This window comes from Salegentibacter salinarum, assembly GCF_900168115.1.
Lineage (GTDB): Bacteria > Bacteroidota > Bacteroidia > Flavobacteriales > Flavobacteriaceae > Salegentibacter > Salegentibacter salinarum.
This window is the reverse complement of record NZ_FUZC01000015.1, coordinates 1-57,671: the sequence shown is the minus strand read 5'-3', so window position 1 is coordinate 57,671 and position 57,671 is coordinate 1. Positions and strand designations below refer to the sequence as shown.

44 protein-coding genes and 1 tRNA gene (1 of these 45 running past the window's edge) are annotated in these 57,671 nt (G+C 37.9%); 27 read left to right on the top strand and 18 right to left on the bottom strand.

Annotated features, from left to right (window positions below; genetic code table 11):
* The 9 genes from B5X53_RS15645 to B5X53_RS15605 form a co-directional block, all read left to right on the top strand.
* Positions 1 to 520 carry the 3' portion of a ribulokinase gene (locus B5X53_RS15645; RefSeq protein ID WP_079714166.1) on the top strand. It extends 1,172 nt beyond the left edge of the window, so 520 of the gene's 1,692 nt are visible here — the last part of the coding sequence; its start codon lies beyond the left edge, outside the window; it ends in the stop codon at positions 518 to 520.
* Positions 510 to 1,214, top strand: a complete 705-nt coding sequence (locus B5X53_RS15640; RefSeq protein WP_079714165.1) for an L-ribulose-5-phosphate 4-epimerase — start codon at positions 510 to 512, stop codon at positions 1,212 to 1,214. Before B5X53_RS15645 ends, B5X53_RS15640 begins: the two co-directional genes overlap by 11 nt.
* Before the next feature lie 76 nt (positions 1,215 to 1,290).
* Positions 1,291 to 2,799, top strand: a complete 1,509-nt coding sequence (araA, locus tag B5X53_RS15635; protein ID WP_079714164.1) for an L-arabinose isomerase — start codon at positions 1,291 to 1,293, stop codon at positions 2,797 to 2,799.
* A 23-nt stretch (positions 2,800 to 2,822) separates the two neighbouring features.
* A complete protein-coding gene (locus B5X53_RS15630; RefSeq protein WP_079714163.1) occupies positions 2,823 to 4,007 on the top strand; it encodes an aldose epimerase family protein in 1,185 nt (394 codons plus the stop codon).
* A gap of 3 nt (positions 4,008 to 4,010) precedes the next feature.
* Positions 4,011 to 5,630, top strand: coding sequence for a sodium:solute symporter (locus B5X53_RS15625; RefSeq protein ID WP_079714162.1), 1,620 nt, complete (start codon positions 4,011 to 4,013; stop codon positions 5,628 to 5,630).
* Positions 5,631 to 5,793: 163 nt separating this feature from the next.
* Positions 5,794 to 6,741, top strand: coding sequence for an alpha/beta hydrolase (locus B5X53_RS15620; RefSeq protein ID WP_079714161.1), 948 nt, complete (start codon positions 5,794 to 5,796; stop codon positions 6,739 to 6,741).
* 190 nt (positions 6,742 to 6,931) lie between these two features.
* A complete protein-coding gene (locus B5X53_RS15615; RefSeq protein ID WP_079714160.1) occupies positions 6,932 to 8,509 on the top strand; it encodes an NADP-dependent glyceraldehyde-3-phosphate dehydrogenase in 1,578 nt (525 codons plus the stop codon).
* Between the two features lie 31 nt (positions 8,510 to 8,540).
* Positions 8,541 to 9,527, top strand: a complete 987-nt coding sequence (locus B5X53_RS15610) for an aldo/keto reductase (protein ID WP_079714159.1) — start codon at positions 8,541 to 8,543, stop codon at positions 9,525 to 9,527.
* A gap of 212 nt (positions 9,528 to 9,739) precedes the next feature.
* A complete protein-coding gene (locus B5X53_RS15605; protein WP_079714182.1) occupies positions 9,740 to 10,630 on the top strand; it encodes an SMP-30/gluconolactonase/LRE family protein in 891 nt (296 codons plus the stop codon).
* 23 nt (positions 10,631 to 10,653) lie between these two features.
* On the opposite strand, the gene B5X53_RS15600 is transcribed toward B5X53_RS15605, so the two are convergent.
* The 6 genes from B5X53_RS15600 to B5X53_RS15575 form a co-directional block, all read right to left on the bottom strand.
* Positions 10,654 to 11,988 carry a Gfo/Idh/MocA family protein gene (locus B5X53_RS15600; RefSeq protein ID WP_079714158.1) on the bottom strand — a complete coding sequence of 445 codons (1,335 nt, stop codon included), beginning with the start codon at positions 11,986 to 11,988 and terminating at the stop codon, positions 10,654 to 10,656.
* Between the two features lie 95 nt (positions 11,989 to 12,083).
* The gene (locus B5X53_RS15595; RefSeq protein WP_101023041.1) at positions 12,084 to 14,936 is read right to left on the bottom strand and encodes a glycosyl hydrolase 115 family protein; all 2,853 of its coding nucleotides are present in this window, start codon (positions 14,934 to 14,936) and stop codon (positions 12,084 to 12,086) included.
* 2 nt (positions 14,937 to 14,938) lie between these two features.
* The gene (locus B5X53_RS15590; RefSeq protein ID WP_079714157.1) at positions 14,939 to 16,093 is read right to left on the bottom strand and encodes an endo-1,4-beta-xylanase; all 1,155 of its coding nucleotides are present in this window, start codon (positions 16,091 to 16,093) and stop codon (positions 14,939 to 14,941) included.
* Positions 16,094 to 16,097: 4 nt separating this feature from the next.
* A complete protein-coding gene (gene uxuA / locus B5X53_RS15585) occupies positions 16,098 to 17,246 on the bottom strand; it encodes a mannonate dehydratase (RefSeq protein ID WP_232764085.1) in 1,149 nt (382 codons plus the stop codon).
* Positions 17,247 to 17,268: 22 nt separating this feature from the next.
* Positions 17,269 to 18,012, bottom strand: coding sequence for an SDR family NAD(P)-dependent oxidoreductase (locus B5X53_RS15580; RefSeq protein ID WP_079714180.1), 744 nt, complete (start codon positions 18,010 to 18,012; stop codon positions 17,269 to 17,271).
* A 16-nt stretch (positions 18,013 to 18,028) separates the two neighbouring features.
* Positions 18,029 to 20,173 carry an alpha-glucuronidase family glycosyl hydrolase gene (locus tag B5X53_RS15575; RefSeq protein WP_079714155.1) on the bottom strand — a complete coding sequence of 715 codons (2,145 nt, stop codon included), beginning with the start codon at positions 20,171 to 20,173 and terminating at the stop codon, positions 18,029 to 18,031.
* A 169-nt stretch (positions 20,174 to 20,342) separates the two neighbouring features.
* On the opposite strand from B5X53_RS15575, the gene B5X53_RS15570 reads away from it, so the two are divergent.
* The 7 genes from B5X53_RS15570 to B5X53_RS15540 are packed head-to-tail and all read left to right on the top strand — an operon-like array spanning position 20,343 to position 28,391.
* On the top strand, positions 20,343 to 22,544 hold the full coding sequence (locus B5X53_RS15570; RefSeq protein WP_079714154.1) for a glycoside hydrolase family 3 C-terminal domain-containing protein: 2,202 nt from the start codon (positions 20,343 to 20,345) through the stop codon (positions 22,542 to 22,544).
* A gap of 21 nt (positions 22,545 to 22,565) precedes the next feature.
* Complete coding sequence (uxaC, locus tag B5X53_RS15565; RefSeq protein WP_079714153.1) at positions 22,566 to 23,969, top strand: glucuronate isomerase; 1,404 nt, start codon at positions 22,566 to 22,568, stop codon at positions 23,967 to 23,969.
* Positions 23,970 to 23,983: 14 nt separating this feature from the next.
* Positions 23,984 to 24,982, top strand: a complete 999-nt coding sequence (locus B5X53_RS15560; protein ID WP_079714152.1) for a sugar kinase — start codon at positions 23,984 to 23,986, stop codon at positions 24,980 to 24,982.
* A 4-nt stretch (positions 24,983 to 24,986) separates the two neighbouring features.
* Entirely contained in the window at positions 24,987 to 25,658 is a 672-nt protein-coding gene (locus tag B5X53_RS15555; RefSeq protein ID WP_079714179.1) for a bifunctional 4-hydroxy-2-oxoglutarate aldolase/2-dehydro-3-deoxy-phosphogluconate aldolase, read from the top strand.
* Positions 25,655 to 26,635, top strand: coding sequence for a TRAP transporter substrate-binding protein (locus tag B5X53_RS15550; RefSeq protein ID WP_079714151.1), 981 nt, complete (start codon positions 25,655 to 25,657; stop codon positions 26,633 to 26,635). The genes B5X53_RS15555 and B5X53_RS15550 overlap by 4 nt, the downstream gene beginning before the upstream one ends.
* Entirely contained in the window at positions 26,628 to 27,104 is a 477-nt protein-coding gene (locus B5X53_RS15545) for a TRAP transporter small permease (protein ID WP_079714150.1), read from the top strand. Before B5X53_RS15550 ends, B5X53_RS15545 begins: the two co-directional genes overlap by 8 nt.
* A complete protein-coding gene (locus B5X53_RS15540; protein ID WP_079714149.1) occupies positions 27,105 to 28,391 on the top strand; it encodes a TRAP transporter large permease in 1,287 nt (428 codons plus the stop codon).
* A 10-nt stretch (positions 28,392 to 28,401) separates the two neighbouring features.
* Here B5X53_RS15540 and B5X53_RS15535 read toward each other — a convergent pair whose 3' ends face one another.
* Positions 28,402 to 29,427 (bottom strand): LacI family DNA-binding transcriptional regulator, encoded by a 1,026-nt coding sequence (locus B5X53_RS15535; RefSeq protein ID WP_079714178.1) that lies wholly within the window; start codon positions 29,425 to 29,427, stop codon positions 28,402 to 28,404.
* Between the two features lie 164 nt (positions 29,428 to 29,591).
* On the opposite strand from B5X53_RS15535, the gene B5X53_RS15530 reads away from it, so the two are divergent.
* Positions 29,592 to 31,247 carry a glycoside hydrolase family 43 protein gene (locus tag B5X53_RS15530; protein ID WP_079714148.1) on the top strand — a complete coding sequence of 552 codons (1,656 nt, stop codon included), beginning with the start codon at positions 29,592 to 29,594 and terminating at the stop codon, positions 31,245 to 31,247.
* 163 nt (positions 31,248 to 31,410) lie between these two features.
* On the opposite strand, the gene B5X53_RS15525 is transcribed toward B5X53_RS15530, so the two are convergent.
* The 4 genes from B5X53_RS15525 to B5X53_RS15510 form a co-directional block, all read right to left on the bottom strand.
* Positions 31,411 to 32,514 (bottom strand): glycoside hydrolase family 43 protein, encoded by a 1,104-nt coding sequence (locus tag B5X53_RS15525; RefSeq protein ID WP_079714147.1) that lies wholly within the window; start codon positions 32,512 to 32,514, stop codon positions 31,411 to 31,413.
* 329 nt (positions 32,515 to 32,843) lie between these two features.
* Entirely contained in the window at positions 32,844 to 33,509 is a 666-nt protein-coding gene (locus B5X53_RS15520) for a response regulator (protein WP_079714146.1), read from the bottom strand.
* Positions 33,510 to 33,517: 8 nt separating this feature from the next.
* Positions 33,518 to 35,440 carry a tetratricopeptide repeat-containing sensor histidine kinase gene (locus B5X53_RS15515; RefSeq protein ID WP_079714177.1) on the bottom strand — a complete coding sequence of 641 codons (1,923 nt, stop codon included), beginning with the start codon at positions 35,438 to 35,440 and terminating at the stop codon, positions 33,518 to 33,520.
* 527 nt (positions 35,441 to 35,967) lie between these two features.
* Positions 35,968 to 36,040, bottom strand: a tRNA-Phe gene (locus B5X53_RS15510).
* A gap of 105 nt (positions 36,041 to 36,145) precedes the next feature.
* On the opposite strand from B5X53_RS15510, the gene B5X53_RS15505 reads away from it, so the two are divergent.
* From B5X53_RS15505 to B5X53_RS15475, 6 genes are all read left to right on the top strand, one after another.
* The gene (locus tag B5X53_RS15505; RefSeq protein WP_079714145.1) at positions 36,146 to 36,877 is read left to right on the top strand and encodes a type III pantothenate kinase; all 732 of its coding nucleotides are present in this window, start codon (positions 36,146 to 36,148) and stop codon (positions 36,875 to 36,877) included.
* A complete protein-coding gene (locus B5X53_RS15500; protein WP_079714144.1) occupies positions 36,874 to 38,127 on the top strand; it encodes a BamG family beta-barrel-assembly machinery protein in 1,254 nt (417 codons plus the stop codon). Before B5X53_RS15505 ends, B5X53_RS15500 begins: the two co-directional genes overlap by 4 nt.
* 20 nt (positions 38,128 to 38,147) lie before the next feature.
* Positions 38,148 to 39,521, top strand: a complete 1,374-nt coding sequence (locus tag B5X53_RS15495) for a tetratricopeptide repeat protein (RefSeq protein WP_079714143.1) — start codon at positions 38,148 to 38,150, stop codon at positions 39,519 to 39,521.
* Between the two features lies 1 nt (position 39,522).
* On the top strand, positions 39,523 to 40,095 hold the full coding sequence (gene lptC / locus B5X53_RS15490) for an LPS export ABC transporter periplasmic protein LptC (protein WP_079714142.1): 573 nt from the start codon (positions 39,523 to 39,525) through the stop codon (positions 40,093 to 40,095).
* A gap of 189 nt (positions 40,096 to 40,284) precedes the next feature.
* Positions 40,285 to 41,574, top strand: a complete 1,290-nt coding sequence (locus tag B5X53_RS15480; protein ID WP_079714140.1) for a hemolysin family protein — start codon at positions 40,285 to 40,287, stop codon at positions 41,572 to 41,574.
* A 96-nt stretch (positions 41,575 to 41,670) separates the two neighbouring features.
* Positions 41,671 to 43,791 (top strand): peptidylprolyl isomerase, encoded by a 2,121-nt coding sequence (locus B5X53_RS15475; protein ID WP_079714139.1) that lies wholly within the window; start codon positions 41,671 to 41,673, stop codon positions 43,789 to 43,791.
* Between the two features lie 233 nt (positions 43,792 to 44,024).
* Here the strand turns inward: B5X53_RS15475 and B5X53_RS15470 are convergent, their stop codons facing one another.
* On the bottom strand, positions 44,025 to 44,942 hold the full coding sequence (locus tag B5X53_RS15470; protein ID WP_079714138.1) for a GYDIA family GHMP kinase: 918 nt from the start codon (positions 44,940 to 44,942) through the stop codon (positions 44,025 to 44,027).
* Positions 44,939 to 46,258 (bottom strand): hydroxymethylglutaryl-CoA reductase, degradative, encoded by a 1,320-nt coding sequence (locus B5X53_RS15465; protein WP_079714137.1) that lies wholly within the window; start codon positions 46,256 to 46,258, stop codon positions 44,939 to 44,941. Before B5X53_RS15465 ends, B5X53_RS15470 begins: the two co-directional genes overlap by 4 nt.
* A gap of 180 nt (positions 46,259 to 46,438) precedes the next feature.
* On the opposite strand from B5X53_RS15465, the gene B5X53_RS15460 reads away from it, so the two are divergent.
* The 3 genes from B5X53_RS15460 to B5X53_RS15450 all read left to right on the top strand — a co-directional run bounded on the left by B5X53_RS15460 (position 46,439) and on the right by B5X53_RS15450 (position 51,153).
* Complete coding sequence (locus B5X53_RS15460; RefSeq protein ID WP_079714176.1) at positions 46,439 to 48,610, top strand: S9 family peptidase; 2,172 nt, start codon at positions 46,439 to 46,441, stop codon at positions 48,608 to 48,610.
* Positions 48,611 to 48,615: 5 nt separating this feature from the next.
* Positions 48,616 to 50,526 carry a peptide MFS transporter gene (locus B5X53_RS15455; RefSeq protein ID WP_079714136.1) on the top strand — a complete coding sequence of 637 codons (1,911 nt, stop codon included), beginning with the start codon at positions 48,616 to 48,618 and terminating at the stop codon, positions 50,524 to 50,526.
* Between the two features lie 87 nt (positions 50,527 to 50,613).
* Entirely contained in the window at positions 50,614 to 51,153 is a 540-nt protein-coding gene (locus B5X53_RS15450; protein ID WP_079714135.1) for a thioredoxin family protein, read from the top strand.
* A 634-nt stretch (positions 51,154 to 51,787) separates the two neighbouring features.
* Here the strand turns inward: B5X53_RS15450 and B5X53_RS15445 are convergent.
* The 5 genes from B5X53_RS15445 to surE form a co-directional block, all read right to left on the bottom strand.
* Complete coding sequence (locus B5X53_RS15445) at positions 51,788 to 52,036, bottom strand: ComEC/Rec2 family competence protein (protein ID WP_157822087.1); 249 nt, start codon at positions 52,034 to 52,036, stop codon at positions 51,788 to 51,790.
* A gap of 193 nt (positions 52,037 to 52,229) precedes the next feature.
* Entirely contained in the window at positions 52,230 to 52,769 is a 540-nt protein-coding gene (locus B5X53_RS15440; protein WP_079714133.1) for a C40 family peptidase, read from the bottom strand.
* Between the two features lie 3 nt (positions 52,770 to 52,772).
* A complete protein-coding gene (gene lpxB, locus B5X53_RS15435; RefSeq protein ID WP_079714132.1) occupies positions 52,773 to 53,888 on the bottom strand; it encodes a lipid-A-disaccharide synthase in 1,116 nt (371 codons plus the stop codon).
* A gap of 56 nt (positions 53,889 to 53,944) precedes the next feature.
* Entirely contained in the window at positions 53,945 to 54,226 is a 282-nt protein-coding gene (locus B5X53_RS15430; protein ID WP_079714131.1) for a hypothetical protein, read from the bottom strand.
* Entirely contained in the window at positions 54,219 to 55,001 is a 783-nt protein-coding gene (surE, locus tag B5X53_RS15425; RefSeq protein WP_079714130.1) for a 5'/3'-nucleotidase SurE, read from the bottom strand. Before surE ends, B5X53_RS15430 begins: the two co-directional genes overlap by 8 nt.
* A gap of 146 nt (positions 55,002 to 55,147) precedes the next feature.
* Between surE and B5X53_RS15420 the strand changes: the two genes are divergently transcribed.
* Positions 55,148 to 57,283 carry a carboxy terminal-processing peptidase gene (locus tag B5X53_RS15420; RefSeq protein WP_079714175.1) on the top strand — a complete coding sequence of 712 codons (2,136 nt, stop codon included), beginning with the start codon at positions 55,148 to 55,150 and terminating at the stop codon, positions 57,281 to 57,283.
* Positions 57,284 to 57,671 lie beyond the last annotated feature (388 nt).

The following is a 57,671-nucleotide window of genomic DNA, read 5'->3' as shown; positions in this document are numbered from 1 at the left end:
TTCAGAAAGTATTCCTATTGCCTTAGACTGGATAAACGGTCGAAGAACTCCGGATGCCAACCAGGAATTAAAAAGTGCGATTACCAAACTTTCACTAGGGTCAAAAGCACCTCATATTTTTAAAGCACTTATTAATGCCATTTGCTTTGGTTCCAAACAAATTGTAGATCGTTTTGAAGAAGAAGGCGTGAAAATAAATAGTGTAATTGGTATTGGGGGAGTAGCCCGTAAATCACCTTTTATTATGCAAACCCTCGCCAACGTTTTAAATATGCCTATAAAAGTTGCTTCTTCAGATGAAGCTCCTGCCCTTGGCGCTGCAGTTTATGCCGCAGTTGCCGCCGGACTGTACCCAAATGTAATCGAAGCCAGTAAAAAACTGGGCAGCGATTTTGAAGCCGAATATCATCCTGAAGCTGAAGCTTTGGAAACTTACGCAGGCTTAATGGAAGAATATAAAGAATTGGGCGCCTTTGTTGAAAATAATATTAACCGAAAATCTACCGTAAATGAGCTCTAAATATAAAGCATTAAAGCAGGAATGCTACGAGGCAAATATGGAACTTGATGCCTTAAACCTGGTGATCTACACCTTCGGAAATGTAAGTGCTGTAGATCGTAAAAAAAAGGTTTTTGCCATAAAACCCAGCGGTGTGCCTTATGAGGATTTAAAACCTGAAGACATTGTAATCCTGGATTTTGAAAACAATGTGATTGAAGGGGAAATGCGACCATCTTCAGATACTAAAACCCACGCTTTTCTTTATAAAAATTGGGAAAATATCGGTGGAATTGCACATACGCACGCCACTTATTCGGTAGCCTGGGCACAGTCGCAATTAGATATTCCTATTTTTGGAACCACCCACGCCGACCATTTAACTGCAGATATTCCCTGCGCGCCACCAATGCGCGATGAGCTTATAGAAGGGAATTACGAACATAATACCGGCATCCAGATCCTGGATTGTTTTAAAGACAAAAAACTTTCTTATGAGGAAGTTCCTATGGTACTTATTGGTAACCACGGGCCCTTTACCTGGGGAAAAGATGCAGCGAAAGCGGTTTACAATAGCAAGGTTTTGGAAGAAGTGGCAAAAATGGCGCTGCTTACCAAACAGATAAATCCCGAAGCACCAAGAATGAAGGATTCCCTAATTAAAAAACATTACGAACGTAAACACGGCAAAAATGCCTATTACGGTCAAAATTAATATCTATCCCAATAATTACCTCACAGGCTTCAAAACCTGTGGGGTTTTTTAAAAAACAAAATAATTCTGAATTCAAATGATAAATATAGAAGCAAAAGAAATCTGGTTCGTCACCGGTAGCCAGCATTTATACGGAGATGAAACCTTAAATCAGGTTGCAGCAGATTCAAAAGCAATTGTAAATGGACTTAACGATTCAAAGCATCTTCCGCTAAAAATAGTTTGGAAAGATACCGTGAAAACGGCCGATGAGATCACAGATATCTGTCAGGAAGCTAACTCTAATAAAAAGTGTATTGGAATTGTTGCCTGGATGCATACTTTTTCACCTGCCAAAATGTGGATAAAAGGACTAAGCTTACTTAAAAAGCCACTTTGCCATTTACATACGCAATTTAATGCCGAAATTCCATGGGGGAAAATTGATATGGATTATATGAATCTCCACCAGTCGGCACACGGCGATAGGGAATTTGGTTTTATGATGAGCCGTATGCGTAAAAAACGCAAGGTAATTGTAGGTCACTGGAAAACCGATCGCGTTCAGCAGAAACTTGGAATTTGGTCCCGTGTTGTTTTGGGATGGGACGAGCTTCAGCATCTTAAAGTTGCTAGAATTGGGGATAATATGCGTAATGTAGCTGTTACTGAAGGCGATAAGGTTGCTGCCGAAATGAAATTTGGAATGGCCGTAAACGGTTATGATTCTTCAGAGGTTGTAGCACATATCGATAAGATTTCCAAGGAAAAAGTAAATGATTTACTGAAGAAATACGACGCTGATTATAACTTAAGCGAAGAACTGAAAGAAGGTGGTTTACAAAGAGAATCTTTGGTTGATGCAGCTAAAATTGAATTAGGATTAAGGTCATTTTTAGACGAAGGAGGTTTTAAAGCTTTTACCGATACTTTTGAAAACCTTGGTAAACTAAAGCAATTACCGGGTATTGCCGTACAAAGATTAATGGCTGATGGCTATGGTTTTGGTGCAGAAGGTGACTGGAAAACCGCAGCTTTACTACGCGCTATGAAAGTTATGGCTGTAGGATTGGAAGAAGGAACTTCTTTTATGGAAGATTACACTTACCATTTCACCCCACAAAAATCTTATGTTTTAGGTTCGCATATGCTGGAAATTTGTCCTTCTATTGCTGATGATAAACCAACCTGTGAAGTTCATCCATTGGGAATTGGTGGGAAAGAAGATCCTGTGAGGTTGGTTTTTAATGCTCCAAAAGGAGATGCTTTAAATGCCTCTTTAATAGATATGGGCAACAGGTTCAGGTTAATTGTTAACGAAGTAGAAGCAGTTGCCCCGGAAGCCGATTTACCGAATTTACCGGTAGCACGTGTTTTATGGGATGCAAAACCAAACCTGGAAGTTGCAGCTACCTCCTGGATTTTAGCCGGTGGCGCACATCATACGGTTTATACACAAGCCTTAACAACTGAATTTTTGGAAGATTTTGCGGATATTGCCGGGATTGAGTTATTGGTTATAGACGAAAAAACCAGTATCAGGGAATTCAAGGATAAAATAAATGCCAATGAAGCATATTACCATATGTTTCAACACGGAATGTAATTTCTAATCTAACGCATCTAATTATGAAAATTTCAACAAATAATCTTTTCGGCTTCGGGATAGTTTTTCTGTCCTTGTTTTTTATTCAGTGTAAAAATGGAGACAAGAAAGCTGAAACTAAAGAAAAGGAAATGAATATTGAACAAAGCCCAAAAACAAAAATAAAAAAAGAAGAATACGGTACCACGTCAGATGGGGAGAAAGTAGCGCAATATACCCTCATCAATGAAAATGGAATGGAAGTAAAAATCATCACCTATGGCGGTAGAATTACTTCTTTAAAAGCTCCCGATAAAAACGATGAATTTGAAAATGTGGTACTGGGGTTTGATTCTTTAGAGCAATACACCAAGGATAATCCGTTTTTTGGAGCCTTGATTGGTCGTTTTGGAAACCGTATCGCGAATGGAAAATTCACTTTAGATGGTGAAGAATATACCTTAGCTCAAAACGATGGTGAAAATCATTTGCACGGTGGCGAAAAGGGCTTTGATAAAGTAGTTTGGGATGCAGAAGAAGCAGGAGAAAATAGCTTAAAGCTAATCTACATCAGTGAGGATATGGAAGAAGGTTATCCCGGCACCCTGGAAACAACGGTTGTTTACACCCTTACCGATGATAACGCCCTGGAAGTAGATTATAAAGCGACAACCGATAAAACTACGGTGGTAAATTTAACCCAGCATGCTTATTTTAACCTTTCAGCAGATTTTTCTGAAACTATTTTAGATCATAAATTTGAAATCAATGCTGATGAGTTTCTACCGGTAAACGAAACGCTTATTCCTACCGGCGAACTAAAAGATGTGGCCGGTACTCCTTTTGATTTCCGCGAAGCAAAAACTGTGGAGCAGCATATCGAAGAAAAAAATGAACAACTGGAACGCGGGCAGGGTTACGATCATTGCTGGGTGTTAAACGAGCAGGATAGCGGGATGAGATTCGCTGCTTCAGCTTATCACGAAGAAAGCGGTAGAATGCTGGAAGTACATACCAACGAACCGGGAATTCAATTTTATTCAGGAAATTTCCTTGATGGAACGCTTCCTCAGGCAGATGGCGATGGCAATTACGGTCACAGAAGTGGATTTTGCCTTGAAACGCAGCATTACCCAGATTCTCCAAACCAGGAAGACTTTCCTTCTGTAGTATTGGAACCGGGAAAAACCTATTCCTCAAAAACCAGTTTTAAATTTTCAGTAAAATAAGTTATGAAAGCATTAGATATTTATGACTGGTTTGCCATTGCCGGTTACTTTCTCATTTTAGCAGGAATTGTTGTTTGGGTAATTAGAAAAAAACAATCCAATACCGAAGATTATTTTCTGGCCGGTAGAAATGTAGGCTGGTTTGTGGTTGGAGCGTCCATTTTTGCTTCCAATATTGGATCAGAACACGTAGTTGGTTTGGCTGGCGCCGGTGCCGGAGATAAACTACCTATGCTTATTTATGAAATTCAGGCCTGGGTGGTACTTATTTTAGGATGGGTGTTTTTACCATTCTACGCCCGTAGTGGTGTTTTTACGATGCCCGAATTCCTGGAAAAACGATTCGACGCCAGGTCAAGATGGGTATTATCTGTTTTTTCTATAATCGCTTATGTACTCACAAAAATTTCGGTAACTATTTATGCGGGAGGTATTGTAGTTTCTGCTTTACTCGGCATTAATTTTTGGACCGGTGCACTTTCTACAGTAATCTTAACCGGTATTTATACGGTATTAGGTGGAATGCGGGCCGTTGTTTATACGGAAACCCTGCAGGCAATTATTCTTGTTATTGGTGCAGCCGCACTTACTTTTATAGGTTTAGGAGAAGTAGGAGGCTGGGCCAGTATGAAAGAAACCGTAACGCCTGAATATCTTAATATGTGGCGATCTGCTTCAGATCCAGATTTCCCATGGCCTTCTCTTTTAATTACAAGTACAATTGTTGGTATCTGGTATTGGTGTACTGACCAGTATATTGTGCAACGTGCCCTTACCGCAAAGAATATTAAAGAAGGAAGACGAGGAACCATCTTTGGCGCTTTGCTTAAATTACTTCCGGTATTTTTATTCTTAATTCCCGGTATTATCGCGCTTACCCTTAAGATGCGTGGAGAATTGCATTGGGATAGCCCAGATGAAGCTTTTCCTGTGTTAATGAGTAATTTATTGCCTTCAGGATTACGTGGGCTTGTGGCCGCCGGTTTACTCGCAGCATTAATGAGCTCTTTGGCTTCTGTATTTAATTCCTGTTCTACATTATTCACGGTAGATATTTACAAAAAACTGAGACCGAATACTCCAGAAAAAAAGCTGGTAAGAACAGGGCAAATTGCAACTGTAATTATCGTGATAATCGGTATTATCTGGATCCCAATTATGGCGAATATTTCGGGAGTTTTGTATGAATATTTACAGAAAGTGCAATCGTATATCGCGCCTCCAATTACGGCAGTATTCTTACTGGGTATTTTCTATAAACGTATAAACGCGCACGGTGCTTTTGTTACTTTAGTGGTTGGATTTATTGTAGGAGCACTCAGGATTATCCTGGAATTATTCAAAGATTCTTTAGATCCCGGAGGATTCTTATTCCTGGTTGGAGATATTAACTTTTTAACTTTCGCGGCCTGGTTCTTCCTTTTCTGTGTAGTGCTAATTACCGTGGTAAGTTTCTTAACCAGTATTCCTTCAAAAATCAAAACTGATAATCTTACTTTCCAGACAATTTCTGAAGAAGAGAAACAAAATAACAAAAACAGCTATAACTGGGTTGATATTGCAGTTTCAATTTTGGTGGTGATTTTGGTAGCAGGTGTAATGATTTTCTTTAACGGAAGATAATTGCTTATATGATTAATATTGATTGATTTGAAAATGAAACTTATAGAAAAGTAATCTCGACCAGATTGAGCAGGAAATATTGGTGATTACAGATAGTAATAAATGAAATTTTAAACTATAAATAATGATTTTTTTGAATAACTAACTTTAAAACCACTTTATTATGTCTAACTCACCAATTACCTTAGTTAAGTCTGCCATTTGGTCGATTTTATTCTTCTTTACTGCCTCGGGAATGGCGCAAGACGGAACAATTTATCCCCTTGAAACACCTGATGAACCTGAGGCTATCCCCTTAGAAACAGGAGGGGTTGAAGATCAGCCTGCCCCCGAAACCTGGTTTCGCCAGTGGGGTGATCCCATGGCGCGGAATATATCAACAGCAACCCTCACTCCATTCCTGCCTAATCCTGACAAAGCAAACGGTACAACCGTGATTGTAGCTCCCGGCGGAGGCTTTAGATGGCTTTCTTTGGGCAATGAAGGCTGGGAAGTTGCGGAGGCTCTTGCAGACAAGGGAATTACCGCATTCGTATTAAAATATCGTTTGCATCCAACTCCTGAATCGCTCGACGATTTTAAAACTTCGATGGAAAGACCTGCCACTCCTCCAGCCGAATCTTCAGATGATACGCCGGAAACCCGCCCGGAACGCCCGCGGTCTAATCTGTCTAATCAGCTTGAAGATGCCGAGGCTGCTTATGCTATGATCGTAGAGCGTGCTGAAGAATGGGGTGTTGATACTACCAATATAGGTATGATGGGCTTTTCTGCCGGTGCAGGGCTCACGATGCATTCAACTTTAAATTCTAAGACCATGGATCTGGCTTTCATCGCTCCTATTTATGGGGGTTTAAATGAAGTAGAAGTCCCAGAAGATGCTCCTGCCATGTTTAATGTTATTGCTGCCGATGATTTTTTATTCTTCGGGGAATTCGGTTTAATCGAAGCTTGGCACAAAGCCGGTAAGCCGGTTGAGTTTCACCTTTATCAAAACGGAGGTCATGGTTTCGGACTTGGGAATCCAGACCGCACCAGTAACCGCTGGTTTGATGCTTTTATTCACTGGTTGGAGGTTAATAAATTTCTAGTATCCAATTCTGAGGAGTGATAGATAGATTTTTTGCGTATTTTTAAATAACAGAATACCTTTTCTTAACCAATTCTGGAGAAGAAAAGAATCAAAAAAGTCAACTATTACCGGGGTGAAACTTTAGTTTTCGTCCCGGTAGTTGCTTTTGTGATAATCAGAAAATATTTTAACTAAAACTCTTATTGAACCAGCTTTTAAAATTTAAATTATGAAAATACCACAGGAATTTCAGATTACAAACCTGCTCCATCAGGAGAACTACCTTAGTAACGGAGAATTAATTAAATGGACTGGACAGACTGATGAGGTTTATTCCACTATTTCTTCCACAGAAAATTATAAACCAACTTTATTGGGGACTATTCCGCATATGGATAAAGATGCTGCTCTGGAAGTTTTAGATTCTGCGTGTAAAGCTTATGCGAAAGGGCAGGGTGACTGGCCTACTATGAAAGTTTCGGAACGGATTTCCTGTATGCAGAATTTTGTAGCCGAAATGCAAATTAACCGGGAAGAGGTTGTAAAATATTTAATGTGGGAAATTGGTAAATCACTCCCAGATTCCCGTAAAGAATTTGACAGGACGGTAGAATATATTAATGATACTATTGAAGATTATAAACAATTAGACCGTGACAGTGCTAAGTTTTTTAAGCGCGATGGGATTCACGCCCATATTCGCCGCGGTCCGCTTGGCGTGGTTTTATGTTTGGGACCGTATAATTATCCTTTAAATGAAACTTTTGCCTTGTTAATTCCTGCTCTTATTATGGGTAACACGGTGATTTTTAAACCCGCCAAAAATGGTGTTTTATTGATTTCCCCACTTTTGGAGGCATTTAAAAATAGCTTTCCACGCGGAGTGGTAAATGTGATTTATGGTCGCGGCAGGGAAGTGGCAGCACCTATAATGGCGGCAGGAAAAATTGATGTGTTAGCACTTATTGGAAATAGTAAGTCGGCTATCGCTCTGCAGGATCAGCATCCATATAAAAACCGCTTACGTCTGGTTTTAGGTTTAGAAGCAAAAAATCCGGCCATTATTTTACCAGATGCCGATTTAGATCTTGCCATTGAAGAGTGTATTTCGGGTTCTTTATCATTTAACGGGCAGCGATGTACAGCTTTAAAAATAATTTATGTTCACGAAGATGTAAGGGAGGAATTTAATAAGCGTTTTGCTAAAAAAGTAGATGCTTTAAAATTCGGAAACCCTTGGGAAGATGGTGTTAAACTTACTCCTTTGCCTGAAACCGATAAACCCGATTATATTAAAGAATTAATTGATGATGCCAGGGAAAAAGGTGCTGAAATCTTAAACGAAAAAGGCGGTGAAATTTCTGAAAATTATATTTATCCGGCAGTTCTCTTTCCGGTTAACAAAAAAATGCGGGTTTACCAGGAAGAGCAATTTGGCCCTGTGGTTCCTATTAAACCTTTTACTGATATTCAGGAAATTTTAGATGAAATGGCTGAGTCCAGCTATGGCCAGCAGGTAAGTTTATTTGGTAAAGATATTCAGGAAATCGCCCCGCTTATTGATACACTGGTAAATTTGGTGTGCCGCGTAAACCTTAATAGTTCCTGCCAGCGTGGGCCAGATGTATTCCCTTTTACGGGGAGAAAAGATTCAGCGGTAAGTACCTTAAGTGTTCACGATGCCTTGCGATCTTTCTCAATCAGGACTTTTGTAGCTTCAAAAGATAATGATTACAATAATGAGATCTTACAGGAACTGTTAAACTCAAAAACCTCCAATTTTGTAAGTACGGATTATATCCTGTAGTAAGGTTTTTGTAAATTGAAGGAAAAATTATATGAATTATAGAAAATTAGGAAAAACAGGTTTTGAAATTTCAGAAATTTCTCTCGGCACCTGGCAAATAGGAGGAAAATGGGGATCAGATTTTAGCGATAAAACCGCTGAAGAAACCATCAATACCGCCATTGATAAAGGAATTAATTTTATTGATACGGCAGATGTTTATGAAGCCGGTTTAAGCGAAGCAGCCGTAGGCCGGGTGGTTAGATCCAGATCTGAGCGTGTTTTTGTGGCCACCAAATGCGGAAGACAAATTAATCCGCATACTGCAGAAAATTATACACCTGAAGCCCTTACCGGCTATGTAGAAGAAAGCCTTAAAAGAACCGGTTTTGAAGCGCTGGATCTAATTCAATTGCATTGCCCGCCTACAAATGTATATTATCGTCCTGAGATCTTTGAAACCTTTCAGAAATTAAAAGATCAGGGCAAAATATTACATTTTGGTGTAAGTGTAGAGAAAGTTGAGGAGGCCCTCAAAGCAATTGAGTATGATAATGTGGAAACCGTTCAAATTATTTTCAATTTGTTCAGGCAACGCCCTTCAGAGCTTTTCTTTGAACAGGCAAAAAAGAAAGATATCGGGATTATTGCCCGTGTTCCTTTAGCCAGCGGATTGCTAACCGGAAAATTCGATAAAAATGCCAGTTTTGATAAGGAAGATCACCGAAATTTCAACCGAAATGGAGAAGCTTTCGATAAAGGCGAAACCTTTTCTGGAATAGACTTCGAACGAGGTTTAAAGGCGGTAGAAGAGCTTAAAAAGTTGTTCCCGGAGGTTCAAAATTTGGCTCCAATTGCTTTACAATGGATTCTCAAATTCCCGGAAGTTAGTTGTACTATTCCCGGGGCTTCAAAGGAAGAACAATTACTTTCAAACCTATCAATCTACGATAGACGGGAGCTTAGCAAAGAAAAAATTAAAGAAATGAATAAAATCTATGATGAATATTTAAAGCACGATATTCATCACAGATGGTAATTTTATTCCTGCAAGGTTTCTAAAACATTGTAGGTTTATTTGATGAAAAGCTATGGCTGAGGGTTCGTCAAGCTGAACCAGCCTGTCCGTTCAGGCGGGCTTGTTCCAGCTTCTAACTTGAAAGAATTCTATAAATCTTAGTTTCTGAATTAAAATTCAGAATGACGATAAATGACATTGCAGGAAGGATTTATACTTTAAAAGTGAATACTATGAAACTAAATTTTTCACCGTTTTTGCTCCTAGTTTTTATATTAAATTCCTGTAATTCTCAAAAGGAATTGATTAAAGAAGGGCAGGAACTTAAGCGTATTTCAAACGAGTTTGAGTTTACCGAAGGTCCCGCTTCAGATGCTGAGGGGAATGTATATTTTACCGATCAGCCGAATAACAGAATCCATAAATGGTCTGTAGGAGATGGTTCTGTTTCGGTATTTATGGAAGAAGCAGGCAGGGCAAACGGACTTTATTTTGATGATGATGGAAATCTTCTCACTGCTGCCGATGAAAATTCGGAAATCTGGAAAATTAATCCTGAAAAAGAGGTTGAAGTTTTAGTTGAATCTTACCAAGGAAATCGCTTAAACGGTCCCAATGATTTATGGATTGCATCAGATGGTGGTTTTTACTTTACCGATCCTTATTATCAGCGTGATTACTGGGAACGCACCAAAAAGGAAATTGAAGAGGAGCGTGTTTATTATGTGAATCCGCAGGGCGAAATAAGTATCGTAGTGGATGACCTGGTACAACCTAACGGAATTATTGGAACTCCTGATGGTAAAACCCTATATATAGCCGATATCGGTGACAATAAAACTTATTCGTATAAAATTAATCCCGATGGAAGCCTTTCGGATAAAAAACTTTTTACTGAATTAGGATCAGACGGGATGACGATAGATAACCAGGGCAATCTTTATCTTACCGGTAATGGAGTAACGGTTTTCGATAAATCCGGGAAGAAAATTCAGCATATTCCAATAGATAAAGATTGGACGGCAAATGTAACTTTTGGAGGTAAAGATAACCAAACCCTTTTTATAACGGCTCAACAGGCTGCTTATACCCTGGAGATGAATGTAAAAGGGGTTCGCTGGTAAATTTTAAATTCTAAAACCTTTATTTAGACTTGTGGCAATTTCCAGCCGTTATGATAATTAGCTTTTACCAATTCATCAGCTTCAGCATCTTCAAATGAGCCTGATTCAGCATTCCAGTACAATTTTTTTCCGGTTTTATAGGCGATATTCCCCATATGCGCAGTAATAGCGGCAATGCTTCCGGTTTCTACTCCGCAAGTGAGTTTTGAACTATCGTTTGCCCGAATAGCAGAAACAAAGTTTTCGGCATGATTTTCCAGTGCGTTTCCTTGGGGAGTAGTTAAATCTATTCTCTTCGTTTTAGGTACCCAATCATCATTTTTATTTTCTCCTTCAGGAATAACTTCCCATCCATCACGATTTACTACTAAAGTTCCATTATTACCAATAAAAGCTATGCCTTCGTTTCTTCCATAGTTTCCGCCGTCTATACCGGTAGCATGCTCCCAAAGGAGGTTAAAATCCTCAAATTCATAGACAGTTTGCAAAGTGTCTGGAGTTTCAGAAGCATCGTTGGGATAAGCAAATTTTCCTCCAGAAGCTAAAATGGATTTAGGTGCTTTTGCACCCATAGCATAAAGTGCGATGTCTATTTCGTGCACGCCCCAATCGGTCATCAAGCCGCCGGCATAATCCCAAAACCAACGAAAATTAAAATGGAATCTATTTTCATTAAACGGCCTATCTGGCGCAGGGCCTAACCACATTTGGTAGTCTACACCTTCCGGTGGAGTAGAATTGGGTTTAACCAGCACCGGATTCATCCAGCCCTGGTATGCCCAGCATTTAACCAAACGAATTTGCCCAAGTTCACCAGATTGCACATAGTTGATAGCATCATCATAATGTTTTCCGCTACGTTGCCATTGGCCAACCTGAACTAATTTATCATATCTTTTACCAGCCTTAAGCATCACATTGCATTCTTCAATACTGTTAGCCAGGGGTTTTTCTACATAAACGTGCTTATCGGCTTGCAAGGCATCTACCATGTTCAAACAATGCCAATGGTCTGGCGTGCCTATAATTACCGCGTCAATATCTTTGTTCTCCAACATTTTGCGATAATCTTTATACTGTTTTGGTGCCTTACCGCTAATCTCTTTTACCTGGGCAGACCTTTCATCTAAAACACGCTGATCAATATCGGCCAGTGCTACACAATTTATATTTGGTAATTTTAAATGTGCTTGCATATTGGCCCATCCCATACCTTTACAACCAATTACCCCAAAATTAACCCTGTCATTTGCTGAAAAAATAGATATCGGATTCGCCAATAGTGATCCTGATAAACTTAAGCCGGCAGCAGCTAAAGTTGTTTGTTGTAAAAATTTTCGTCTTGGGAGCTTGCTCATCTTGTTGTAGTGAATGGGTTTTACACCGATTAATATAATACTTTTAATCTCTATAAGATCAGGTTTTAAGGCTGAAAACCTTTCTTTAAGTCTGTTTATTCTGCAGCTTTGCTTTCCGGCGGGCCTAAATACGATTCTCTAACATCTCCTTTTCTGATAATAATTTTCTGAAGCGCTATTCCTGAGTCTAGAGCCCAAACCTTTAAAGTATGGTTTCCTTTTTCCTCGAGGTTTATTTCTGAAATTACCCTCGTAATATTATTTCCTACAGAAGTCTCCCAATCATCGTGTGTATCCTGATGCACATTAATGATTTTTGGTTCAGCATCATCAATGGAAAAAGCAAATCGCAAACCACCCGTATTATGAAAATCTAGTGTAGGCGAAAGCAGGAATTCTATTTTCATTTCTCCGGTGCTGAAATTATGAAAATCGTATTTCAAATATGGATTGTCCTCTGAGAATACTCCGTGGGTTGGAGTTTCGGTAAATGAGGTCATTGTGGAACCGGTTTTTCCTAAATTTGGTACCAGAGTCCATCCTTGTTCATCATTTCCTTTTTTGCTATAATTGGCAGCTTCCATAGAAATATAATTATTGCTCTCTACAAAACCTTTTATATTTTCTGAGCTAATATTGTGGATAGGAACTTCAATTTCTACCGAATTTCTACCTTGTTTGATGCTAAAAGATCCTGTTTTTTTACCTTTTGAGGCTTTGTCCCAGTCAATAGACACATGTAGCTTTTTTTGATCACTAACACTTCCTTTTTCTTCTGAAACTTTGATCCACTTATCCTTTTTCTTCACTTTAAAATTGAAATCACCTTTACCTTTATTAAAGACTTCAACATAATATTTTTGATCAGCTAATGAATTGAATTCAGGAAGTCGAGCTTCTTTATTGGAAGCAGGCCAGGACTCTTTAGAGCCTTCCATCGCGATGCCCATTTCAGGTTTTTCAGCAACTTCTATGGTTGAAACTTCCGGCATAACCTGTTCTTCCGGCTGTTGCCAGTAGGTATAACCAATGTGGGTTTGCGACATCATATGGTTCCATTTTCTATCTGCGATATTGTGGTATTCTTCGGTTAATTCTGAATCTTTTTTATATAATTCTTTTACTTTTTCAGTATAAGAATTGGCAATAGCACGGCCTTGTTCTGCATATAATCGGTTTTTAGCGGTAGCGACATACAATTCATTCAAATTGGCAGATGCTTTTACCGGGAATAGCACCAACTGAAAATATGCGTCTTTATATTCGTCCGGAAGTTTTTTATTAATTCCCTCTGCTTTTTCTACTAATTGGTTATAGTCTTTCACCACATTTTCGGCTTCGTTATAATTGATTAGACTATAAGTTTCCGGACTCAACATTTCGGGTTTCCGCCGACTGTTATATTTGGTGTATTTATTGAGTATTTCGGATATTTTCGAAGCATATTCACTCCCGAATTGCTTTTCAACCCAATCAGTAGCGTATTCTTCCAATCCTCCCGCATCTATAGATTCAGGATCCCAGGCGAAATCTAAAAAGAAACTAATCGGAAATTCCATAGGTTTTAGATCGCCCACATTTACTACCCATAATTCAGTTGCGTCGTATTGGTAAGCGAGGTTCATCTGTTCCCAGACCCGCTCAATTTGAGTGGTATTCAGCCATTTGTAATTCCTAGGTCCACCTACATAATCAAAATGATAGTAAATTCCGTAACCGCCTTCCCGGGGCTCATCTTCCGGGTTTGGTAATTTTCGTATATTTCCCCAGTTATCGTCGGCTAAAAGTAAAGTAACATCATCGGGAACGCGCATTCCCTGGTCGTAATAATCCTGAACTTCTTTATACAAAGCCCAAACCTGTGGGGTTTCTCTGGCCGGTTTCCCGGTAACTTCTTCAATAATTTGGCGTTGATCTGCGACAATAGTTTCCAGCAATTCTATGGCCGTACCTTCGGTCATTGGTTCGTCGCCATCGCCGCGCATCCCTATGGTAACCAGGTTTTCATAATCCTGATTTCTTTCAAAACCATCTCTCCAAAAATCTCGTAAACCTTCGGCATTGGTTTGGTAATCCCACTCGCCGTTTCCGTAGTCTTCGCGATGCGTGCCCCATTCTTTCTGAGCTCTAACCATAGGTTCATGATGGGAAGTACCCATTACAATACCATATTTATCGGCCAATACCGGATTTTTAGGATCATCTTCGTTAAAAGCTTTTCCCCACATTGCAGGCCATAAGTAATTTCCTTTTAAACGCAGAATAAGTTTAAAAACCTGTTCATACATTTGGCTGTTTATTCCACCAAATTTTTCCCGTGCCCAGTTACCAAGCCCGGGTTCTTCATCGTTTATAAAAATTCCTCGGTATTTAACCTTTGGCGTTCCCGAAGTATAACTACCCGGATTTATATACAATTCTTCTGCTTTTTCAACCGGAACATCGGCCCACCAGTGCCAGGGAGAAACTCCCATTTTTTCTGAAAGATCATACATTCCGAAAATAGTTCCTCGTTTATCGCTTCCGGCAATTACTAATGCTTTTTCTACTCCCGGCGATGGACTTTCAACCACGTCAATCAGGAAATTTTCCCATTTTCCTTCTATTTGTGAAACATCCAATTTAGCCCTGGAAATCAACTCGTCAATCAATTTACTTTTTCCAATAGTTCCAATAATTACCGGGTAATCGCCACTGATTTCTTCGGAAGAAATTTCAGGCTCATTGCCGGTTACTTTTTTGAAATCTGTTTGTAGATCTTCTGCAACTAAATGAACTCCCTCGTGATCTTCTAAATCTAAAAATAGGGTGACAGAATTCAAGGGAAAAGTATTTTCAGACTTCTGCTGGCTTACATAAGAATCCTGCGCTGAAGCAATTTGGAAGAAGCCTAAACAGAGAAAAAGAGAACAAACTTTTTGGAAATTGGTAATTGATGGTTGTGGCATTCTTAAGGAGTTTTGGTTTCTGGTTGAGTTTCAAATTCAACCACTTTTTCGTAAGCTTTTTTCCGTTCAAAATTCTCATCGAATAATAGCGGATAGTTTTTTCTACCTGCAACCGGGTAGGTGTCTAACCAGGAATATCTGTCTGAAATATTCCAGAAAGTCACCCCGGTAATTACATCTTTATAATCCCTGAAAACCCTAAAAAACATATCGTAGGCCTCAATTTGTTTTTGCTCAAGTTCTGGAGTAAACTCATCTGATTCGCCTTCTTTAAGTTCGCGTCGTTCTTTTTCCCACGGATAAAGTGAAACATCAAGCTCGGTAATTTGAATTTCCAGGCCTAATTCTGAATACAAATCCAGGGCTTCTCTTAATTCTTCTTCTGAAGGACTGTGAATTGACCAGTGTGCCTGGATTCCCACCCCATCAATTGGAGCATTATTCTGCTGGAGATATTTTAATAATTCAATAATCCTGTCTCTTTTCTCAGGAATAATGGCGTTATAATCGTTGTAAAATAACTTTACATTTGGATCTGCTTCGCGGGCATATTCAAAAGCTTTTACCAAGAAATCTTTTCCCGCAATTTCCAACCATTCTGATTCTCGATAAACTTTGGTAGAATCATCGGCTACGGCTTCGTTAACAACATCCCAGGCATAAATAATATCTGAATAACGAGGAACAACCGAATCTATATGATTCTTCATTCTTTTCAGTAATTCTTCTTTACTTACTTTGCCGCCATTTTCATTTTTAAAAATCCAACCGCCTGTTTGTTGGTGCCAAACCAGGGCGTGGCCTCGCATTTTTAAGTTATTTTCTTTAGCAAATTCGGCGAGCAGATCGGCGTCTTCCCAATAGAATTTATCTTTTTCGGGATGTATGGGTCCCATTTTCATCACATTTTCTGGCGTGATACTGTTGTATTCTTTCTTGATCAATTCAGCTGATTTCCCTTTGACAGAATTTGGCGCAACCGCCACGCCCATTGGGAAATAATCCTCGTAGTAATCTTTCAGCCCCATTTCTGAAGAATCTTCCGTTTGAGACTTAGCTTCTTTTTCTTCCGAATCGGTACTGGATTTGCAGGCGGTAAACGCAGCAGCAATTGCCAGAATAAAAACCGATTTTTGAAGTATTTTTATTGATTTCATAGTTTTAATTTAATGATTCCTGTAGTCCTAATTCTAGTCCGCGCAATTCAGCGAGCCCTTTTAACCTGCCTATAAAAGAATAGCCTGCATAATAATTTTTATCGGCTTCTAAAGTATGCAGGTAGCCATGGTCCGGGCGCATTGGGATACTTTGATTTCTTTTTCGCATTGTTTTTAAAATGCGTTTCACCACCTCTACCATTGGAACATCGCCATCCAGGTGGTCAGATTCCATAAAGACTCCGGTTATTTTCTTATTTACATTTCTAAGGTGTAAAAAATGAATTCTTTCTTCAAATTCATCATAAATCTCAAGAAGATCGTGCGCAGGATTGGCACCTAAAGAACCGGTGCAATAACAAAGTCCGTTGGCTTTGCTTTTTACATTTTCAAAGATAAATTTCAGGTCTTCGTGATTACTCACTACGCGGGGTAAGCCTAATACCGAAAACGGTGGATCATCCGGATGAATAGCGAGATTTACATTGCTTTCTTCGGCCGTAGGGGTAACTTCAGATAAAAAATTAACGAGGTTTTCCCGTAATTTTTCGTCGTTAATATGAGAATAAGAATCCAGTAGGTCTTTAATGATTTCTGCAGTAAAATTTTCGGTACTTCCCGGTAATCCTAAAAGAATATTTTTAAACAGTTCTTCTTTTTCCTCGGAGGAAAGATTATCACCTACTTTTTTTGCTGCAGTAATCTGCTCTTCGGTATAATCTTTTTCTACATTTTTTCTTTTCAATAGAAACAGGTCGAAATAAGCAAACTTTAAAGGATCGTATTTTAGAACTAAAGCGCCTTCTTCATTTTCGTGATAATGATCTGTACGCACCCAATCCAGGATTGGCATAAAATTATAGGCAACAACACGAATACCGCATTTGCCAATATTTTGAAGGCTTATTTTATAATTTTCTATGTATTGCTTATAGTTGCCCGAGGCTTTTTTTATGTCTTCGTGAACCGGCAGACTTTCTATTACGCTCCATTCCAGGCCGTAGCTTTCTATAAGATTTTTTCGTTCCAGAATGGCTTCTTCAGTCCAAATATCTCCCACGGGAATTTCGTGCAGGGCGGTAACTATCCCGGTTATTCCGGCTTGTTTTAAATCCTTGAGCAATAACACGTCGTTAGGACCGTACCATCGCATTGTTTGAGTCATTTTAATCATCCTAAAATCCTATTGAATTTCCACCATCAACCGGTAAAATTGTTCCTGTAACGAAGGAGGATTCGGTAGTGGCAAAATAGTAAACGGCATCGGCGATATCTGAAGGTTGACCTAATTTACCCATTGGTGTTCTGGATAAAACCCTATTTTTTCTTTCAGGATCATTATCTAAAGCTTTTCTGGACATATTGGTTTCAATAAATCCTGGCGCCACGGCATTTACGCGAATACCAAATTCAGCCAAATCAACCGCCATAGCACGCGTCATTCCGTCTACAGCGGTTTTACTTGCAGAATAAGCGATAACTTTAGGAATACCATACTGTGCAGCCATAGAGCTGATATTAATTATGCTTCCAGAATTTTGTTTCTTCATTATTTTGGCCACCTCGCGGCTAATAGCAAAAAGTCCCAGGACATTAGTGTGTAAAATATTCTGAAATTCTTCGTTGGTAACTTCCAGGAATTCCTTTTTCATATTGATCCCGGCATTATTTACCAGTATGTCGATACTTTCAGCTTCCTGCCCAATCTTTTCTACCGCTGCGGGAATTTTATCTAAATCGTTAAGATCCAGAATAAAGGGAATTGCGTTTTCGCCTAAATCTTTACAGGCTTGTTCGGTCTTTTCTTTATTTCTTCCGTTTACGTAAGTTTTAATTCCTTTTTCACAGAACTTTTTGGCCGTGGCAAAACCGAGTCCGGCGTTTGCACCGGTTACGATTGCTGTTAATGGTTTGGTCATTTTGTTAATTTTTGTGTTACCAGGAAGGATTGATGCCTGGCGCATAAGGACGGTCTATTGATTTATAGTGTTCTAAATTATGTTCTGGTTCAGGTACTCCTGCCGGTAGTTCCATCTCAGAAAATTGCTGAAAATAACTCAGGCAGGCGTCCCGCCACCATTTTGCTTCTTTCAACTGTATTTCCAGTAACATCGAGGTTTTTTTAAATTCCCGTTCGTTTACATACTGTTCCATTTTGTTCCAGGTAGCCTGCATTTCTTCAACCTGTTCAACTCCTTTTTGATAATGTAGAGCTATATTATCCCATAGCTTTTTACCGTTATCCATTTCATAGTCCCAGGAAAGGTGATGAAACCACAGTAAGTATTTTTCAGGCGTTGTTTCAGGATTGCTATACTTTTCCTCAAGAGGCTTCGCATATTGCGCTAAAGCATTACTACCAGAGCTGGTTCTATCGAATCCTATTCCATTTTTATCAGCTTTATGGTAATAAACAGGATTCCATTCAGGCCGGCCCAGATCATCTACCCACGGCCCGGGACCGTAATGGTGACTGGTGGCCATAATATGATGCAAGCCCAGAGGCGTCATATAATTTACCACAGCTTCGCGGGATTCTATTAATAGATCGGTCATAGTTTTTACAAAATCTTCCTCATTAGAAAAATTTATCCTTAACCATTCCTGGGCGATCTCTTCAGAATCCATATAGGGATCCCAGGCCAATCTCCCAAAGCCGTACCAGTTTGCCTGGCCAAATGGGTTCCCTGTCCAGTTCTTTTCGGTGCCAATATTGGCAACCCCGGCGATTCCGGTTAACTTTTTATTCGAATTTGTGCCGTCAATAACCTTGGCTACCGTAGAATTTTTACCATCGGCATAAGTATCTTCGTCTAAAACTTCTTCAAACAATTTTGGAAGAAAAACCAGGTGAGAACTGAAGCCCAAATATTCTTGGGTTATTTGGAATTCCATCATCAAAGGAGTATCTGGCATTGCACCAAACATAGGGTGAAAAGGTTCGCGTGGCTGAAAATCTATCGCTCCGTTTTTAACCTGAACCAATACGTTGTCGGCAAAATTACCGTCATAGGGAATAAACTGGTCGTACGCTTGTTTTGCACGATCATCTGGATCTTCTTCTGAATATACAAAGGCGCGCCACATGATAATTCCGTCATGGGGAGCAACTGCTTCGGCCAGCATATTTGCGCCGTCTACGTGTGTTCTGTCGTATTGAAAAGGTCCAGGTTGGCCTTCAGAATCAGCTTTTACTAAAAAACCACCAAAATCGGGAATTTCAGCATAAATTTCGTCAGCAATATTTTTCCACCATTGCTTTACATCTTCATTTAAAGGATCGGCAGTATCAAGATCGCCTAATTCAATTGGGGCAGAAAATCTTGCTGTAAGATAAACCTGAATACCGTAAGGTCGAAAAACTTCAGCAAGGGCTTTTACTTTTTCAATATAATGCGGAGTTAATATTAAGGCATTGGAATTAACATTGGTGAGCACCGTACCGTTAATACCTATCGCAGCATTTGCGCGGGCGTAATCTTTATATTCGGGTTTAATAAGTTCGGGTAAAAGATGCCAGTCCCAAATAGAAAAACCGGCATAACCGCGTTCCACTGTGCGGTCTAAATTATCCCAGTGGTTGAGGACACGCTTCTGTATTTTAGGTTTTTCTTCAATTTTTAAATTTGAAATATCATTTTGTTGCTGCATTTCACGAAGCAAACCAAAGGTTCCGTAAAGGAGCGCTACCTCAGAATTTGCGCTAATTAAAATCGTCTTCCCATTTTTAAGAGAAGTGATGTTATAACCTTCCTCCTCCAGATTTTCAGTTTTAGCCTGATTTCTAAGCGAGGATGGCAATTTACTTTGCACTCCAATAATCAATTTTGAATCACCGCCGGTTTCTGAATCGTCAAAACCAAAGCCTTCTCGAGCTAGTTGTAATTCCTCTTTAATAGCCTGAATTGTAGAGGAATTTCCAATTATATCCACATTATTTAAAAAGGCAGCATAATTTTTTTCAATTGTACGATCCTGTACTTCTTTATAATCTAACCAGAGTTCATATCCTTCCTGAGCTTGAATGTTAACAGCGAAAAGGCTAAAAAGGGCCAGGGAAATAAATTTCTTTAAATTCATTATAATTTTATCAAACGATTGCGAGCTGAAAATTAGATAAAAAAAGCTTTCCGACAAAATTTTGAATGCAATCGGTTGTGTTTATAATAAATTTATGTTTTATTTGTTAAGACATTTTTAAGAAAAAAGCTCTTATTTAAGGACTTATGAACTTTAATCCTGTAGAATTATGAATTATAAAGTATTGGGTACCTTTTTGTTGGTTTTAATATTAGTGAACTGCGGTTCAATTAATGCCCAGGAGAAAGCTGAAGATTATGGTTTTAGGAATGAGTCATTAAGTATAGATGGAAGAGTTACCGATTTAATCAATCGGTTGACTTTAGAAGAAAAGGCTATGCAGATGATGCACGATAGTCCTGGGATAGAGCGTTTGGGTATACCGGAATATAACTGGTGGAATGAAGCATTACACGGTATAGGTCGCTCCGGGGTTGCCACAGTCTTCCCACAGGCTATTGGGATGGGGGCTACTTTTGATGAAAATTTAATCTTTGAAGTTTCTTCTGCAATTTCAGATGAGGCGCGGGGAAATCATAATACAGCTGTTGAAAACGGGTATAGAAGACAATACAGCGGACTTACATTTTGGACACCGAATATTAATATTTTCCGTGATCCGCGGTGGGGAAGAGGACAGGAAACTTACGGGGAAGATCCTTTCCTTACTGCCAAATTAGGAGTAGCTTTTGTAAAGGGCCTGCAGGGAGACGATGATATATATCTTAAAACAGCCGCTGCCGCAAAACATTACGCGGTACATAGCGGCCCTGAGAAATTAAGGCACGAATTTAATGCGGTAGCCTCTCAAAAGGATTTGTGGGAAACTTATTTACCGGCTTTTGAAGCCCTTGTAGATGCGGGGGTAGAAACTATTATGTGTGCTTATAACGCCACAAATGGCGAGCCTTGTTGTGCAAATGAATATTTGCTTACCGACGTACTTAGGGGAAAATGGGGTTTTAAAGGTCATATTGTGAGCGATTGCTGGGCTTTGGAAGATTTTTACGGCGGTCACGATGTTGTAGAAACTCCTGAAGAAGCTGCAGCTCTGGGAATAAAAAGCGGTGTTAACCTAAATTGTGGTAGTGTATACCCTTCTTTGGTGGAAGCCGTAAATCAAGGTTTGGTGACCGAAGAAGATATAGACGAACAACTTGCTGTACTGATGAAAACCAAGTTTAAACTTGGCCTTTTTGATTCGCCAGCAAATAATCCTTATTCAAAACTTTCAGCAAAAGCTATAAATACCAGTGAGCACCGCGCATTGGCCAGGGAGACTGCGCAGAAGTCTATAGTGATGCTTAAGAATGACAACGTACTTCCTTTAAAAAATGATTTAGCAAAATATTTTATTACGGGCCCAAATGCTACGAGTGTTGAAATTTTACTTGGAAACTATCACGGTGTAAATCCCAATTTGGTTACCATTATTGAAGGAATAGCTGGCGCAATAGAACCTCAAAGTCAGTTGCAATATCGCCAGGGGACTTTGTTAGATCGTCCCAATGCGAACCCGCAGGACTGGGCTTCGCCGAATGCTGAAAATAGCGACGCTACCATTGCGGTGTTAGGAATTTCTGGGGTTTTAGAAGGCGAAGAAGGAGAATCTATAGCTTCTGAAACTTTTGGAGACAGGTTGGATTATAATCTTCCTGAAAATCAGCTGGATTATTTACGAAAACTGAATGAAGCCGCAGGCGATAACCCGGTAATTGCGGTGATAACCGGAGGAAGCCCAATGAACCTGGAAGAAGTTCATGAACTTGCCGATGCCGTATTAATGGTATGGTATCCCGGCCAGGAAGGTGGGAACGCCGTTGCAGATATTATTTTTGGAGGGGTTTCTCCATCAGGCAGGTTGCCGATTACTTTTCCAAAATCCTTAGACGATCTTCCTCCTTACGAAGATTACACAATGAAAGGTAGGACTTATAAATATATGGATGCAGAACCGATGTATCCTTTTGGTTATGGGTTAAGTTATTCAGAATTTCAATTTTCAGATATAAAATTATCGAAAGAAAAAATTAGAAAAGGTCAAAATTTAGAGGCCAGTATAGAAATTTCTAATGTGGGAGATCGCGAAGCCGAAGAAGTGGTGCAGTTGTATGTTTCAGATATGGAAACTTCTGTAAATGCTCCTAAGTATCAGCTTTACGGAATTAAAAGAATAAATTTAGAAGCAGGAAATTCCGAAGAAATAAAGTTTGAAATCACCCCTGAGATGATGGAGCTGGTGAATAACGAGGGTGAAAGTGTAATAGAAAAAGGAGAATTTAAAATTTATATAGGAAGTTCCAGCCCTTCAACCAGAAGTCTGGAATTAGGTGCGGTCCAATTTAAAGAAGCCGTGTTTACACTAAGATAACAACCGAAAAGACTGAATTAAATGACGAATTTTATTGAAGAAGATTTTCTTCTTAAAAATAGGTATTCGAAAGAGCTTTATGAGCGCTATGCTAAAGATATGCCTATTATTGATTATCACTGCCATTTGCCAGTAAAAGATATCGCTGAAGACAGACAATTTAAGAACCTGACCGAGATTTGGATCGCCGGGGATCATTATAAATGGCGTGCTATGAGGGCACTTGGTATTGAGGAAAAATATATTACGGGAAATAGTAGCGATGAGGAGAAATTTCAGAAATGGGCAGAAACTGTTCCTTATACAATGCGAAATCCGCTTTATCACTGGACCCATTTAGAATTGCAACGCTATTTTGGAATTACCGATTTACTGAATGAGAAAAATGCCAAAAAGATCTATAATCAATGTAATTCCTTACTTGCTACCCAGGCTTATTCTACCAGGAATTTGTTAAAGAAAATGAATGTAAAAGTGGTTTGCACTACCGATGATCCAGCCGATGATCTAAGGCATCATAAAAAAATTGCGGAAGATAGATTTGAAGTAAAAGTGCTTCCCACCTTTAGACCTGATGCTTTGCTGAATATTGAAAGCGACGGTTTTTCGGCTTATTTAGATAAAATTGGAAATCAAACTCAAGTAGATATTAAGGATTTTGATTCCCTGGTGAAAGCTGTAGCAGACAGAATTGAATATTTCCATCAACACGGTTGCAGACTTTCAGATCACGGTTTGGAACGGATGCTTGCTGAAGATTTTTCTAAGGAAGAAATAGATAATTTACTCGGGAAAAAATTATCAGGTGATAATCTTACAACTGAAGAATCAGAAAAATATCAGTCGGCATTATTGCTTAAATTAGGTAGTTTGTATGCTGAAAAGAACTGGACCATGCAATTACACCTGGGACCGGTGCGAGATACTAATTCAAAATTACTCAACCAGATTGGTAAAGATGCAGGTGTAGACAGTATTGGGGATTTAAACCAGGCTAAACCCCTGGCAAAATTTTTAGATACGCTGAATAAAAATGAAGATTTACCTAAAACTATTCTTTATAATGTTAATCCTTCAGATAATGAAGTGATGGCTACTATGGCCGGAAATTTTGTGAGTGATTCTCCAAAAGGAAAAATTCAGCACGGTTCTGCCTGGTGGTTTTTAGATCAAAAAGATGGGATGGAGAAGCAGTTAAATTCATTATCTAATATGGGTTTAATAAGCTGTTTTGTCGGTATGTTAACCGATAGTAGAAGTTTTCTTTCTGTACCAAGGCACGAATATTTTAGACGCGTTTTATGTAATTTATTCGGAAAGGATATTGAAAACAAAGAACTTCCTGAAGATATGGAATGGATTGGAAAAATAATTCAGGATATCTGTTATTACAATGCAGAATCGTATTTTCAATTTCCTGAATAACCAAAAAGTAATTTATGGAAAAGCTGGTAAGCCTTGGAGAGTTATTAATGCGCTTGTCTTGCGAAGATGCGCTAAGGTTTACCCAGGTAAATAATTTTAAAGTGGTGTACGGCGGGAGTGAGGCAAATGTGCTTATTACCGCAACAAACTTTGGCTTGAAAACCGAGTTTTTAAGTGTTTTACCCGAAAACGATTTAGGAAAATCAGCATTAAACGATTTACGAAATAATAACGTTGGTTTAAATCATATAAAATTTCAGGGGAAGCGATTAGGTTTATATTTTTTGGAAACGGGTGCTATTAACCGCGCCGGAAAAATAATTTATGACCGGGAAAATTCAGCTTTTTCAAAAGTAGAACCGGATTGGTTTGACTGGGATGAGATTTTTAAAGATTGCAACTGGTTTCACTGGTCTGGGATTACTCCGGCAATTTCAGTAAAGGCAGCAAAAGTTTGTTTGCACGCAGTTAAGGTGGCAAAAAGTAAAGGAATTAAAATTTCCGGAGATCTTAATTTCCGCGGAAATCTTTGGCAATACAAAGATGCAAATCCTAAAGAGACGATGACCAAACTGGTGGAGCAAAGCGATGTTTTGCTTGCGGGTTCTTATGCCTGTAACCAGTTTTTCGATATAAAAGATATCCAGAGTAATTCTGAACTTTCTAAAGCTCTAACTAAAAAGTTCCCATCTTTAGAAAAAATCGCTATTACAAATCGTGAAGAATTGAACGCGTCTCATCACAAATGGTCGGCAGATCTTTTTACAGGGTCAGGGCTATTATCATCTAAAGAATATGATATTTATCCAATAGTTGACCGCGTTGGAGCGGGAGATAGTTTTATGGGAGCACTAATCTACGGACTTCAGCATTTTGAAGATCAAAAAACTCTGGATTTTGCGACAGCTGCTTCTTGCTTAAAACATTCTATTGTTGGGGATTTTAATAAGGTGAGCAAAGAAGAAGTGTTAGAGTTGATTGAGGGTGATGGATCAGGAAGAATTAAAAGATAAAATTATGAAAAAATTATCCAGACCGGAAATAACGATAAAAATGAAAGAATCAGGGCTTGTGCCTTTATTCTATCACCAGAATCGGGAAGTGGTTAAAGAAATACTTACTGCAGTATATAAAGGGGGCGCAAGGTTTTTTGAATTTACTCATCGGGGAGAATTTGCTCACGAAGTCTTTTCGGATCTTGTGAAATTTTCACGAAAAGAATGTCCCGAAATGATTCTTGGCGTAGGTTCGGTTGTTGATGCCGGTACTGCCAGTCTTTATATGAATTTAGGAGCAGAATTCGTAGTAAGCCCGGTAATTAGGGAAGACGTTGTAAAAATTTGTAATCGTAGAAAAGTGTTATACCTGCCCGGCTGTGGTAGTTTAACCGAAATAAGCCAGGCCGAAGAATTGGGCTGCGAAATAGTAAAATTGTTTCCGGCAGCTGTTTTAGGTCCCGGTTTTGTAAAAGCTATAAAAGGTCCGCAACCCTGGACTTCAATTATGCCCAGTGGAGGAGTTAGTCTTGAAAAAGAGAATATAAAGGAATGGTTTAATACCGGGGTTACTTGTGTTGGAATGGGTTCAGCACTTATTCCAAAGGATTTGGTTGAAAATTCTGACTTTGAATCTATAAAAAACAACGTAGCCAAAGTGCTGAAAATAATTTCTGAAATAAGATCTGAATGAGGTCAGTTTTCATACTTTTTATTTCGTCAATTTTTTTCATTTCCTGTGGTGAGAAAGAAGAGGCTAAGTCTTTAAAACTTGCACATAGTTTAAGCCTGGACCATCCGGTGCATCAGGCTTTAGCCTTTTTTGCAGAGCGTGTGGAAGAAAAATCTAAAGAAAAACTAATCATAGAAGTTTATCCCGGCGGGCAGTTAGGTTCTGAAAGGCAAAGTTTGGAACTTTTACAGCTGGGCGGTTTGGCGATGACCAAAGTATCATCCGCGGTGATGGAAAATTTTTCGCCTAAACTCCGCGTTTTCGGCTATCCTTATATTTTTAAAGACCGCGAGCATCGGTATAAACTTTATGATAGCGAACTTGGGAATGAACTTCTTTTAGACGGAGAACAGTATTGGTTAAGGGGCTTAACCTATTTTGATGCAGGTAGCCGTTCATTTTATACCAAAGATACTCCCATTGAAACGCCGGCAGATTTAAAAGGTTTAAAAATTAGGGTAATGCAAAGTCCTACGGCAATTAATCTTATAAAAGCCCTCGGGGGTTCACCTACACCGGTTTCCTGGGGAGAGCTTTATACCTCTCTTCAGCAAGGTGTGGTAGAAGGAGCAGAGAATAATTTACCCAGCTTCTACACTTCAAGACATTACGAAATTTGTAAAAACTTTTCATTAGATGAGCATTCGGCTATACCTGATATTTTGGTAATAAGCACGCAGATTTATAACAAGCTTTCTTCCGAAGAGAAAAAATGGATACAGGAAGCTGCTCAGGAAGCTTCGGTGAAACAGCGGGAATTATGGGAAATTGCCGAAAAAGAAGCTTTGGAAGCGATCAAGAAAGAAGGGGTGAAAGTCACTTATCCTGATAAAGAATTATTCAAGGAAAAAAGTAATCATATAATTAAAGTTCTAGAAAAAACAGAACCTGAATTATATAATACCATTCAGGAAATTAAAAACTTAGCAAATGAGTAGAAAGCTTAACTGGTTTTTAGAATGGTTGGTAGTTTGCCTGGTTACGGTAATGTTATTTAGCGTTTTATGGGGGGTATGCAGTCGTTATCTTCTGGCAGACCAAAGCTCCTGGACAGATGAACTGGCGCGTTTTATGCTCATTTGGGTTAGTCTTTTTGGAGCTGTTTATATTTCCGGTAGAAATACGCATATCACTATAGATTTACTTCCAAAATCCTTTAGTGTCAAGACAAAATTAAAACTTGATCTCCTGGTTCAATTCATAATTATGCTTTTTACCGCTTCAATTTTTGTAATTGGTGGAGGGAGGTATGTTTATGTTTCCTTTAAGCTGGAACAAACATCTGCAGCATTAGGTTTGCCTATGGGTTTTGTGTATCTGGTTTTGCCCATTTCAGGCCTAATGATCATTTATTTTAAATGGATGCAAATGCAGCGAACTTTACAGGAATTAAAAGCAAATCGGTGAATGGAAATATTTGTTTTAATTTTTAGCTTTATAGTTTTGGTGGGAATTCGTGTTCCAATTGCCTGGAGTATTGGGATAGCTTCAGTGCTAACGTTGTTATTTAGTGTAGATACTATTCCGGCTTTTACTACTATTTCCCAGAGAGTGGCTACCGGTTTAGATAGTTTTTCTTTACTCGCTATTCCGTTTTTTATACTTGCCGGACATATTATGAATAGTGGCGGAATTGCTAAAAGATTAATTGAATTCGCAAAGTCCCTGGTTGGAGCTTTACCCGGTGGTTTGGCGCACGTAAATATTGTAGCTGCTATGATGTTTGGAGCTATTGCAGGTTCTGCCGGTGCTGCCGCTGCCGCTATTGGAAGTTTTATGTCTGAAAGGATGGAAAAGGAAGGCTATACCAAAGAATATGGTGTTGCTGTAAATGTAACTTCGGCCACCACCGGACTTTTAATTCCACCGAGTAATATTTTCATTATTTATTCCCTTGCCAGTGGCGGGGTGAGTATTGGTGCTTTGTTCTTAGCCGGATATATTCCGGGAATTCTTACCGGTTTAATCCTAATGGCTATAGCATTAGTCTGGGCCAAGAAAAAAGGTTTTCCTACCGGAAAAAGAAGCTCTTTTAAGCATATTATGAAGTCTTTTTTTGATGCCCTTCCCAGTTTGCTGTTATTGATAATTATTATTGGCGGAATTGTTGGGGGCATATTTACTGCGACTGAAGCTTCATCTGTAGCAGTTGTCTATTGCCTGATTCTGGCTTTTCTTTATAAAGAATTGAATTTCTCTAAACTTAAAACCGTCCTGGTAGAATCAGTAGGAACAATTTCTTTGGTAATGCTACTTATCGCAATGTCTATTGCAATGTCCTGGGTTATGTCTTACGAGAATATTCCGCAGGAAGTAACTTCAGCTTTATTAGGTTTTAGTGATAATCCTTTCGTAGTGATTATTTTAATAAACCTGATTTTATTGTTTGTCGGAATTTTTATGGATATGACCCCAGCGGTATTAATTTTTACTCCAATATTTCTTCCCGTTGCAGTAGCTATGGGTATGGACCCGGTACATTTTGGAGTAATAATGATCCTTAATTTATGTATAGGCCTCTGTACACCACCCGTAGGTGCGGTTTTATTTATTGGGGTAGGAGTTGCAAATACCACTATTCAAAAAGTGGTAAAACCTTTACTGCCACTTTTTGTGGGAATGTTGGTTTCCTTAATTCTGGTGATAATTTTTCCGTTTTTGAGCCTTTGGCTTCCGGAGTTATTCGGGTTTTAATAAACCTTATTTACTTTCTTTTACTGGAATCCCTTATAATAATTTCAGTATCTAACATCGTTATTTCTGAAACAGCAGTGTCCAGCTTACGCGTAGAGTGTTCTAAAATTCTTTTTGTAGATATTTCTCCCATTTTTTGTGCGGGATGCGAAACGGTAGAGAGTGTAGGTTCTACTATTTGAGAAATTGGATCGTTGTTAAAACCTATAACAGCAAGTTCTTCAGGAATTTTAATTCCCTTTCCCTTAGCGTATAAAATAGCACTAACTGCTGCAGTATCGTTAGCAGAAAAGATACCGTCTGGAGGATTATCAAGTTTTAATAACATTTCGGTTGCCTTCTTTCCTTCTTCAAAACTAAGGGTTTTCATATCCAATATGAGTTCTTCGTCAACTTGAAGTCCAGATTCTCTAAGTGCATCCACGTATCCTTTCTTTCTCAAGTTATAAACATTAACGTGTTGAGCTCCAGCGAAATGTGCAATTCTTTTACATCCTTGTTCTATTAAGTGTTTCGTAGCACGGTATCCAGCAGCGTGATTATCAATAATAACACGGTAGGAATTAAAATTCTCAGGTACCCGGTCTACAAATACAATAGGTATATTTTGTTTGACATATTGATCAAAATGGCTGGTGTCTCTAGTTTCAATTCCTAAAGAAACAATTAAGCCTCCAACTCTAGCGTCGTATAAAGCTTTTACGTTATCAACTTCATTTTTGTATTTATCATCAGATTGTGTGATGATCACGTTATAACCCGCTTTTCTAGCGGCTTTTTCAATTCCTGTAATCAAAGAGGCTTGAAAGGGATGATTTATCTTCGGAATCGTTATTCCGATGCTTCTGGAAGTATTATTTCTTAAACTAGCAGCTAAGGCATTGGGGCGATAATTAAATTCTTCTGCAGTTTTTTGAATCTTTTTAATGGTTTTCTTTCCAATACTTTTATGGTTGTTTAAAGCTCTTGAAATAGTGGAAGGAGAATAGTTTAGCTCTTTTGCTAGATCATAAATAGTAACTTCTTTCTTTTTCATCAAATAAACACTAAAATAAGGTTGTGCAACAATATTACGAAACATTTTTTTATGGTTGCATAAAAATTGACACATTTACAATCAAATTTCTCTTTTTTAATCATATTAAATTAATTTAATATAAAATAACCATATATTTGAGCTAACAATCGATTGCGTTTATTATGAGAAAATTATTATTTAGTTCATTGTTTTTATTTATTGCATTCGGCAGTGCTGCGCAGGAAAATTATTTAAATCCTATTTTAGCCGGATGGTATCCAGACCCCGCTATTACCGATGATGGCGAGGGGAATTTTTATATGGTACATTCTACCTTTGCCTTTTATCCCGGCATACCGATTTTTCATAGTACCGATTTGGTGAATTGGAAACAGGTAGGAAATGTAATCCATAGGCCAGAGCAGGTTGACCTGCATGGGTTTGGAACTTCACGCGCAGTATTTGCACCCGATATTAGTTTTGATGACGGCACTTACTATTTAACCTGTACCATTGTTGATGGAAAAGGAAATTTTGTAATGACTGCAGAAGATCCTGCCGGTCCGTGGTCCGACCCGGTTTGGCTTCCAGAGGTTAGTGGAATTGATCCGGGGTTATTCTTTGATGACAACGGGAAATCTTACATGGTTTATAACAGTGAGCCACCAAATAACGAAGCTAAATATGACGGCCACCGAACTATTAGAATAATTGAATTTGATAAAGAAAACCTCAAAACTATTGATGATAACCGAATTTTAGTAGATGGTGGTGTAGATATTTCTACTGAACCCGTTTGGGCGGAAGGACCGCGAATTTATAAATTAAACGGCTATTATTATTTAATGACAGCCGAAGGAGGAACCGCGGTGAACCACTCTGAAATGATTTACCGGAACACCAGTATTGATGATGAATTTATTCCTTTTGAAGAAAATCCGATCTTAACCCAGCGCCATCTAGATCCTAATCGTGAGAACCCTATTACCTCGGCCGGGCACGCTGATATTGTTCAGCATCCTAACGGAGATTGGTACGGAGTTTTCCTTGCCGTAAGACCTTACGAAGGCGATCTTTATAATACCGGAAGGGAAACTTTTTTAACTCCTGTAAAATGGGAAAATGATTGGCCTATTTTTGATTTAGATGGAGAGGAGATTAAATATTCTTATCCCTTGCCTGAGGGCGTTGATCTCAAGGAAGATTTATTTCCACTTAACGGTAATTTTTCTTTTGAAGAAAAATTTGCAAAGAATGAGCTGCCGCTAAGCTGGATGATGCTTAGAAATCCCAAAACTACATGGTACGATTTAAAAGACGGAGCTGAGGGTATTAGTTTTAAAACCCGTCCTGAAACTGTGGAAGGTAAAGCCAATCCTAGTTATCTTGGTCATAGGCAGCAGCATATAATTGGTGAAGTATCCATTTCCGTGGAATTTGATGCAGAAACGGAAAATGAGAAGGCCGGCTTACTTGCTTTTCAGAAAGAGACCCATTATTATTACGCAGCCCTTTCAAAAGAAAATGAAAAACCTGTTGTGCAATTATATAAGTCGGATGAATTAATAAAAAGCGTTTCATTAGATAATTCAGTATCTGAAGTTGAATTTAAACTGGAGTTTGAAGAAGACGAATATACTTTCTTCTACAAAACAGGAAACGACTGGCAGCAACTGGGAGAAACTCAGGATGGTAAATTTCTTAGCACGCAGGTAGCCGGTGGATTTGTAGGTGTAAATTTAGGACTTTACACTACTTCTAATGGAAAACCAAGTAATAATAAAGCTTTATTTAACTGGTTCCGCTATTCGGGAAATGATGAAGTCTATAGGGACTAATAGTTGTTTATAGCCTTTTAGATACAGAGAAAACCGGTGCAGCCTTGCATCGGTTTTTAAGTTTAGAATGCTTCAGTTAGATAATAATCAATATTAATATAAGGCAAAAAAAGCTGCTGATATTTGATTATCAGCAGCTTTTTTATAATAACAGATTGCTTTTTTAGTCCAATTCAGTATAAGACTGCATTGTTTTTATTTTTCCATCTTCATCATATTCAATTTCCATCATTTTCATACTTCTTAAGTATGTTTTTCCTTCTGAAAGTGAACTATCGTGATAGAATAAATACCATTTCCCTTCGTATTCAACTATAGAGTGGTGGTTGGTCCAACCTACAACCGGCTCTAAAATTACTCCCTGATAAGTGAAGGGACCATAAGGGCTGTCGCCTATGGCGTAAGCAATATTATGGGTATCCCCGGTAGAATAAGAGAAATAATATTTATCATTATACTGGTGAACCCAGGCTGCTTCAAAGAATCTACGGTCGTTATCACCTGTGGTGATAGGCTCTCCGTTTTCATCTAAGATTTCAACATCTTTTGGTTCTTCAGCAAAACTCAATAAATCATCGCTCATCTTAGCGATTTTTGGTCTTAGTGCTGGTTCATCATCAGCAGGATATTCGTCCTCTTCAGCAAATTCGCCGGTTTGCCAACGTTGTAACTGGCCTCCCCAAATTCCGCCGAAATACATATAATATTCACCATCGGTGTCTTTATAAACCGCAGGATCTATACTGTAGCTACCTTCAATTGGTTCTTCTTCCGGGGTAAAAGGACCTTCGGGGTTATTAGATGTGGCTACTCCAATTCTGAAAATATCGTCTTTATCTTTTGCAGGGAAGAAAAGGTAGTATTTACCGTCTTTTTCAGCGGCATCGGGGGCCCACATTTGGCGTTCCGCCCAGGCCACGTCTTCAACTGTGAGAACTTCCCCATGATCGGTTACTTCACCGTTAGGATCTTCCATAGAATAAACGTGGTAATCCTTCATATTAAAATGGTTTCCAGTATCATCTTCAGGTTTTCCAGAATCCCAGTCATGCGAGGGATAAATAAATATTTTATCTTCAAAAACATGAGCTGAAGGATCTGCGGTATAATGATCGGTGATTAAAGGCTCTGAGTGATATCTGATAGTATCTTGTTGGGCTAGAGAATCTTCAGCTACCTCGTCTTTTTCCTCCTGTTTGTTGTTATCCTTGCAACCAAAGGCAATAAGCGCCGGTAATAAAATTGGAAGGCTTTGTTTTAGTTTCATTTTAAAATTGGTTTTAATGTTTCGGGTAAAAATATGAAAAAATCAATCGTATTCGTAAGTTAATATAGATAATATCCCCTGTAAAATAGTTTTTTAAGTGAAAATTTAGCTTTAAAAAATCGTCTTATTACGCAAACGGTTGTGTAATTTAATTACAGCAGTCTCTTAATCTTGCATAAGTTTAGTAAGTGTGTGAATGAACCATCCGGTAGCCAATCTGCACCGAATGTTTTTTTTATTAAAAATAAATTTTATCGTCAGGAAAATTTAAAGAGGGGCTAAGAGTTATTAGGTGTTTGATGATGTAGTCTGCAAAAAAATAATCGCTTTTAAATCAATTTTAGGTCTTTCATAATCCCAATAAGGTGTGGATTGGTATTTGCCTTAAATTCTTCGCGTAGCTCCTTTAAACGCTTCTCTATAGCGCTTCTGCTGCTAGGCTTTATGTTTTTCTTCTTCAACTCTCTTTCAATTTCATCCTGGGTGTAACCATTGGAGAGATATTTCACAATATTTATCTCAAATTCGTTAAGGCTAAGCAGGTTTTTCTGTTTGAGCGCTTTTTGAATGGAAGGAGAATTGTATTGCTTGTTATTACTTACTGTTTTAATCGCCTCCTTCAAATCTTTAAGTCCGGTGCGATCTTTACAAACATAAGCGTCAATATTGCCGGAATTCCATAGATCACGAACGGTTTGCGGATGATCTTCAATAGAATTTACAATAACCTTTAGGTTTGGATCTTCATTTTTTAAGATTGAAATAAGTTCCTGTCCCGAAGGTATTTTTTCATCTCTATAATCCTGCTTAAAAGAAAGGTCGCAAATGAGTAAATCAAAAGGATGATTATCCTTAATTGCTTTCTTAGCCCTTAACCAGGCCTGGTCGCAATACTGTGAATGAAAAACTTCTGTAATTCCGAGATCTTTTAAAATAATGGAAACAGCCTGATTGATACTGTCCATATCTTCTGCAACTAGGACTCTTTTAAACATGATAATATTTATAACGGAACTAGGATCGTGATTTTTAATCCTTTACCCTTTTCAGTTTCAAAAGTAAGTTTTCCATTTATAGAAAAAATACGGTTTTCCACATTTTGCAGTCCATTTCCGGTTTTGATAGCTTGCATAGAACTCCCTTCCCCATTATCAGAATAATCAATTTTTAGGTGTTTTCCTTCTTCATTAAAAATCAAAGCAACGAATCTGGCGTTACTGTGCTTTTTCATATTCACCATAATTTCTTGTAATACCCTATAGATTACTAGTTTTTTTTCAGCCTTAATCTTAGTCCAGGTAATATTCTTTTCTCCGCTGACAATTAACCTTGTGTTGTCGGGACAAATGCTTGAAAGCGATGTCATTAGGTGATTTGAATAACCGGGGCCCGTAGTAATATCCCTGTTCTCTCTGGAGATATTTCGTGTACGGCTGTAAATCTGCTCCAGTTTATCCATTGTTTCAGTAGGGGCAATTGCTTCTATGCTGCTCATAACATTGTACACATCGTTTGCAAGTTCGTCGTGAATTACTTTAGAAATTCGGGTTTCAGTATTATAGATTTCCTTTATTTTCTCTTTTTTATGCTTTTGCCGATTATAATAGGTGATAAAAACCGTGAAACCAATTATCAAAATGACAAAAAAGAATAGAATGTAATTTCTTGTTTTTATTTCCTGGTTTTCCAGTGCTTGCAATGCTGAAGAAGTCTCTAAACCGGAAATCTGCTGCTGTTTGCGCTCTTCATCAAATTTTATTTTAGCAAAAGTGTTTTTTGCCTGTAAACTTACTTTATTCAAACTGTCGCTTAATCGGATATATTCAGAGACATAATTCGTTTCACCGGTTTCTCCAGCATTCAGCTTAATAAGCCGTTTCAGTGCAGCTGTTTGAGCTAAGAGTGTGTTAGTTGCTTCTCCGGTTTTTAGCCATTTTTCGGCATAATCAATTGCTTTTTCTTTATCTCGATTTTCATAATATTGCGATAAATGTGCATAGCTTGCTTTTATGCCGGTCTTGTCACCGTGTTCTTTACGCCACTGTAATGCCTTTAATAATTCTACGGAAATATTCTTTTCTGCATCCTGCAACCATTTATTAAAAGCCAGGTTATCCAGGTAACGTGCCCGGGCTTTATAATCCTGTTCTGAAACTTTTGACAGAATTTCCTTAAAAACAGAATCCGCTTTTTTATAATTTTTCTGAGCCTGGTAAACCAGACCTATATTATTATGGTATGTCAGACTATCTTCCAGGTCTTGGGCATAGTGAAGTGCATTTTGGTATTCTTTTATTGCATCCTTATAAAAACCCTGATTGCGATATGCAATAGCAATAATATTGTAAGCACTGCATAGATATTGAGTATCTTTTTCTTCATTGAGATAGCGTAAAGCTTCTGTAGCCGATTCCTGGCTGCCAGTATAATCCTGCATTCGACTTTGAGCAATTGCCATTTCTAGGCTACGGCGGGCAGCTTTTGTACTATCTCTTAATTGAAGATATCGCTTCCGGGATTCAAAAGCATTTTTAAAAACTGTTTCCTGATTATCTAAATAGCGATTAATAACCGCTTTTCGGTAAAAAGACAGTGCAATCCAGTTTGTATCTTTTTGAAAGTTTGCTACGCGCTTAAGGCTATCAGCAAAAACCAGGGAGCTGTCATATTCTTTTAACCGGTTGTGATAGTAGATTTTGTAGTCGAGCAATATCGGTAATAAGGTATCGGATTCTTGTTGAATTTTCTCAAGCCCTTTATTCAAGAAACTTATTTTATGCGGAATAGAATCGTTTGCTTTGGCTTTTTCATAGTAATATGAAACCGAATCAATCGATTTTTTATCCTCCTCGGTATTCACTTCTTTTTTTTGACAGCCCCAGAGCAAAATACCCAGGCTAAAAAACAAGCAGTAATAGTGCTTCATATGCTCAAAAATATAAAAAGCTCGCGGCCCAAAGGCTGAAACCAAATATTTAATTTAAAAAGATAAAATAGCTAATTCTGAAATTCTGGATTTACATAAATTGCAATATTGAGATTTTCATAAAATAAGCATAGAAAACTTTTATTTGTATAATAGAAAGAAGAAATTGTATATTTGCCAGCCCTCTTTTAAACCCACGGGGAATAGGAGGGAGAATTAAATATTAGAGACCGGGTTAAGTCATTGGTTGTATATAAAAAATTTGGGTTTATACCCCAACCCTAGAAGTTGATATTTCACTTTTAGTATTAAAATTAAGTTGTGTTGTTTGCCCTGGTAATTCAGGGCGTGTAGTTAGCCAGTTAATCCTATGTTGTGTGGATTTGGCTAACCAATGAGAAGCTTTTTTCCGTGTATTCGGAAAGAGGCTTTTTTGTTTTTAAGAAAGTTTGAAAATCTTTCCTGGAAACCTATTGAGGTTAAAATTAAAAAAGCCCGAAAACACTAAGTGTATCGGGCTTTTAAGGTGGTGCCTCCAGGAATCGAACCAGGGACACAAGGATTTTCAGTCCTTTGCTCTACCAACTGAGCTAAGGCACCAGTTGCTTTGTTATAAGCGGTTGCAAATATATATCCATTTTTATAATCTCACAAAGGAAAATTTAAAAAAATGCTTTTGTAATTTAGCCGGAACAACTAATTGCTATGAATTTAATTATTGATGTTGGTAATTCTGCCGTAAAAAGTGCTGTTTTTCAGGATGCTAAACTTTTGAGGTCTTATGTGTTTTCATTTGAAAAATTTTCAGAAAAATTTCAGCAAATAAAAAAAGAACATCCGAAAATAACTTTTTCTATGCTTTCTTCGGTAATAAAGGATACTTCGGAAATAGAAAAAATGCTAAAAAAAGAGACGGAACTCTTTGTCCTGGGAGAAAATACCAAACTTCCATTTAAAAATAAATATGCTTCTCCTCAAACTTTAGGAAAAGACCGCTTAGCATTAGTGGCGGCGGGAGCAAAAGAGTATAAGAATAAAAACTTGCTAATTATAGATGCCGGGACCTGTATTACTTTCGATTTTAAGAATGATAAAGATGAATATTTAGGCGGCGCTATATCCCCCGGTTTACACATGCGTTTAAAAGCGCTTCATAATTTTACTGCCAAACTTCCGTTAGTAGAATTAGAGGAAAATGTTGCTTTAATTGGCAATTCTACTCAAGAAAGTATCTTATCCGGCGTATTAAACGGCGTATTAGCCGAGCTTGATGGAATAATTGATCGCTATAGGGCTGATTATAAATATTTAACAATTATTTTAACAGGAGGGGATACGCAAATTTTGTCAAAGCGGGTAAAAAATGGCATATTTGCCAACCCGAATTTTCTTTTAAAGGGATTAAACTACATTTTAGAATTTAACAAGACTCAATGATTAAACGATTTATAGTAATCGTAGCTGTTTTTTTTACAGTTGTTGCTACAGCTCAGGAGAATGTATCTTCACCCTATTCTTATTACGGAATTGGACTTAACACTTTTAAAGGAACTGTAGAAAACAGGTCTATGGGTGGCTTAAGTATGTTTTCAGACAGTATTCACCTTAACCTTAGAAACCCTGCAGGGTACGGGAGATTAAGAAGAACCACTTACGCTTTAGGAGGTTCTCACGAGAGATTAACCTTAAATTCCGATGCTGCAGAAGATAATGCGAAAGTTTCATCGTTAGATTATTTAGCTATTGGCGTACCGGTTGGAGGAAACCTTGGTTTTGCTTTTGGAGTATTACCATATACCTCGGTAGGATATCAAATTCTGGATATTAGAGAAGATGTGGCCAGCAGGCTTGAAGGTCGTGGCGGGATGAATAAAGTTTTTCTTTCAGCCGGATATCAGGTAATTCCTTCTTTAAGCCTTGGAATCGATGTGAATTATAATTTCGGAAACCTTCAAAATCACAGAACGCTTATAAGGGATGAGGTTCAGTTAGGTTCTCGTGATATAAGCAGGTCAGATTTACTGGGCTTTAGTTATAATTTTGGAGCCGATTTTCAGCAGAGGTTAGAAAACGGACTTAAACTTCACGCGGCGGCTACTTATTCACCAACCACAAATATAGATGCTGAAAATTCCAGGCAATTAGCCACTATTGCATTTTCACCCAACGGTGGGGAATCTGTAGTAGAGGAGCGCGATATTAGTGTTGCTGATTCTGAGTTAACATTACCGGCTAAATACACTATTGGTTTAGGTCTGGGAAGACCTAATAAATGGTTTTTTGGTGGGGAATATGTAAGTACAGATGATAATTCATTTTTAAGTGTAAGCGGTGCTGGAGGTGCAAATGCAAACTTTGCAAATGCTTCACAATATAAGTTTGGTGGTTATTTTATTCCACAATATAATTCAATTACAAATTATTTTAATCGTATTGTATACCGGGCAGGATTCAGGTTTGAAGAGACAGGTTTAAATATCAATAATCAGGACATTAATGAGTTTGGCATCACTTTTGGAGTTGGACTACCTGTAGGACCGGGATTTTCTAATATAAACCTTGGATTTGAGTATGGACAGCGCGGTACCACAGATTCAGGTTTAATTCAGGAAGATTTTTTCAGGCTTTCCGTAGGGCTTTCCCTTACCGAAGCCAGAAGATGGTTTGAAAGAAGAAAATTTAATTAACCACAATAATAAACAAGAAAATGAAAGCGAGATTTATAGCATTAATTACGGGAGCCGTTTTAGGTTCAAGTGTTCTAAGCGCTCAGTCTAATGATTGTGCAACAATGGCTGCCTTGGCTTATGACGATGCAAAAGCTAAAGATTATGAGGCCGCTTACGAACCTTTAATGAAGGTTAGGGAAGAATGTCCAAAATATAGTTTAGCAACTTTCCAGTATGGAGAGCGGGCTCTTGAGTATAAAATAGAAAATGCTGAAGGTGCCGAAAAAGAGCAATATATTGAAGAGCTTATCAGCCTTTGGGAAGAGCGTTTGGAATTGTTCCCAAATAAAACTTCTAAAGGAAAAATATATGCTGATATCGCTCAGGTGAGATTTGATAATAAAACAGGGACTACCGAAGAGCTTTATAATGCTTTTGATAAAGCTTATACTGAAGATCGTGATAATTTCACAAGTCCAAAAGGTCTTTATGCTTATTTTCAGTTAATGGTAGACATGCAGGATGCAGGCGAAAGAGAACTTCAGGATGTTTTTGATAATTACGATAAAGTAATGGCAAAAATTGAAGAAGAAGAAAATGATGCTGCCGAGAATTTAGCGCCACTTCTTGAGAAGCAGGAGGCTGGAGAAGAGCTTAACGCTAAAGAGAAAAAGCAAATTCAATATGCTGAAATTAATTTGAAGAATTATAACAGCGTAAAAAATGCATTAAATGCTAAATTAGGTGCAAGAGCAGATTGTGATAATTTAATTCCTCTTTATAAGAAAGATTTCGAGGAGAAAAAATCTGATGTAGATTGGTTACAGAATGCCAACGCGAGATTATCTGCTAAAGATTGTACCGAAGATCCATTATTCTTCCAGGTTTCTGAAGCATTACACCAGTTAGAGCCTTCTGCAAATTCTGCTTACTCTTTAGGACAGTTGGCTGAAGCCGATGGAGATAGAACAAAGGCTTTAGAATACTATAACGAAGCTGCAGAGTTAGAGGAAGATCCTAACGATAAAGCTAGAATTTACTATAGAATTGCTTCTAACTATAAAGAAAGAGGCAGTTTTTCTCAAGCTAGAAATTACTATAGAAGAGCATTGGAGGCTAAGCCATCTTTAGGTAATGCATATTTGCAAATCGCTAATATGATTGCTCAAAGTGCTAATGACTGTGGTGAAACTACTTTTGATAAAAGAGCTGTGTATTGGTTAGCTGCAGATTATGCTGCCAGAGCTGCGAGAGTAGATCCTTCTATTGCATCTAACGCAAATGAAACTGCTACTGCTTACAAAGGTAGAGCGCCTCAAAAATCTGATGTGTTCCAGGGAGGTAGAAGTGCCGGTGAAGCAATACAAATTGGATGTTGGATCGGGGAAACCGTGCGTATCCCACAAATGTAATATGAGATTAACATATAAGGAAATAATAACAGGCATTGTCACGCTAACCGGCGTGACAATGCTTTTTTCATGCCAGGGTAATCTTAATGAAATTCGGGCATTGGAAATTGAGGGCGATGCTCCCCAGGCCATAGCCCAGGGGATTAACCTGAAATATACCGATTCTGGCAGAATGGTGGCTAATTTAAAAAGCCCCAAAATGATGGATTTCACAAATAAAGAATTTCCCTACCGCGAATTTCCCGAGGGTTTAGAATTGGAAATTTTTGACGAAAACAACGAGAAAAGTACGGTTACTTCAGATTACGGGATTATTTATGATGGCACCAACCTCATAGATTTACAGGGTAACGTGGTAATTCATACCGCCGACAGTATGCGACTGGAAGCTTCGCAATTGTTTTGGGACCAGAATATAAGCTGGGTTTTTACCGATAAGCCAAACACTATAAAAGATCCCAACGGAGGGGTTAACGAAAGTGAAGGTTTTGATGCTAATCAAAATTTCGGTAATTTTCGCTCCAGAACCAATGTGGGAATTCAAATTATAAAAGACAATAAATCAGATGAGTAAATATTTTAAATATTTTGAATACGCTTATTTGTTTATAGCAGCATTCTTTATGTATGAGAGTATTCGAATTTGGAATACCGAGCGTAGCAGGGCATATTTGTTCATCTTTTTCGTGGTAATATCTATCTTCATGTTCTTCTTCAAAAGAAGGTTTAGGCGAAAAATAGAAGAGCGTAACAAGCAGGAATAATGGAGGTTGAAATTATTATCATTGTCCTTTCCTTAATTTTATCTGCTTTCTTTTCCGGGATGGAAATCGCTTATATTTCTTCAAACAAAATCTTTATAGAAATAGAAAAGCGCCAAAACGATTTTCTGGCCACTGTTCTTAAAAGGTTAACCAAAAAACCTTCAAAATTCATTGCTACTATGCTGGTGGGGAATAATATTGCCCTGGTAGTGTATGGTTTTTTTATGGGCGATTTGCTTATGGTTTGGCTTGAGGGGTTTCAGCCTGTAAATAATGCTTTTTTAAAATATCTGATCGTAGATCTCAACTTATTTACTCAAACCGTGATTTCTACCCTGGTAATTTTGCTTACGGCCGAATTTCTTCCAAAGGTGTTTTTTCAAATTTACGCGAACACTATGTTGAAATTTTTCGCGGTGCCTGCCTATATTTTTTACCTGGTTTTTAGCTTTATTTCCTCTTTTGTAATATGGATTTCCGATGTTATTCTGAAAAGATTTTTTAAAACCGAAGGAGACGAGGTACAACTTGCTTTTAGTAAAGTTGAACTGGGAAATTTTATCAACGAGCAAATGGAAACCGTAGAAGATGATGATGAAGTAGATTCTGAAATTCAGATCTTTCAAAATGCGTTACAGTTTTCAGATATAAGAGCCAGGGAAGTGATGGTGCCAAGAACCGAGATTATTGCAGTAGATCAACACCAGGCGCCAAAGGATCTCGTAAATACTTTTACCGAAACCGGGCTTTCAAAACTTTTAATTTATAATGAAACCATAGACGATGTTATTGGCTATGTACACTCCTTCGAACTTTTTAAAAAGCCGGAGTCTATAAAATCTATTTTATTACCAGTGGTTTTTGTGCCCGAAACGATGTGGGTAAAAGATGTTTTAAATAACCTTACTAAAAAACGCAAAAGTATAGCTGTAGTTATAGATGAGTACGGTGGAACCAGCGGAATGATAACCGTAGAAGATATTGTAGAGGAGCTTTTTGGAGAGATTGAAGACGAACACGATCCTGTGGTACTTACTGAAGAAGAATTAGGGGAAAATCACTATAAATTTTCAGCCCGTTTAGAAGTAGATTATCTGAATGAAAATTATAAATTCAATATTCCCGAGGGGGAAAATTATGAAACCCTTGGTGGATATATTGTAAATCATACCGAGGAAATTCCCCAGCAAAATGAAGAATTAGAGGTAGATAATTTTTTATTTAAAATCCTGGAAGTTTCTAATACCAAAATAGAATTGGTAGAGTTAAAAATAAAACCCGCAGATTAAATAGCGATTAGTTAATATTTTGCTAATTATAAGTTTTATAATTAGGTTAAAAACATTATTTTCGCCCACTATATTTCGATAAAATAACAACTACAAATGGCAGTATTAAATAAAATCAGACAGCGTTCTGTTTTCTTGATCATCATCATTGCACTGGCACTTTTTTCTTTTGTGCTTGCAGATGTGATTCGTAACGGCGGTTTTTCTTCGCAAAAAGACCAGAATACCATCGCAACTATTAATGATGAAGAGGTGAGTAGGGAAGATTTTGCCCGGCAGGTAGAAGCTTACCAGCGAAACATGGGCTCCAACGCGAGCACTGCCCAGGCAGTAAACCAGGTTTGGGAACAAACCCTTCGCGAAACCATTCTTAAGGAAGAAATGGAAAAGCTTGGAATAAGGGCCGGTAAAGCTCAAATTAGAGAGGTGATGCGTACCCAAATGGGGAATAATCCTGCTTTTAGAAACGAAGCCGGAATGTTTGACGAAAACCGTGTTCGTGAATATATTGCCAGCATCAGATCTACCCAGCCCGAAGCTTATCAGCAATGGTTGCAAATGGAAAGCAATATGGGGGATATGGCACGCCAGAATATGTATTTTTCTATGGTGACCGCGGGGATAGGTGCTACTTTAACCGAAGCTAAACAAGCGCATCAATTTGAGAACAACAGCGTAGATCTACGTTTTGTACAGTTGCCTTATTCTTCTATTCCAGATGATGAGGTTGATGTGAGTAAAGATGAAATTAGAGATTATATAAAAGAAAATCCGTCACAATTTGAAACCGAAGCTTCAAGAAACATTAGATATGTTTATTTTGAAGAAGAAGCATCAGAGGAAGATGTGCAGGAAGCTGAAGAAGCTTTAACTGGTTTATTAGAAAGCCGTGTTGAATATAACGCGGTAACCAGTAGTAACGATACGCTTGCGGGCTTCAATACTACAAATGATTATGAAGATTTTGTAGAAGCAAATTCAGATCTTCCTTACGAAGACAGGTTTATGTTCAAAAACGAATTGCCTTCAGAATTTGCCGATGAGCTTTTTAATTTAGAAGAAGGAGAAACTTTTGGGCCATACCAGCACAATGGGTATTTTAAACTTTCAAAATTAGTAGAAACCAAACAAATTCCAGATTCAACCAAAGCAAGCCATATTCTTGTGGCTTATCAGGGGCAACAATTTGCTCCAGATGTAACCAGGAGTAAGGAGGAAGCAGAAGCTTTGGCCGATAGTCTTGTAAATGTTGTAAGAGGAGATAAAGATAAGTTTGATGAACTGGCTGCTGAATTCTCCTCAGACCGTTCTAATAGCGAAGATGGGGGAGATCTTGGATATTTTGGTCCTGGAACTATGGTACCTGAATTTGATAGCTATGTATTTGATAATAATCCTGGAGATGTTGGGGTTGTAGAAACCGATTTTGGTTACCACGTTATTCATATTGAAGAGCAAACTGAAAGAGAAAAAGCGGTAAAAATTGCGACTATCGCAAGAGAATTGGAAGCTTCAGAACGTTCAAGAAATAATTTATTTAACGAAACTACCAAGTTTGAAATAGCAGCAGGAGAAGGAGATTTCGACGAAGTTGCAAAAGAAGGCGATTATAACGTTAGAACCGTTAATAATGTAAAAGCTTTAGATGAAAACATTCCTGGAGTAGGAAACCAAAGAAGAATTGTACAGTGGGCTTTTGAAGATGATGCTAGCGTTGGTGATATTAGACGTTTTGATATTCCTTCAGGATATGTTGTAGCACAATTAACTGCTAAAAACAAAGATGGACTTATGACGGCTGAAAATGCTTCGTCTAAAGTAATTCCTATTCTTACTAAAGAAAAGAAAGCTGAGATTCTTAAAGGGAAAATTAATAGTAAAGACCTTCAGGAAATCGCTTCTGCTAATAATACTATGGTACAAACGGCCAATTCGGTTAACCTTTCAAGCCCAACTTTACCGGGTGCAGGGAGAGAGCCGGAGGTTGTAGGATCTGTTTTCGCTTTAGAACCAGGAACGGTAAGTAATCCTATTGCCGGGGAAAAAGGAGTTTATGTTGTGGAGCTTGAAAGTAAAAATGAAGCACCGGAAATGAATTCTTACAGTGGAATTGCAGAACAGGAAACTACTAAAAGAAGACAAAACGCTTCTGAAAGACTTTTTGAAGCACTTCGCGAAAAAGCTGATATAGAAGATAATCGTGCGAGATTCTACTAACAGAATAAGCCTTTAGATACAGAAAGCCCCGGTGAATTTTACCGGGGCTTTTTTTGCTAAGATTTGTTGAGCAAAAAGTGAAAAAAAACGTCATTACGAACGGAGTGAAGTAATCTCAAACTCAATTGCCAGTAATTCGCAGATTATCTCGTGTATTACAATTATGATCCTGCGTCACCCATCCCGATGATTCGGAATCGTATCAGCGTCTAAGCTCTTGAAAACCGTTTTTTTTAAAGAACGATATCCTCGAAGGCAAAAATAGTAGAGAAACCCTTTTTGCCGAAATATTTAAAAACCTCATCTTTTTCCCCTGTTACCATAACAAAGTCACCACCCCAGCCACCAAGGCTTTTTACTGCTCCCGGAAAGTCGGAAAATCGTTCGTGTTTTACTTTAGGTGTTTGCAAAGCTTTTGAAAGTAAAGTCTCGTGAATATTGATTAAAAGCTCAAATTCTTTTAGGCTGTTGCAGTTATTAAATTGCTCGGTCAGGGAAGATATTTTTTCTGTAAGTCCTTTTTTATTGGCCGCTGGTAGTGCTTTGTAATGTGCGATAGCCTCACGGCTGTTCTTTTTCTCGTTTAGATAAACAAAAAAGATATTACCTGAAAATTCGGGATAAAAATTAGCTTTTAAAACCGAAGGACCATTCTCGGTAACCTGATAAGTTATCGGCTGATTATTTTGTGCTGCGGCGATATCATAACCACTGCCTCCAAAAGTGTTTTTAAGCAGCTTGTAGGCATCAATTTCAAACCAGCCGGCAATATTGTTTATTAAAGTTGAAGAAGTCCCTAAGCCCCAATTTTTATTGAAATTCAATTGGGTATTTACTTCGATTCCTCCTTTTTCTTCAGAAAATAATTCGGGGTTTAAGCGGTGGGCTTCATTTAATATTTGCTGAAGTTTTCTTCCGGTACTTTCTTCTCCTGAAATTAACTCAATTTTTCCATTTTTAAATTCAAACTCACCCTGGAACCAAAGTTTCTCGTTTTCATCAAAACTATTCCATTGAATGTTTTTTGCATCAGAGGCTTTGTTTTCCAGCGACTGACCAAATTTTGTAGGTACGGCCAATGCTTTTGCGCCGTCTAAAACCGCGTATTCCCCGGTAATTAAAAGTTTTCCGTTGCTGTAAAACTCTTTCATGAATTTCTTAATTTTTGCAATTCTTCTACCGCGCTGCTGTGGGTTACAGTGTTATTTGTGAAGTATTGAATAAGTATTGTCTTTTCGGCTTCTGTGGCTTTATGTTGATTTAAAATATTCATTAAATGCATTTTCATATGCCCTTGCTGAATACCTGTCGTTGTTAATGAATTAATCGCTGCAAAATTCTGTGCAAGTCCGGCAACGGCCACAACTTTCATCAATTCCCTGGCAGTAGGCTGCTGTAAAATATCTAAAGCCAGTTTTACTAAAGGATGTAAACTAGTTAATCCGCCGACAGTTCCAAGCGCTAAAGGAATTTCAATCCAGAATTTAAAAATACCGTTTTCAAGACTGGCGTGGGTTAAGCTTGTATATTTTCCGTTTCTGGCGGCGTAAGCATGGATTCCAGCTTCTACCGCTCTAAAATCGTTGCCTGTAGCCAAAACTACCGCATCAATTCCATTCATAATTCCTTTGTTGTGGGTCACGGCTCGGTAAGGTTCAACTTCTGCAATATTTACTGCCTGGATAAATTTGTTAGCGAAATCCTCTCCATTTAAATCTTTATTTTCATTGAGTTCTTCTACCGGGCAGGAAACTTCAGCTCGTACTAAACATTCCGGTACATAATTGGAAAGAATACTCATTATTATTTCGATATTCTTTTCTTCGGAAGAAAAATCGGCATACTGCTGGGCTTCATTTTCAAATACTTCGGCAAATTTTTCCAGGCAGGAATTTATAAAATTAGCACCCATAGAATCTTTGGTTTCAAACTCGCAATGCAACTGATAATAATTAGTGATTTCAGCTGTTTTATCTCGCAGTTTTATATCCAAAACTCCACCGCCGCGTTTTTCCATATTGTGAGTAATTGGTTTTACCGCTTCAAGAAGTTTTGGTTTGGTGGCTTCAAAAAACTGTTTTAGTTTCTCTTTATTTCCAAAGAAATTAAAATGCACCTGGCCTATCTTTTTAGTATCTATCACTGTAGCTTTAAATCCGCCGCGGGTTCTCCAGAATTTAGCCGCTTTACTCGCCGCTGCAATTACTGAACTTTCTTCAATCGCCATAGGAATTGCGAGTAAATCTCCGTTAACCAGGAAATTTGGGGCCAGGCCAAAAGGCAAATAGAAATTAGATAAGGTGTTTTCGGTAAATTCGTCGTGAAGTTGTTGTAACCCGGAATCTTCGTTCCAGTATTGTCTAAGAATGGCAACATCTTCGGGGCGGTCTTTCAGGTAGGTTTCAGCCAACCAGTCTATTTTTTCCTTCTTGGTAAGTTTGGAAAAGCCGCTGATAGGTTTTATCATTTTTAAGCTAATTTATAGAGCGCAAAGATACAATTGTTATTTAAGGGAAGCGGTTATTCCTATTTTAGAAAGTCGGAGTGAATATTTCTTTAACAAATCCTTAGTATTTAACACTCAAATCCTACTTTTTTTGCTGAAAATTTAGTAAACTTGGCAATCAAAATTCATTCTATAAATTTTATGAAGTTCTCTAAAATACTGGTTGGGTTGTTAATAGCGGCAACCTCAACAATTTACGCGCAGGATAAGGAAATTAGCCTCGAAGAAATCTACGACGGTACCTTTAGGCAGGAACGTTTACAATCCCTACAATCTTTAGATAATGGTAAGGAATACCTGGTTTTAAATCGCGACCGCAACGCCAATACCACCAGCATAGATGTTTATTCTTATAAGAGCGGGGAAAAAGTTAGAAGCTTATTAAACAGTGAAGATCTTAGTGAAATTTCCGGATTTCAGGGATTTGAACTAAGTGAAGACGAAGATAAAATTTTGCTTTCTACAGAACTGGAGCAAATTTACAGACGCTCGTCTCGTGGAATTTATTATTTCTATGATGTGGAGGATAAAAGCCTTACCAAATTAAGTGACAATAAAGTGCAGGAGCCTACTTTTTCTCCCGATGCTTCTAAAGTGGCGTATGTTTTTGAAAATAATATCTATACCTACGATATTGCTTCGGGTGAAGAAACACAGGTAACTACAGATGGTGAGAAAAACACTATAATCAACGGGGTGACCGACTGGGTGTATGAGGAAGAATTTGCTTTTGTTAGAGCGTTCGACTGGAATAAAAGTGGAACTCATTTAGCTTATCTGAAATTTGATGAAACCGAAGTTCCGGAATTTTCAATGGATATTTTTGGGCAGGATTTATACCCGAGTCAGCAGGTTTTTAAATACCCTAAAGCCGGAGAGGTTAATTCTGAAGTTTCCCTTTATACTTATGAGTTAGCTACTGAAGAAAGCGAAAAAGTAGATTTAGGCGATTACGAAGATTTTTATATTCCGAGAATAAAATGGACGCAGGATGCTGAAATTTTAAGTGTTCAGGTTTTAAATAGACATCAAAATAATTTAGATCTTATTTTTGTTGATGCTGAAGACAATGAAGCCGAAGTGGTAATGAACGAAACCGACGAGGCTTATATAGATATCACTAACAACTTAACTTTCCTTGAAGATAACAGCTTTATCTGGACCAGCGAAAAAGACGGTTGGAACCATATTTACCTCTATGATGAAGACGGGGACTTAGAAAACCAGGTTACCGAAGGAGCATGGGAAGTGACCAATTATTATGGGTATGATGAAGATTCTAAGAGAATCTTTTACCAAAGCACCGAAAACGGAAGCGTAAACCGCGATGTATATTCCATTAAAATAAACGGGAAGAGTAAAAAACGTTTAACCGAAAAAGAAGGAACCAATAGCGCCGATTTTAGTGCAGATTATACTTATTTTATCAACTCTTACACCAGTATTGAGAATCCGTATGAATTCACGCTTCACAATGCTAAAAACGGAAAGCTGGTAAGAAAGATTAAAGATAATTCTGCTCTACTTGAAAAGGAAGCAGCTTATAATTTCGCTCCTAAAGATTTGACCACCATAGAAATAAACGGCAATGAGCTTAATATGTCTATGATTAAGCCAACCGATTTTGATAAAAATAAAGAATATCCGTTGTTGATGTTTCAATATTCAGGTCCAGGTTCACAGTCGGTTTCCAACTCTTATTTCGGGACCAATGATTACTGGTATCAACTACTTGCCAATGAAGGTTATATCATCGTTACCGTAGATGGTAGAGGAACCGGGTTTAAAGGAGCCGATTTTAAAAAGGTGACTCAAAATGAACTTGGTAAATACGAAGTAGAAGATCAAATTGCTGCTGCACAAAAACTTGGCGCCAGAGATTATATAGATGAAAACCGAATTGGAATTTGGGGCTGGAGTTATGGTGGATTTATGTCATCTAACGCAATCTTAAAAGGAAATGATACTTTCTCTATGGCCATAGCTGTAGCGCCAGTAATTAGCTGGAGATTCTACGATACTATCTATACCGAAAGATATATGACTACCCCACAGGAAAATCCTTCAGGTTACGATGAAAATTCCCCAATTAATCACGTAGAGAAATTAAAAGGAGATTATCTTTTAATTCACGGTGGGGGAGATGATAATGTACACCTTCAGAATACGATGAGAATGGTAGAAGCTTTAGTACAGGCCAACAAACAATTTGACTGGGCAATTTATCCGGATAGAAATCACGGAATTTACGGTGGAAATACAAGGTTACACCTCTACACAATGATGACCGATTTTATTAAAGAAAAACTATAAGCTAAATGGCAACAGTTACAAACAGAGTTCCGCAAAAAGAATTATTCGGGCACCCAATAGGCCTGTATATTTTATTTTTTACCGAAATGTGGGAACGCTTTTCCTATTATGGAATGCGTGCTATTCTCGTTTTATATTTAGTAAGTGCAACAACCGGTGGAAACGCAGGTCTTGGTTGGACAGGTGGTGAAGCCATCGCCCTTTACGGTTGGTATACCATGTTAGTTTATGTGGCATCGATTCCGGGAGGGATTATAGCAGATAAATTATTAGGTCAAAAGAAGACGGTGTTATGGGGTGGAATTATCCTTGTAGCTGGTCATGGTATTTTAGCCGTGGAAGAGATGTGGGCGTTTTATAGTGGTCTGGGATTAATTATTGTTGGTGTTGGGATGCTTAAACCTAATATTTCTACAATGGTAGGAGGTCTTTATAAGGCCGGTGATATTAGACGAGACAAAGGTTTTACCATATTTTATATAGGGATTAATCTTGGTGCTTTTCTTTCCAGTTTGATAGTTGGTTATGTTGGTGAAAATATTGGTTGGCACTATGGCTTTGGACTTGCAGGTATTGCAATGGCTTTTGGACTTATCGTTTACCTATGGGGTCAAAAGTACTTAGTAAATGTTGGTAACCTTTTATCTAAGGTAGAACGTAATGAAGGAGCGTCTCTTAGTAAGATGTTTAGTGAACTTTTAAAATCTCCTATACAACTTACTATTACTTCAATTCTAATGGTAGGTTCTATATATTTTCTAATTGCAGAATCTATTCCGTTTGGTTTACTGTTTATTTTCTTAACCCTGGTAATCGCTTTGATGCTTATGGTGTATAAGGATCTTACTACGCAGGTAATGAAAGACAGGTATGTAGTAATGATCTTATCATTCCTGCTTGTTGTTGTTTTTTGGGGTGCTTTTGAGCAGGCTGGAGGACTAATGAACATTTACGCAGCAGATAAAACTGACAGAACACTTTCGGTAACCTTACCGCTTATTGGTAATGAAGTACCTGCAACCTGGTTTCAGTCCTTAAATGCTATGTTCATTATTATTTTTGGAGTAATTGTGGCGAATTTCTGGGCAAAAAGAAAGCTGAAGAATAAAGAAGCTTCTTCAATTTTTAAAATGGCTACCGGGGTAATTATTATGGGTCTTGGTTTCGTATTTATGGCTATAGCTTCTCAGGAATATTCAGCTTTTGAAAGTAAATCAGCTATGTATTGGTTAGTCTTGGCTTACTTACTACATACTATTGGAGAACTTTGTTCTTCCCCGGTGGCGCTTTCATTTATTACCAAATTGGCACCGGTTAAGTATGCCTCTCTTATGATGGGTGTTTATTTTGCTGCTACAGGACTTGGAAATAAAATGGCGGGACTTATTGGTGAATTCTCCCAGGGGGAACCAGCTACTGTTCAATTAAGCACAGAAGCCGATGATGTGGCTAATAGATTGCAATTAAATGACACCATAATTCAGAATAAAAATGATTTTACCTTTAATGGTTTTGTTTATCTCGAGAATAATGAGATTGCAGTAACAAATATGGAATCTGGTGAGCCTGTAATGGAACTCATGAACTTTGAAAATGATGATCGGAAATCAGAAATTATAGCAAACCTGAAAAAGGAAGGGGCAACCGCCCAGGATCCTTATCACGTGATGCTTAATTTCAGGCAGGAAGAAGATAAAGTTGGATATTATGGTGATTTTGTGATCGAAGAAGTTCAAACTAAATTAGAGTTTAGAACCTTTATTGGCATTACCATATTTACCACGGTCTTCGGTTTAATAGTGATATTTATGCTAAAACCTTTAAAGCGTCTTACTCACGGTGCTGAAGATAACGAGAGGGAAATGCTGGAACAGGAACAATATGAAATTGCCGATACCGAAAGAGACAGGAAATAAATTAAAAATGGCATTTAAAACCAAAAAACGTTCTTAATTTTAGGAACGTTTTTTGTTTAAAGTAAAAAAGTAAAAAAAATGCGATTTATGATTAGAATAATTACCATAATTTTTCTGTTAGTTGGAATAAATGCACAGGCGCAGGAAATTAAATGGATGAGTATGAATGAGGCTTTGGAAGCTCAAAAAGAGGAACCTAAAAAGATCTTTATGGATGCCTATACCGTTTGGTGTGGTCCCTGCAAAATGCTGGATAAAAATACCTTTACCAACGCTGATGTAATTGAATATGTAAATGAACATTATTATCCGGTAAAATTTAATGCTGAAGGTGAAGAAGAAATAGATTTTAAAGGTCAGATTTTTGAAAACCCACAATACGATCCTGAAAAGAAAAAAAGAAGAAATTCCTCGCATCAATTAGCTAGAGCGCTAAAAATTACAGGATACCCAAGTCTTGTTTTCTTTGATGAAGAAGCAAATTTAATCGCTCCTATTCCGGGGTATAGGACACCACAGCAACTGGAATTATATTTGAAGCTTTTTGCGAAAGATGAATATAAAAAAATGACTTCAAAAGAAGCTTTTGCAGATTACCAGGAGAAATTTAAAGGTTCTTTTGATTGAAATATCGTCTCGATTATCGAGCAAAATTTAAGTGTTAGTTGAGAGTGGACCCTATGGTTCAGTTGAGATGCGAAAAGCCCCGTTTTACCCGTATGGTGAAAACGGGTTTTTTGTTCTTTTGCTGTATTTGCCCAGCGAGCTACATAACTATGGTATTTGCTTCCGTCAACAATAATTATTTCAGGATTTAAATGCTGTATAAGCCGTTCTAAGTTCACTTTTGGTGAAGACCGGAGTAAGATTAGTGCGAGTTTAAAATCTTTGAGCCTGTAGATTGCACTGCTGTCTATAATTAAAACTGAAGTTTCAGAAAACGCTAAAATATCTGGAATTCGTTTTTCTTCAATTTGATCAATATTCCGGCCGGTTTTATAATCTTTAGCCGAATTTCTTTCTGAATCTCATCATCTAAATTATGATATAAAATTAGCTTTTCCTCTTTTTAAATTCCTATCCCTGTCTTTCTTAGTTTATGAAAAACGATGCTTTCTGAAGCTGAATTTTGCCATTTACTTTAAAACATACTTCCCCGGAATAACAAAATTCCGCAGAGAAAGAAAATAGGTTTTCTGAAGCTTTTCTGATAAAGTAAAAGAATGAAAAAGAAAATTAATAAATACGCACTTAGCTTTTGCTAAATATTGAAGTGGATATCGGTGAAAACAAATTCTTCTTTTCCCACCACCCAGGAGATGAATGGATTCAATATACTGATTAACGTTCCATAAGTTTCAGCTATAAAGTTTGGGAGTAAATCAAGCAGGGAAAGTAGAATTACCAAAATAACAAATCCTAAAATAATTCCCAGTACCGGTAAAACAACCAGGTTAGAAAGAAAGAATAAACCCGGGAATTGATGAAAATAGAATAGACCTATTGGCAAAATCCAATTTGAGCTGCGATGCTTACGCTTAATAATCCTCAAAAATATTTTGTGACTTTTAACCGTGGTTGCCAGGGCTTAAATAATTTCGTGCCCTTAGAAAACCTGCTGTGAAAATAAGAAAGTGAAAACCGAAAAAAATGAAAAGAGCCGTGCCGGGAATTTCAAATAAAAATCCGGTGATTACTAAAAATTATAAAATTCGGCGAGCCATTACAAAAGCTCCATTCCAATAAGGTTCAGAAAGTGAAGAAATAATAACCCCGCGAGAGGTAGAAGAATGAATAAAATAAATATTTTCCCGTTCTCTTTCTACCACCAAACCAACATGGTTAATTACTTTTCGGTTTTTGTCGGTTTCAAAAAATAATAAATCGCCGGGAGTTACCTGTTTCATATAAAGACGTTCGCCTTCTAAAGACATTGCGCGGGAAGTTCTCGGAACAGCGATTTCTTCTTCTAAAAAGGCCGTGTATATAAGTCCGGAGCAGTCCATACCCCTTTTGGTAGTGCCACCATATTTGTATCGCGTGCCTTCAAAACTTTTGGCTTTAGAAATGATGTTATAAACTTTGTTATCTACGGGTTCAATTTCAGTATTTCTTGAATGAGAAACTCTTTCGGAGCGATTATCTTCGCTTTTAGTGGTAATTACCTTAGAGCGCGAACTTCCGCAGGAAATAATGCTTAGGGCAAAAAAACTTAAAAAAAGTAACTTAAAAGCTTTCTTCATAGATCAATTTTTAATCGCTTCTACAATTAATTGAGCTGTTTTCTCGCTGGCGCCTTTTCCGCCCAGTTTTCTTTCCAGTTCAAAGTAATCTTTAAAGATTCTCGTACGATTTTCTTTCTCCAGTATCTTCTTAAACTCTTTTTTGAGCATTTTCGTATTAAAATCGTCCTGAATTAACTCTTTTACAACTTCTCGTTTCATAATTAGATTGACCAAAGAAATATAATCCAGGTTTACTATTCGACGAGCGATTTGGTAGGAAATATAGTTGCCTTTATAGCAAACCACTTCTGGTATTTTAAATAATGCGGTTTCTAAGGTAGCAGTTCCTGACGTGACCAATGCGGCGTGAGAAAGACTTAGCAAATCGTAAGTCCTGTTCATAATCAGTTTTATATTCTTCTGCTTAATAAAAGGAGCATAAAATTCAGCATCTTGGCTGGGAGCACCACCAATTACAAACTGGTATTCAGGGAAATCTGGCGTAATACTTAGCATTACTTCCAGCATTTTTGATATTTCCTGTTTTCGACTTCCGGGTAAAACTGCAATTATTGGCCTTTCGTCTAACTGATATTCATTTTTCACTGCCGGTACATCGGGAAGATCTTTTTGGCCTATGGCGTCTATGAGCGGGTGACCAACAAAATGAACCGGGAAATTATGTTTTTCTTCATAAAATTCTTTTTCAAACGGTAGGATCACGTACATATGATCTATGTCCCGCTTTATCGCCTGAATTCGGTTTTCTTTCCAGGCCCAGATTTGTGGAGAAATATAAAAATGCGTCTGGTAACCTTCCTTTTTGGCCCATTTGGCAATCCTTAAATTGAAGCCGGGATAATCTATAAAAATGATAGCGTCTGGATTGAAAGAACTTATATCCTCTTTACAAAACGAAATATTCTTCAGAATTGTTTTTAGGTTAAAAAGTACTTCGGCAAATCCCATAAAAGCAAGTTCGCGGTAATGTTTAACAAGTTCTCCGCCCTGCGCCTGCATAAGATCACCACCCCAAAACCTGAATTCAGCTTCTGGATCGGTTTGTTTCAAAGCGCGCATTAGGTTAGATGCGTGAAGGTCTCCTGAAGCTTCTCCTGCGATTATGTAATATTTCATATTTATAATTTTTACCCCAATATTAGAATTAGGGTTCAGCAGCCTGCTGGTTTCATTTAGATAATTTTTGAAATAAAAATGCTAATTGCAGCAATAATACTGGCCATAAGTACACCTCTTGCATGATAAATTTGTTTTTTCCTGAGGAATACGAAAAAAGGTAAAAAGTTTAAAATAGCTCCCAGGGCAATGAGTTTGCCAAAATAACCTTCAGCAATAGCGTTGTCTAAAGTTTCGTCTATTCCCATTTCAGAAAAAAGTAGGATATAGAGGAGAATGCCGCCAATATTGGCGGAAATTCCGGTTAAAAACCCTATAAAAATATTTTGCTTAATCATTAAGCTCCCAGTTATTTAAATCGTCTAGAAAGTGATGTGCTGTTAGATCAAATTGTACGGGCACCACCGAGACATAGCCTTTTTCAAGCGCCCATTCGTCAGTGTCTTCACCTTTATCTTTATTCACAAATTTCCCGGTAAGCCAGTAATATTCCCGTCCCTGCGGATTTGTTCTTTTATCAAATTCTTCTTCCCATTGGGCGTTGGCCTGCCGGCACACCTTCATTCCTTTAATTTCTGAGGCCTTAAGTTTCGGAATATTGACGTTCAGAACCACCCCTTTTGGTAGTCCGTTTTTAATTACGTTTTTTGTTATGGCTTTTACATATTTTCTGGCAGGTTCAAAATCGGCATTCAAAGAATAATCTAATAATGAAAATCCAATTGCGGGGATTCCTTCTACACCGGCTTCTACCGCTGCGCTCATAGTTCCCGAATAAATAACGTTTATAGAAGAATTTGAACCGTGGTTAATTCCGCTCACACAAAGATCGGGTTTACGGTGTAAAATTTCCTGGGTGGCGATTTTAACACAGTCGGCCGGGGTCCCGGAGCAGCTGTATTCCTTATGCTTGTAATTTTCTTTAATTGTCACCTGTTCACAAAATAAAGTATCACTAATGGTTATGGCGTGTCCCATTCCGCTTTGTGGGCTATCCGGTGCCACTACTACTACATCACCCAGTTCTTTCATCACCTCAATTAGAGTTCGTATTCCGGGAGCGGTAATACCATCGTCATTAGTAACCAGTATTAATGGTTTTTTCTTTGTCATAGCCTATTTTTTATAGGAGCTAAAATAGTAATTTCAACAAGAAACCTTATCTTAGTAGTTTAACAAATTATTATTACCTATTAGCTTTATTGGCACAATTTTTAATGTATTTTGGGCAGCTGTTAATGATGAAATTTATGCTATTTATGAAAAGGAATTTTAAAATCTTGGTGGTGGTGCTTTTAATGGCGGCTACTTCCTGTAGTTTTACTACTAAAAAATTTGACGATCCTAACAAAGATAAACTTCTTATAGATCTTATTACCTATGTTTTAAATGAAGGTCACTATGATGCAAGGGAGATTAATGATGAATTTTCTGAAGGAGTTTACGATAAGTATCTTGGAGGCTTAGATGGGTCTAAACGATTCTTTTATGCCAGTGATATTGAAGAATTTAATGAGTATAGAGATAAAATAGACGACCAGATTAATGAAAAGGAAATCGGTTTTTTTGATCTTACTTATAACCGACTTCAAAAACGATCTGAAGAAGCGCGAAAAATCTACAAAGAAATCCTGAAAGAACCTTTTGATTTTTCTGAAGCTGAAGATATAAATACAGACTTTTCTGAAGCTGAATATGTGTCATCCAAAAAAGAGCTAAAAGAGCGTTGGAGAAAGCAGCTTAAATTTTCTACCCTTATCACTTATCACGACAAAGTGGAAGATGAAGAAATGAAAAAAGAAGAAGACCCGGATTATGAGATGAAATCTAAAGAAGAACTTGAAAAAGACGCCCGCGAGGTAACTTTAAGTTCTTTGGATGAATACTATGATTTTACAGATGATTTGGACCGTAAAGATTATTTCTCAGTCTATCTAAATGCAATTGTCGAATCTTTTGATCCGCATACCCTATATCTCGCTCCTCAGGATAAAGATAGGTTTGATATAGCCATGTCTGGGAAGCTGGAAGGAATTGGTGCCCGTCTTCAAAAGAAAAGCGACAATATTACAGTAACCGAAGTTATATCTGGTGGTCCTGCCTGGAGAAGTGAAGAACTTTCTGAAGGTGATGAAATTTTAAAAGTACAGCAGGAAGATGAAGAAGATCCTGTGAGTATTGTAGGGATGCGCCTGGAAGATGCGGTAGACTTAATTAAAGGCCCGAAAGATTCTAAAGTCACCCTCACAGTTCGCAAAAAGTTAATGGGTAATATTGAAGAAATCACTTTAACCCGTGATATTGTTGAAATTGAAGAAACCTATGCTAAAACGGCTATGGTTGAGCAGGAAGGGAAGAATTTTGGTGTAATTAATTTGCCTAAGTTCTACTTTAATATGGAAGATTATGAAGAGCGAAATGCTGCTTCAGATATCAAGAAAGATATTATTCGATTAAAAGAAAAAGATATGGACGGTCTTGTCCTTGACCTTAGAAATAATGGTGGAGGTTCTTTAAAAACCGTAGTAGATATTGCCGGACTATTTATTGAAGAAGGCCCAATTGTTCAGGTTAAATCTAACGGACAAAGAAAAGATGTACTTTCAGATGAAGATCCATCGGTGCTTTGGGATGGTCCACTGGTAATTCTTGTGAACGAACTTTCAGCTTCAGCCTCAGAAATTCTGGCGGCTGCAATGCAGGATTATAAGCGTGCAATTATTATAGGAAGTAAACAAACCTATGGTAAAGGAACCGTTCAAAATGTTATAGATCTTAACCGTTGGTTGAGAAGTAATGAATTTGGAGATGTAGGAGCCTTAAAACTAACCACCCAGAAATTTTATAGGGTAAATGGTGGTTCTACCCAATTAGAAGGTGTGAAAAGTGATGTAGTGGTTCCAGACCGTTACAGCTTTGTAGATATTGGGGAAAAAGACCAGGACAATCCGTTGCCGTGGGATAAGATTGATCCGGCTAAATATGAAGTTTGGGATGGTTATGTAGATTTTGAAAAAACCATTTCTGAAAGTAAAGAGCGAATGAACTCTAATGAGCAGTTAAAGCGCATTGAGCAGCACGCCAAATGGATTAAAGACCAGAGTGAAAACAGTGCACATTCTCTTAACTTTGAAGAATATGCGGCCACTGCAGAAAGAAATCAGGAAATGGCAAAAAGCTTTGACTCCATAAACGATTATAAAACGAACCTGACTTTTACTTCCTTGCCTTATGAAGAAGAAATGTTTGAGAACGATACTATCTTGAAAGAAAAAAGAGATCGTTGGCATAGTAATTTAAGCAGGGATGTTTACGTTGAAGAAGCCATTCACGTGCTATCTGATATGCGAAAAAATAACATTAGAGAAGATAAATTAGCGAAAGTAAGAGACTAATTTTTCTTATAGAAAGAGTAAAAGCGCTTCAGTAATGAGGCGCTTTTTTTATGGTGTGCCGTGCATGGCATATCACTTGACGGTGCAAGTCCGTTATGGGGGTTTATAGCTACCTATCATTAGCCAAAGGCAAGGGTGTCCATCGTGAGGTGGAATCTGAAGGAAGCCTGCGGCAAAGTTCCGGTCCGAGGAACACGAACATCATATAAGGCATAGCTGATCTGGATGAGCTTGCCATACAAAGCGAAGTCCTAAAGCTATACGGAGATCAGGGTGTAGATGATGCGGATATATGGAATGAAAGTGATATGTCTTACCGCGGGAGATCTCACAGACATAGGTGAAACAGTGTATGAGCCTATGGTTGAAACAAGATTTATTGTGAGAA

What these genes read in the sequence shown, in the direction of transcription:
- B5X53_RS15640 (WP_079714165.1), top strand. Translation starts at nt 510, where the DNA reads ATGAGCTCTAAATATAAAGCATTAAAGCAGGAATGCTACGAGGCAAAT.
- araA (WP_079714164.1), top strand. Translation starts at nt 1,291, where the DNA reads ATGATAAATATAGAAGCAAAAGAAATCTGGTTCGTCACCGGTAGCCAG.
- B5X53_RS15630 (WP_079714163.1), top strand. Translation starts at nt 2,823, where the DNA reads ATGAAAATTTCAACAAATAATCTTTTCGGCTTCGGGATAGTTTTTCTG.
- B5X53_RS15625 (WP_079714162.1), top strand. Translation starts at nt 4,011, where the DNA reads ATGAAAGCATTAGATATTTATGACTGGTTTGCCATTGCCGGTTACTTT.
- B5X53_RS15620 (WP_079714161.1), top strand. Translation starts at nt 5,794, where the DNA reads ATGTCTAACTCACCAATTACCTTAGTTAAGTCTGCCATTTGGTCGATT.
- B5X53_RS15615 (WP_079714160.1), top strand. Translation starts at nt 6,932, where the DNA reads ATGAAAATACCACAGGAATTTCAGATTACAAACCTGCTCCATCAGGAG.
- B5X53_RS15610 (WP_079714159.1), top strand. Translation starts at nt 8,541, where the DNA reads ATGAATTATAGAAAATTAGGAAAAACAGGTTTTGAAATTTCAGAAATT.
- B5X53_RS15605 (WP_079714182.1), top strand. Translation starts at nt 9,740, where the DNA reads ATGAAACTAAATTTTTCACCGTTTTTGCTCCTAGTTTTTATATTAAAT.
- B5X53_RS15600 (WP_079714158.1), bottom strand. Translation starts at nt 11,988, where the DNA reads ATGAGCAAGCTCCCAAGACGAAAATTTTTACAACAAACAACTTTAGCT.
- B5X53_RS15595 (WP_101023041.1), bottom strand. Translation starts at nt 14,936, where the DNA reads ATGCCACAACCATCAATTACCAATTTCCAAAAAGTTTGTTCTCTTTTT.
- B5X53_RS15590 (WP_079714157.1), bottom strand. Translation starts at nt 16,093, where the DNA reads ATGAAATCAATAAAAATACTTCAAAAATCGGTTTTTATTCTGGCAATT.
- uxuA (WP_232764085.1), bottom strand. Translation starts at nt 17,246, where the DNA reads ATGCGATGGTACGGTCCTAACGACGTGTTATTGCTCAAGGATTTAAAA.
- B5X53_RS15580 (WP_079714180.1), bottom strand. Translation starts at nt 18,012, where the DNA reads ATGACCAAACCATTAACAGCAATCGTAACCGGTGCAAACGCCGGACTC.
- B5X53_RS15575 (WP_079714155.1), bottom strand. Translation starts at nt 20,173, where the DNA reads ATGAATTTAAAGAAATTTATTTCCCTGGCCCTTTTTAGCCTTTTCGCT.
- B5X53_RS15570 (WP_079714154.1), top strand. Translation starts at nt 20,343, where the DNA reads ATGAATTATAAAGTATTGGGTACCTTTTTGTTGGTTTTAATATTAGTG.
- uxaC (WP_079714153.1), top strand. Translation starts at nt 22,566, where the DNA reads ATGACGAATTTTATTGAAGAAGATTTTCTTCTTAAAAATAGGTATTCG.
- B5X53_RS15560 (WP_079714152.1), top strand. Translation starts at nt 23,984, where the DNA reads ATGGAAAAGCTGGTAAGCCTTGGAGAGTTATTAATGCGCTTGTCTTGC.
- B5X53_RS15555 (WP_079714179.1), top strand. Translation starts at nt 24,987, where the DNA reads ATGAAAAAATTATCCAGACCGGAAATAACGATAAAAATGAAAGAATCA.
- B5X53_RS15550 (WP_079714151.1), top strand. Translation starts at nt 25,655, where the DNA reads ATGAGGTCAGTTTTCATACTTTTTATTTCGTCAATTTTTTTCATTTCC.
- B5X53_RS15545 (WP_079714150.1), top strand. Translation starts at nt 26,628, where the DNA reads ATGAGTAGAAAGCTTAACTGGTTTTTAGAATGGTTGGTAGTTTGCCTG.
- B5X53_RS15540 (WP_079714149.1), top strand. Translation starts at nt 27,105, where the DNA reads ATGGAAATATTTGTTTTAATTTTTAGCTTTATAGTTTTGGTGGGAATT.
- B5X53_RS15535 (WP_079714178.1), bottom strand. Translation starts at nt 29,427, where the DNA reads ATGAAAAAGAAAGAAGTTACTATTTATGATCTAGCAAAAGAGCTAAAC.
- B5X53_RS15530 (WP_079714148.1), top strand. Translation starts at nt 29,592, where the DNA reads ATGAGAAAATTATTATTTAGTTCATTGTTTTTATTTATTGCATTCGGC.
- B5X53_RS15525 (WP_079714147.1), bottom strand. Translation starts at nt 32,514, where the DNA reads ATGAAACTAAAACAAAGCCTTCCAATTTTATTACCGGCGCTTATTGCC.
- B5X53_RS15520 (WP_079714146.1), bottom strand. Translation starts at nt 33,509, where the DNA reads ATGTTTAAAAGAGTCCTAGTTGCAGAAGATATGGACAGTATCAATCAG.
- B5X53_RS15515 (WP_079714177.1), bottom strand. Translation starts at nt 35,440, where the DNA reads ATGAAGCACTATTACTGCTTGTTTTTTAGCCTGGGTATTTTGCTCTGG.
- B5X53_RS15505 (WP_079714145.1), top strand. Translation starts at nt 36,146, where the DNA reads ATGAATTTAATTATTGATGTTGGTAATTCTGCCGTAAAAAGTGCTGTT.
- B5X53_RS15500 (WP_079714144.1), top strand. Translation starts at nt 36,874, where the DNA reads ATGATTAAACGATTTATAGTAATCGTAGCTGTTTTTTTTACAGTTGTT.
- B5X53_RS15495 (WP_079714143.1), top strand. Translation starts at nt 38,148, where the DNA reads ATGAAAGCGAGATTTATAGCATTAATTACGGGAGCCGTTTTAGGTTCA.
- lptC (WP_079714142.1), top strand. Translation starts at nt 39,523, where the DNA reads ATGAGATTAACATATAAGGAAATAATAACAGGCATTGTCACGCTAACC.
- B5X53_RS15480 (WP_079714140.1), top strand. Translation starts at nt 40,285, where the DNA reads ATGGAGGTTGAAATTATTATCATTGTCCTTTCCTTAATTTTATCTGCT.
- B5X53_RS15475 (WP_079714139.1), top strand. Translation starts at nt 41,671, where the DNA reads ATGGCAGTATTAAATAAAATCAGACAGCGTTCTGTTTTCTTGATCATC.
- B5X53_RS15470 (WP_079714138.1), bottom strand. Translation starts at nt 44,942, where the DNA reads ATGAAAGAGTTTTACAGCAACGGAAAACTTTTAATTACCGGGGAATAC.
- B5X53_RS15465 (WP_079714137.1), bottom strand. Translation starts at nt 46,258, where the DNA reads ATGATAAAACCTATCAGCGGCTTTTCCAAACTTACCAAGAAGGAAAAA.
- B5X53_RS15460 (WP_079714176.1), top strand. Translation starts at nt 46,439, where the DNA reads ATGAAGTTCTCTAAAATACTGGTTGGGTTGTTAATAGCGGCAACCTCA.
- B5X53_RS15455 (WP_079714136.1), top strand. Translation starts at nt 48,616, where the DNA reads ATGGCAACAGTTACAAACAGAGTTCCGCAAAAAGAATTATTCGGGCAC.
- B5X53_RS15450 (WP_079714135.1), top strand. Translation starts at nt 50,614, where the DNA reads ATGATTAGAATAATTACCATAATTTTTCTGTTAGTTGGAATAAATGCA.
- B5X53_RS15440 (WP_079714133.1), bottom strand. Translation starts at nt 52,769, where the DNA reads ATGAAGAAAGCTTTTAAGTTACTTTTTTTAAGTTTTTTTGCCCTAAGC.
- lpxB (WP_079714132.1), bottom strand. Translation starts at nt 53,888, where the DNA reads ATGAAATATTACATAATCGCAGGAGAAGCTTCAGGAGACCTTCACGCA.
- B5X53_RS15430 (WP_079714131.1), bottom strand. Translation starts at nt 54,226, where the DNA reads ATGATTAAGCAAAATATTTTTATAGGGTTTTTAACCGGAATTTCCGCC.
- surE (WP_079714130.1), bottom strand. Translation starts at nt 55,001, where the DNA reads ATGACAAAGAAAAAACCATTAATACTGGTTACTAATGACGATGGTATT.
- B5X53_RS15420 (WP_079714175.1), top strand. Translation starts at nt 55,148, where the DNA reads ATGAAAAGGAATTTTAAAATCTTGGTGGTGGTGCTTTTAATGGCGGCT.